The organism is Desulforamulus aquiferis, assembly GCF_030577015.1.
Lineage (GTDB): Bacteria > Bacillota > Desulfotomaculia > Desulfotomaculales > Desulfotomaculaceae > Desulfotomaculum > Desulfotomaculum aquiferis.
This window is the reverse complement of sequence record NZ_JARPTC010000025.1, coordinates 1-56994: the sequence shown is the minus strand read 5'-3', so window position 1 is coordinate 56994 and position 56994 is coordinate 1. Positions and strand designations below refer to the sequence as shown.

At 45.4% G+C, this 56994-nt stretch carries 64 protein-coding genes, 6 tRNA genes and 1 other annotated feature (1 of these 71 only partly in view); of the genes, 54 read left to right on the top strand and 16 right to left on the bottom strand.

The genetic code is table 11. The annotated features are described in order from the left end of the window. From P6N53_RS16535 to P6N53_RS18685, 33 genes are all read left to right on the top strand, one after another. Positions 1-1076: the 3' portion of an HD-GYP domain-containing protein gene (locus P6N53_RS16535; protein WP_304545146.1), read on the top strand. It extends 151 nt beyond the left edge of the window; the window shows 1076 of its 1227 coding nt (coding positions 152-1227); its start codon lies beyond the left edge, outside the window; it ends in the stop codon at positions 1074-1076. A gap of 431 nt (positions 1077-1507) precedes the next feature. After that, positions 1508-2395 carry a pyridoxal 5'-phosphate synthase lyase subunit PdxS gene (pdxS, locus tag P6N53_RS16530; RefSeq protein ID WP_502550522.1) on the top strand — a complete coding sequence of 296 codons (888 nt, stop codon included), beginning with the start codon at positions 1508-1510 and terminating at the stop codon, positions 2393-2395. 10 nt (positions 2396-2405) lie between these two features. Further along, entirely contained in the window at positions 2406-2972 is a 567-nt protein-coding gene (gene pdxT / locus P6N53_RS16525) for a pyridoxal 5'-phosphate synthase glutaminase subunit PdxT (RefSeq protein ID WP_304545144.1), read from the top strand. 51 nt (positions 2973-3023) lie between these two features. Beyond that, positions 3024-3359, top strand: coding sequence for a VOC family protein (locus tag P6N53_RS16520; protein ID WP_304545142.1), 336 nt, complete (start codon positions 3024-3026; stop codon positions 3357-3359). Between the two features lie 186 nt (positions 3360-3545). After that, a complete protein-coding gene (hydA, locus tag P6N53_RS16515) occupies positions 3546-4934 on the top strand; it encodes a dihydropyrimidinase (RefSeq protein ID WP_304545140.1) in 1389 nt (462 codons plus the stop codon). Between the two features lie 26 nt (positions 4935-4960). Then, positions 4961-6001: a molybdopterin-binding protein gene (locus tag P6N53_RS16510; protein ID WP_304545138.1), complete on the top strand. Its 1041-nt coding sequence runs from the start codon at positions 4961-4963 to the stop codon at positions 5999-6001. 199 nt (positions 6002-6200) lie between these two features. Further along, positions 6201-7529, top strand: coding sequence for a putative aminohydrolase SsnA (gene ssnA, locus P6N53_RS16505; RefSeq protein ID WP_304545136.1), 1329 nt, complete (start codon positions 6201-6203; stop codon positions 7527-7529). Positions 7530-7612: 83 nt separating this feature from the next. After that, positions 7613-8719, top strand: a complete 1107-nt coding sequence (locus tag P6N53_RS16500) for an ABC transporter permease (protein ID WP_304545134.1) — start codon at positions 7613-7615, stop codon at positions 8717-8719. Continuing rightward, positions 8719-9654 carry an ABC transporter permease gene (locus P6N53_RS16495; protein ID WP_304545132.1) on the top strand — a complete coding sequence of 312 codons (936 nt, stop codon included), beginning with the start codon at positions 8719-8721 and terminating at the stop codon, positions 9652-9654. The genes P6N53_RS16500 and P6N53_RS16495 overlap by 1 nt, the downstream gene beginning before the upstream one ends. Positions 9655-9689: 35 nt before the next feature. Beyond that, positions 9690-10718, top strand: coding sequence for a BMP family protein (locus P6N53_RS16490; RefSeq protein WP_304545130.1), 1029 nt, complete (start codon positions 9690-9692; stop codon positions 10716-10718). 30 nt (positions 10719-10748) lie between these two features. Continuing rightward, on the top strand, positions 10749-12272 hold the full coding sequence (locus tag P6N53_RS16485) for an ABC transporter ATP-binding protein (RefSeq protein WP_441315726.1): 1524 nt from the start codon (positions 10749-10751) through the stop codon (positions 12270-12272). Positions 12273-12391: 119 nt separating this feature from the next. Further along, positions 12392-13477 (top strand): 4Fe-4S binding protein, encoded by a 1086-nt coding sequence (locus P6N53_RS16480; protein WP_304545128.1) that lies wholly within the window; start codon positions 12392-12394, stop codon positions 13475-13477. Positions 13478-13494: 17 nt separating this feature from the next. After that, the gene (locus tag P6N53_RS16475; protein WP_304545126.1) at positions 13495-15087 is read left to right on the top strand and encodes an N-acyl-D-amino-acid deacylase family protein; all 1593 of its coding nucleotides are present in this window, start codon (positions 13495-13497) and stop codon (positions 15085-15087) included. A gap of 20 nt (positions 15088-15107) precedes the next feature. Further along, positions 15108-17666, top strand: a complete 2559-nt coding sequence (gene xdh / locus P6N53_RS16470; protein WP_304545124.1) for a selenium-dependent xanthine dehydrogenase — start codon at positions 15108-15110, stop codon at positions 17664-17666. An 85-nt stretch (positions 17667-17751) separates the two neighbouring features. Next, positions 17752-20031: a xanthine dehydrogenase family protein molybdopterin-binding subunit gene (locus tag P6N53_RS16465; RefSeq protein WP_304545122.1), complete on the top strand. Its 2280-nt coding sequence runs from the start codon at positions 17752-17754 to the stop codon at positions 20029-20031. Between the two features lie 29 nt (positions 20032-20060). After that, a complete protein-coding gene (locus P6N53_RS16460) occupies positions 20061-21386 on the top strand; it encodes a 5'-deoxyadenosine deaminase (protein WP_304545120.1) in 1326 nt (441 codons plus the stop codon). Positions 21387-21407: 21 nt separating this feature from the next. Beyond that, positions 21408-21896, top strand: a complete 489-nt coding sequence (locus tag P6N53_RS16455; protein WP_304545118.1) for a (2Fe-2S)-binding protein — start codon at positions 21408-21410, stop codon at positions 21894-21896. A 2-nt stretch (positions 21897-21898) separates the two neighbouring features. Continuing rightward, positions 21899-22744: an FAD binding domain-containing protein gene (locus P6N53_RS16450; protein WP_304545116.1), complete on the top strand. Its 846-nt coding sequence runs from the start codon at positions 21899-21901 to the stop codon at positions 22742-22744. A gap of 5 nt (positions 22745-22749) precedes the next feature. Then, entirely contained in the window at positions 22750-23520 is a 771-nt protein-coding gene (gene yqeC / locus P6N53_RS16445; protein WP_304545114.1) for a selenium cofactor biosynthesis protein YqeC, read from the top strand. Beyond that, positions 23505-24095, top strand: coding sequence for a nucleotidyltransferase family protein (locus P6N53_RS16440; protein ID WP_304545112.1), 591 nt, complete (start codon positions 23505-23507; stop codon positions 24093-24095). Before yqeC ends, P6N53_RS16440 begins: the two co-directional genes overlap by 16 nt. Positions 24096-24115: 20 nt before the next feature. Continuing rightward, complete coding sequence (locus P6N53_RS16435) at positions 24116-24652, top strand: helix-turn-helix domain-containing protein (protein ID WP_304545110.1); 537 nt, start codon at positions 24116-24118, stop codon at positions 24650-24652. A 35-nt stretch (positions 24653-24687) separates the two neighbouring features. Then, entirely contained in the window at positions 24688-25923 is a 1236-nt protein-coding gene (gene thrC / locus P6N53_RS16430) for a threonine synthase (protein WP_304545109.1), read from the top strand. Between the two features lie 14 nt (positions 25924-25937). Beyond that, positions 25938-27107: a YgeY family selenium metabolism-linked hydrolase gene (locus tag P6N53_RS16425; protein ID WP_373323066.1), complete on the top strand. Its 1170-nt coding sequence runs from the start codon at positions 25938-25940 to the stop codon at positions 27105-27107. A 32-nt stretch (positions 27108-27139) separates the two neighbouring features. After that, the gene (locus P6N53_RS16420; RefSeq protein ID WP_304545104.1) at positions 27140-28501 is read left to right on the top strand and encodes a PLP-dependent cysteine synthase family protein; all 1362 of its coding nucleotides are present in this window, start codon (positions 27140-27142) and stop codon (positions 28499-28501) included. Between the two features lie 62 nt (positions 28502-28563). Continuing rightward, positions 28564-28695 (top strand): hypothetical protein, encoded by a 132-nt coding sequence (locus tag P6N53_RS16415; protein WP_304545102.1) that lies wholly within the window; start codon positions 28564-28566, stop codon positions 28693-28695. Between the two features lie 145 nt (positions 28696-28840). Then, the gene (locus P6N53_RS16410; RefSeq protein ID WP_304545100.1) at positions 28841-29134 is read left to right on the top strand and encodes a hypothetical protein; all 294 of its coding nucleotides are present in this window, start codon (positions 28841-28843) and stop codon (positions 29132-29134) included. Between the two features lie 106 nt (positions 29135-29240). Further along, positions 29241-29491 (top strand) — a binding site (T-box leader). 85 nt (positions 29492-29576) lie between these two features. Then, positions 29577-30734, top strand: a complete 1158-nt coding sequence (locus P6N53_RS16405) for a pyridoxal-phosphate-dependent aminotransferase family protein (protein WP_304545098.1) — start codon at positions 29577-29579, stop codon at positions 30732-30734. Beyond that, entirely contained in the window at positions 30734-32314 is a 1581-nt protein-coding gene (serA, locus tag P6N53_RS16400; RefSeq protein ID WP_304545096.1) for a phosphoglycerate dehydrogenase, read from the top strand. The genes P6N53_RS16405 and serA overlap by 1 nt, the downstream gene beginning before the upstream one ends. A 187-nt stretch (positions 32315-32501) precedes the next feature. Continuing rightward, positions 32502-33776, top strand: a complete 1275-nt coding sequence (gene serS, locus P6N53_RS16395; protein ID WP_304545094.1) for a serine--tRNA ligase — start codon at positions 32502-32504, stop codon at positions 33774-33776. A 104-nt stretch (positions 33777-33880) separates the two neighbouring features. Further along, positions 33881-33970: transfer RNA gene (locus P6N53_RS16390), tRNA-Ser, on the top strand. 21 nt (positions 33971-33991) lie between these two features. Next, positions 33992-34086 (top strand) — tRNA-Ser (locus tag P6N53_RS16385). A gap of 114 nt (positions 34087-34200) precedes the next feature. Then, positions 34201-34377 carry an SDR family NAD(P)-dependent oxidoreductase gene (locus P6N53_RS18690; protein ID WP_308447277.1) on the top strand — a complete coding sequence of 59 codons (177 nt, stop codon included), beginning with the start codon at positions 34201-34203 and terminating at the stop codon, positions 34375-34377. Between the two features lie 7 nt (positions 34378-34384). Continuing rightward, positions 34385-34555 (top strand): SDR family oxidoreductase, encoded by a 171-nt coding sequence (locus P6N53_RS18685; RefSeq protein ID WP_308447276.1) that lies wholly within the window; start codon positions 34385-34387, stop codon positions 34553-34555. Positions 34556-34699: 144 nt separating this feature from the next. Here the strand turns inward: P6N53_RS18685 and P6N53_RS16375 are convergent, their stop codons facing one another. Next, on the bottom strand, positions 34700-35410 hold the full coding sequence (locus P6N53_RS16375; RefSeq protein WP_304545092.1) for a CBS domain-containing protein: 711 nt from the start codon (positions 35408-35410) through the stop codon (positions 34700-34702). A gap of 142 nt (positions 35411-35552) precedes the next feature. On the opposite strand from P6N53_RS16375, the gene P6N53_RS16370 reads away from it, so the two are divergent. The 5 genes from P6N53_RS16370 (at position 35553) to P6N53_RS16350 (ending at position 36469) form a co-directional block, all read left to right on the top strand. After that, positions 35553-35629 (top strand) — tRNA-Arg (locus P6N53_RS16370). Between the two features lie 54 nt (positions 35630-35683). Beyond that, positions 35684-35760, top strand: a tRNA-Arg gene (locus P6N53_RS16365). Between the two features lie 55 nt (positions 35761-35815). Continuing rightward, positions 35816-35892 (top strand) — tRNA-Arg (locus P6N53_RS16360). 27 nt (positions 35893-35919) lie between these two features. Continuing rightward, positions 35920-36372 (top strand): tRNA adenosine(34) deaminase TadA, encoded by a 453-nt coding sequence (tadA, locus tag P6N53_RS16355; protein ID WP_441315725.1) that lies wholly within the window; start codon positions 35920-35922, stop codon positions 36370-36372. Positions 36373-36377: 5 nt separating this feature from the next. Beyond that, a tRNA-Ser gene (locus tag P6N53_RS16350) sits at positions 36378-36469 on the top strand. A 133-nt stretch (positions 36470-36602) separates the two neighbouring features. Here P6N53_RS16350 and P6N53_RS16345 read toward each other — a convergent pair. The 3 genes from P6N53_RS16345 to P6N53_RS16335 form a co-directional block, all read right to left on the bottom strand. Then, the gene (locus P6N53_RS16345; protein WP_304545090.1) at positions 36603-37763 is read right to left on the bottom strand and encodes a site-specific integrase; all 1161 of its coding nucleotides are present in this window, start codon (positions 37761-37763) and stop codon (positions 36603-36605) included. Between the two features lie 92 nt (positions 37764-37855). After that, positions 37856-38263: an ImmA/IrrE family metallo-endopeptidase gene (locus P6N53_RS16340; RefSeq protein WP_304545088.1), complete on the bottom strand. Its 408-nt coding sequence runs from the start codon at positions 38261-38263 to the stop codon at positions 37856-37858. Positions 38264-38284: 21 nt separating this feature from the next. Further along, positions 38285-38698, bottom strand: a complete 414-nt coding sequence (locus P6N53_RS16335; RefSeq protein ID WP_304545086.1) for a helix-turn-helix domain-containing protein — start codon at positions 38696-38698, stop codon at positions 38285-38287. A gap of 216 nt (positions 38699-38914) precedes the next feature. Here P6N53_RS16335 and P6N53_RS16330 point away from each other — a divergent pair, with 216 nt between their 5' ends. From P6N53_RS16330 to P6N53_RS16305, 6 genes are all read left to right on the top strand, one after another. Beyond that, positions 38915-39127, top strand: a complete 213-nt coding sequence (locus tag P6N53_RS16330; protein ID WP_304545084.1) for a helix-turn-helix domain-containing protein — start codon at positions 38915-38917, stop codon at positions 39125-39127. A gap of 87 nt (positions 39128-39214) precedes the next feature. Beyond that, the gene (locus P6N53_RS16325) at positions 39215-39547 is read left to right on the top strand and encodes a helix-turn-helix domain-containing protein (RefSeq protein WP_304545082.1); all 333 of its coding nucleotides are present in this window, start codon (positions 39215-39217) and stop codon (positions 39545-39547) included. Continuing rightward, positions 39525-39779, top strand: coding sequence for a hypothetical protein (locus P6N53_RS16320; RefSeq protein ID WP_304545080.1), 255 nt, complete (start codon positions 39525-39527; stop codon positions 39777-39779). The genes P6N53_RS16325 and P6N53_RS16320 overlap by 23 nt, the downstream gene beginning before the upstream one ends. Position 39780: 1 nt before the next feature. Continuing rightward, positions 39781-40053 carry a hypothetical protein gene (locus tag P6N53_RS16315; RefSeq protein ID WP_304545079.1) on the top strand — a complete coding sequence of 91 codons (273 nt, stop codon included), beginning with the start codon at positions 39781-39783 and terminating at the stop codon, positions 40051-40053. Positions 40054-40078: 25 nt separating this feature from the next. After that, positions 40079-41062, top strand: a complete 984-nt coding sequence (locus tag P6N53_RS16310) for an ATP-binding protein (protein ID WP_304545077.1) — start codon at positions 40079-40081, stop codon at positions 41060-41062. 130 nt (positions 41063-41192) lie between these two features. Then, the gene (locus P6N53_RS16305) at positions 41193-43193 is read left to right on the top strand and encodes an AAA family ATPase (RefSeq protein WP_304545074.1); all 2001 of its coding nucleotides are present in this window, start codon (positions 41193-41195) and stop codon (positions 43191-43193) included. A 267-nt stretch (positions 43194-43460) separates the two neighbouring features. On the opposite strand, the gene P6N53_RS16300 is transcribed toward P6N53_RS16305, so the two are convergent. Together P6N53_RS16300 and P6N53_RS16295 are read right to left on the bottom strand one after the other, a co-directional pair. Continuing rightward, on the bottom strand, positions 43461-43901 hold the full coding sequence (locus P6N53_RS16300) for a hypothetical protein (RefSeq protein WP_304545072.1): 441 nt from the start codon (positions 43899-43901) through the stop codon (positions 43461-43463). A 26-nt stretch (positions 43902-43927) separates the two neighbouring features. Further along, on the bottom strand, positions 43928-44209 hold the full coding sequence (locus P6N53_RS16295; protein ID WP_304545070.1) for a hypothetical protein: 282 nt from the start codon (positions 44207-44209) through the stop codon (positions 43928-43930). A 124-nt stretch (positions 44210-44333) separates the two neighbouring features. On the opposite strand from P6N53_RS16295, the gene P6N53_RS16290 reads away from it, so the two are divergent. Genes P6N53_RS16290 through P6N53_RS16270 form a run of 5 tightly spaced genes read left to right on the top strand, consistent with a single transcriptional unit; the run spans position 44334 to position 47026 of the window. Further along, the gene (locus P6N53_RS16290) at positions 44334-45326 is read left to right on the top strand and encodes a replication protein (protein ID WP_304545068.1); all 993 of its coding nucleotides are present in this window, start codon (positions 44334-44336) and stop codon (positions 45324-45326) included. Then, on the top strand, positions 45247-46005 hold the full coding sequence (locus P6N53_RS16285) for an ATP-binding protein (protein ID WP_304545066.1): 759 nt from the start codon (positions 45247-45249) through the stop codon (positions 46003-46005). Before P6N53_RS16290 ends, P6N53_RS16285 begins: the two co-directional genes overlap by 80 nt. A 12-nt stretch (positions 46006-46017) precedes the next feature. Then, a complete protein-coding gene (locus P6N53_RS16280; RefSeq protein ID WP_304545064.1) occupies positions 46018-46377 on the top strand; it encodes a RusA family crossover junction endodeoxyribonuclease in 360 nt (119 codons plus the stop codon). A gap of 24 nt (positions 46378-46401) precedes the next feature. Continuing rightward, positions 46402-46770 carry a hypothetical protein gene (locus tag P6N53_RS18825; protein WP_304545062.1) on the top strand — a complete coding sequence of 123 codons (369 nt, stop codon included), beginning with the start codon at positions 46402-46404 and terminating at the stop codon, positions 46768-46770. After that, positions 46760-47026 carry a hypothetical protein gene (locus P6N53_RS16270; RefSeq protein ID WP_304545061.1) on the top strand — a complete coding sequence of 89 codons (267 nt, stop codon included), beginning with the start codon at positions 46760-46762 and terminating at the stop codon, positions 47024-47026. The genes P6N53_RS18825 and P6N53_RS16270 overlap by 11 nt, the downstream gene beginning before the upstream one ends. Before the next feature lie 225 nt (positions 47027-47251). Here the strand turns inward: P6N53_RS16270 and P6N53_RS16265 are convergent, their stop codons facing one another. Further along, complete coding sequence (locus P6N53_RS16265) at positions 47252-47773, bottom strand: methyltransferase family protein (RefSeq protein ID WP_304545059.1); 522 nt, start codon at positions 47771-47773, stop codon at positions 47252-47254. Positions 47774-48075: 302 nt separating this feature from the next. Between P6N53_RS16265 and P6N53_RS16260 the strand changes: the two genes are divergently transcribed. The 4 genes from P6N53_RS16260 to P6N53_RS16245 are packed head-to-tail and all read left to right on the top strand — an operon-like array spanning position 48076 to position 50116. Beyond that, complete coding sequence (locus P6N53_RS16260) at positions 48076-48918, top strand: ATP-dependent DNA ligase (RefSeq protein ID WP_304545057.1); 843 nt, start codon at positions 48076-48078, stop codon at positions 48916-48918. Between the two features lie 9 nt (positions 48919-48927). Beyond that, positions 48928-49227, top strand: coding sequence for a hypothetical protein (locus P6N53_RS16255; RefSeq protein ID WP_304545055.1), 300 nt, complete (start codon positions 48928-48930; stop codon positions 49225-49227). A gap of 44 nt (positions 49228-49271) precedes the next feature. Then, a complete protein-coding gene (locus P6N53_RS16250) occupies positions 49272-49394 on the top strand; it encodes a hypothetical protein (RefSeq protein ID WP_304545054.1) in 123 nt (40 codons plus the stop codon). Beyond that, on the top strand, positions 49391-50116 hold the full coding sequence (locus P6N53_RS16245) for a hypothetical protein (RefSeq protein ID WP_304545052.1): 726 nt from the start codon (positions 49391-49393) through the stop codon (positions 50114-50116). The genes P6N53_RS16250 and P6N53_RS16245 overlap by 4 nt, the downstream gene beginning before the upstream one ends. Positions 50117-50615: 499 nt before the next feature. On the opposite strand, the gene P6N53_RS16240 is transcribed toward P6N53_RS16245, so the two are convergent. The 6 genes from P6N53_RS16240 to P6N53_RS16215 all read right to left on the bottom strand — a co-directional run bounded on the left by P6N53_RS16240 (position 50616) and on the right by P6N53_RS16215 (position 53181). Continuing rightward, a complete protein-coding gene (locus P6N53_RS16240; protein WP_304545050.1) occupies positions 50616-50918 on the bottom strand; it encodes an FmdB family zinc ribbon protein in 303 nt (100 codons plus the stop codon). Positions 50919-50988: 70 nt separating this feature from the next. After that, positions 50989-51414, bottom strand: a complete 426-nt coding sequence (locus tag P6N53_RS16235) for a hypothetical protein (protein WP_304545048.1) — start codon at positions 51412-51414, stop codon at positions 50989-50991. Positions 51415-51450: 36 nt separating this feature from the next. After that, positions 51451-51903, bottom strand: a complete 453-nt coding sequence (locus tag P6N53_RS16230) for a hypothetical protein (protein ID WP_304545046.1) — start codon at positions 51901-51903, stop codon at positions 51451-51453. Positions 51904-51930: 27 nt separating this feature from the next. Then, on the bottom strand, positions 51931-52416 hold the full coding sequence (locus P6N53_RS16225; RefSeq protein WP_304545044.1) for a hypothetical protein: 486 nt from the start codon (positions 52414-52416) through the stop codon (positions 51931-51933). Positions 52417-52481: 65 nt separating this feature from the next. Beyond that, positions 52482-52814 carry a hypothetical protein gene (locus P6N53_RS16220; RefSeq protein WP_304545042.1) on the bottom strand — a complete coding sequence of 111 codons (333 nt, stop codon included), beginning with the start codon at positions 52812-52814 and terminating at the stop codon, positions 52482-52484. A 61-nt stretch (positions 52815-52875) separates the two neighbouring features. Further along, positions 52876-53181, bottom strand: a complete 306-nt coding sequence (locus P6N53_RS16215; protein ID WP_304545041.1) for a DUF5316 family protein — start codon at positions 53179-53181, stop codon at positions 52876-52878. Positions 53182-54509: 1328 nt separating this feature from the next. On the opposite strand from P6N53_RS16215, the gene P6N53_RS16210 reads away from it, so the two are divergent. Continuing rightward, a complete protein-coding gene (locus tag P6N53_RS16210) occupies positions 54510-54788 on the top strand; it encodes a hypothetical protein (RefSeq protein WP_304545040.1) in 279 nt (92 codons plus the stop codon). Between the two features lie 399 nt (positions 54789-55187). On the opposite strand, the gene P6N53_RS16205 is transcribed toward P6N53_RS16210, so the two are convergent. From P6N53_RS16205 to P6N53_RS16195, 3 genes are read right to left on the bottom strand one after another with little or no spacing between them, the layout of a single operon-like run. Further along, entirely contained in the window at positions 55188-55367 is a 180-nt protein-coding gene (locus P6N53_RS16205; protein WP_304545038.1) for a hypothetical protein, read from the bottom strand. After that, positions 55364-56140 carry an ATP-binding protein gene (locus P6N53_RS16200; RefSeq protein ID WP_304545036.1) on the bottom strand — a complete coding sequence of 259 codons (777 nt, stop codon included), beginning with the start codon at positions 56138-56140 and terminating at the stop codon, positions 55364-55366. Before P6N53_RS16200 ends, P6N53_RS16205 begins: the two co-directional genes overlap by 4 nt. Continuing rightward, positions 56133-56741: a Mu transposase domain-containing protein gene (locus P6N53_RS16195; protein ID WP_373323067.1), complete on the bottom strand. Its 609-nt coding sequence runs from the start codon at positions 56739-56741 to the stop codon at positions 56133-56135. The genes P6N53_RS16200 and P6N53_RS16195 overlap by 8 nt, the downstream gene beginning before the upstream one ends. Positions 56742-56994: the final 253 nt, after the last annotated feature.

Below are 56994 nucleotides of genomic sequence, written 5' to 3'. Positions count from 1 at the left end.
TGGAAAATTTATTTAGTGCTGCCATTATGCATGATGCAGGATCAAGTACTTGGGAGGAAAAAGCCAGACTAACAAAGTTTTACTTCCTGGAGACTTCAAATCATTGCATTAAGGGTTATGAACTGTTCAAGGATCACCCACTTTTTGGTGCTGTGGCAGATATAATACTTTACCATCACGATAGATGGGACGGCAAAAACAACCGATCTGGACTTAAATTTAGGGAGATTCCCATTGAAAGTAGAATAATTCATTTGGCAGATCGCGTGGATGTTCAACTTCGTGATGAAAATTACATTTTAGAGCAATCCAAAAATGTATGTCTCAATATCAATAATGAAAAGGGCAAACTATTTGACCCCCAATTAGTTGAAGCCTTCAATGACTTAGCCCAGAGGGAATGTTTCTGGCTAGATTTACAGTCCGAGTTTTTGAATGAAATATTGGCTCACCACTGCCCACTAAAAAGCCATAAGAGTTTAAGCTATTCTGAGGTGATAGCTGTAGCCGAAACAATGGCCAGGGTAATTGACAATAAGAGTCCCTTTACCCATAGACACTCAAGGGGAGTTGCAATAGTTGCTAACTACCTAGCAGAGAATGCAAAACTTAACAAATTAGAGTGTCTTAATATCAATGTAGCAGGCCTTTTACACGATTTGGGTAAACTAGGTATTCCAGAGGCCATCCTAAATAAGCCGGGCAAACTGGATGCCCAGGAATACAATATGATCAAAAGACACAGCTACTATACCTATCATATACTTAATATGGTTGATGGCTTTGAAAAAATCAATCACTATGCTTCCTGTCACCATGAAACTTTAGCAGGAACGGGATATCCCTTTAAACTAGATTCCTCGGATCTGACAACAGGGGCAAGGATTGTGGCGGTGGCCGACATATTTGCAGCCCTAACGGAGGAAAGACCCTACCGGGGCATTATGGAAAAGAACGCGGTTCTTTCAATTTTATATAAACAAATTAAAGGAGGAGCAATAGATCCAGAATTAACACATCTCTTGATAGATAATTATGATCTGGCCCTTGAGGCTAGAAATCAAATAACTGGCTAACAAAAGTAAAGGGCCCGCAGCTATAGTCTGCGGGCTAAGTAGTTCAGCTTATTTTCAATAAGTCCAGGTGGGGACTGGGAAATCTGAATGCCCTGCGTCGGAGGAAAGAAAGTTTTTATACACGAAGCGCCCATAAATAGTAAGATAGACTAATGCCCCGCCCATAAGTAGATATAGCATATATACTCCTCCCTTCACAGTGTAACTTTGCTCTATGTATATTGTATACAATAAATCTTGATTGTTCAATATATCACAAATACATTTTATTTCCGGTGGTTTTGATAAATTGGGCCTAATGTGTTAGACCGATAGTAATTAGGACATAATTTTTAGTTTTATAAGATTCTTAAGTAAAAACTTGTCTTATGAGGAAGAATAAATTAAAATAAATAATCAGTGAGTATTACATGATTTTGGAGGTAATGAAAGTGTCTGATATCAAAGGAACATGGACTGTAAAAAAAGGCCTGGCAGAAATGCTTAAAGGCGGCGTTATAATGGATGTAACTACACCGGAGCAGGCTAAGATTGCCGAAGAGGCCGGCGCTTGTGCTGTAATGGCCCTGGAAAGGGTTCCTGCTGACATCAGAGCTGCCGGTGGTGTAGCCAGAATGGCTGATCCCAATGTAATTACCAGGATTATGGAAGTGGTAACCATCCCTGTTATGGCTAAGGCGAGAATTGGTCATTTTGTTGAAGCTCAGATCCTGGAAGAACTGGGTGTGGACTACATAGATGAAAGTGAAGTATTAACACCTGCCGATGAAGTATTCCATATTGATAAAAACCAATTTAAAGTGCCCTTTGTATGTGGCTGCCGTAATTTAGGAGAGGCCCTACGTAGAATTGGTGAAGGGGCTGCCATGATTCGCACCAAAGGCGAGCCGGGCACAGGTAATGTGGTGGAAGCAGTACGTCACATGAGACAGGTAATGTCTGAAATTAGAATGGTTCAGCATATGCCCAAGGATGAACTGATGACTGCTGCCAAGGAAATGGGAGCTCCCTATGATCTGGTATTGCAAGTACATGAGCTGGGACGCCTGCCTGTTGTGAACTTTGCAGCCGGTGGAATTGCTACCCCTGCGGATGCTGCTTTAATGATGCAGCTTGGTTGTGATGGTATATTTGTAGGTTCCGGTATATTTAAATCTAAGAATCCTGCTGCCAGGGCCAAGGCTGTTGTGGCTGCCACTACACACTATAATGATCCTAAGATTCTTGCAGAAATCTCTAAGGATTTGGATGAAGCAATGCCAGGCATTGAGATAGCAACCATTGCTGCTGAACAGCGTATGCAGGAAAGAGGATGGTAGGAGAAAGACTATGGTTATAGGGGTATTGGCACTTCAAGGTGCCTTCCTGGATCATCAAAAATCCCTAACTGCCTGTGGAGTGGATAGCATCCAAGTTCGTAAGCCTGAACAGCTTGAGGGCTTAAGTGGTCTTATTATCCCGGGTGGTGAAAGTACCACCATGGGTAAATTGATGAACCAATTTAACCTCTTTGAGCCAATCATTAACCTTGGCAAAAAGGGTGTACCCATCTTTGGAACCTGTGCAGGGATGATTATGCTGGCCAAGGATATTATTGGTTCTGACCAGCCAAGGTTATCCTTAATGGATATTGAGGTTGAAAGAAATGCCTTTGGCCGCCAGGTGGATAGTTTTGAAACTGACTTATTTATTCCTGGGATAGATAAGGAACCCATAAGGGCTGTTTTTATCCGGGCACCCTATATTGAGAGCACTGGGGAAAGTGTTCAGGTGTTGGCAAGTTACAGGGATAAGATAGTTATGGCCCGGCAGGATAACTTTCTGGCCGCTGCCTTTCACCCTGAATTGACCAATGATTTAAGAATACATCGGTATTTCCTGAGCATGATTGGTTAAGCTACGAAAGCAGGCTAAAAAGCCTGCTTTTTATTTTTAGGAGGTGATTATTTGCCGGACAGTTTTTGCCATATAGAGATACCAGTAAAAGATATGCTACGGGCCAAAGCTTTCTATGAAAAAATGTTTGGGTGGCATATTAAGGTCCAGGAAGCTGGCAATTATGCCCTTTTTGCCGGAGGAGGCTTCAGGAGGGTAGCGAGTATTGATGCCGGGGGAATAACCCCCTTTATCAGGGTGGAAGATTTAAAGAGGTCAGTTGGGAGGCTAGAGGATCTAGGTGCCATTGTGCTGGTCCCTTGGGAAACTGCCGGTAATGAGGGTAAATGTGCCTTTTTTAAAGATCCGGAGGGGAATGTACTGGGACTTTTTCAAGTCAACCCATAATTGACTATTAGTTCATAGAAAAGTATAATTAGTAGTGCAGATTGTATATATATTAATTAAATAGATGTAAGAATTGGAAAATAATCTGCTCCAAATTGAACAATTTTTAAAGACGCGGAGGTCTTATTCAATTAGTGAATAGGGCCTCTCTATATATTTAGCTTTGATAAGAAATGGGGGTAGGTTATGAAGAAATTTGATCTAGTGATTACCAAGGGCACAATAGTTACTGCTTCTGATATCTTTCAGGCAGATTTAGCCATTCAGGGAGACAAGATTGCAGCTATAGGACCAAGCTTAGCTCCCTTTGGCAATAGACTAATGGATGCCGGCGGGAAATACCTGTTTCCCGGGGGTATTGATGTGCACACACATTTGGATATGCCCAGCGGGGGAATAGTAACTAGTGATGATTTTTATACCGGCACCGTTGCTGCTGCCTGTGGCGGGACCACCACAATTATTGATTTTGCCAACCAAAGTCCGGGTGAATCCCTGGAAGAAACTGTGGATATTTGGCATAGAAAGGCCGAGGGTAAAGCTGTAATTGACTATAGCTTTCATATTACTGTTTGTGATATGAGGGATAGTGTATTTAATGAAATACCTGACATGATCCGCAGGGGCTATCCCAGCTTTAAGCTATTTACCACCTATGATGGTTTGCGAGTTGAGGACGGTGTATTAATTAGGGCGTTAAAACAAACCAGGGAGCATGGTGGCATTGTCTGTGTACATGCGGAAAATCATCATATGATCCAATACTTAGTTAAGGAGCTATTGACTGAGGGTAAAACTGCCCCCCAATATCATGCCCTAAGTAGGCCGGCGTTGGCAGAACAGGAAGCTGTGGCCAGGGTGATTAGACTGGGCCAATTGGTGGAGGCACCCATATATATAGTTCATTTAAGTTCCCGGGAAGCCCTTGGGGAAATTTCCCGAGCCCGCCGGGAGGGTTTGCCGGTAATGGCGGAGACATGTCCACAGTATCTTCTTTTATCGGACAAGTATTATCTGGAACCTGATTTTCAGGGGGCAAAATATGTTATGTCACCTCCATTGAGGCCCTGGGAAAGCCAGGAAGAATTGTGGAAGGGTATAGCCGGGGGAGCGATACAGGTTGTGGCCACCGACCACTGTCCCTATAACTATAAGGGACAAAAGGATTTGGGCAGGGAAGCCTTTAACAGGATACCCAATGGCAGTCCCGGTATTGAGGCCAGAATGAGTTTAATATATAACTATGGAATTAACGAACAAATTATTGATCTCTGCAAATATGTTGAAATTACTGCCACAAACCCCGCTAAGATATTCGGGCTTTATCCCCAGAAGGGGACACTAGGTGTGGGTAGTGATGCTGATATAATAATTTTTGATCCTAACCTGGAAAAAACCATTAGCAAAGACCTGCTCCATGAAAGGGTTGATTATACACCCTATCAAGGAATGGAGGTAAAGGGATACCCGGTGGCAACCATTGCCCGGGGGGAGCTGATTGTGGAAGAAGGTAGGTTCATTGGCAAGCAGGGCCGGGGGAATTTCCTTCGTCGTAGTCACCCGGTGGTGTTATAACAAATTCAAGGAAAGAGGCAAGGGTAGTGAAAACTGAGATAATTAAAATACAAGATGCGGTGGGACGGATTCTCTGCCATGATATTACAAAGATAGTTAAGGACGAATTTAAAGGAACTGCCTTTAAAAAGGGCCATGTGATTAAATCCGGAGATATAGATGAATTTCTAAGACTGGGTAAGGAACATGTTTTTGTGCTGGAGCTGGAGCCAGGTGAAATTCATGAGGATGAGGCAGGCACTAGATTGGGCAATGCAGCGGCAGGTTGTGGCGTGAGTTGTAGCCCCCCAAAGGAGAGCAGGGTAAATCTGTATGCAAAATATGATGGCCTACTTAAAATAGATCTCACTGCCCTTGAAGAAATAAATGACTTGCCTGATGTAATCCTATCAACCTTGTCTAATAATACCCAGGTTAGTAAAGGAGAAATGCTGGCTGGTACCAAGGTTATTCCCCTGGTTGTACCGGAGCAGGTTATCTCCTCTGCTGAGAAAGCAGCCGCAGCATCAATGGGAGTGGTGAAGGTACTACCTTTTCTCAAAAAGAAGGTGGGGATCATCGTTACAGGCAGTGAAGTTTTTAAAGGCAGAATAACCGATGCCTTCGGCCCAGTTCTAAACAATAAGATGGAATACTGGGGCTCGGAAGTTTTAGATATAATTTATTCCCCCGATGATGCAGGTAAAATTGCGGAAAGTATTAAGCATTGCATAAAGATGGGTGCTGAAATTATTCTGGTAACAGGCGGGATGTCGGTGGACCCTGATGATGTTACCCCCAGTGGTATTAGGGAATCGGGGGCAGAGATTATAAAGTACGGCGCACCAGCTTTACCTGGGGCAATGTTTTTAATGGCCTATCATGGAGATATACCTGTCATGGGCATTCCGGCCTGTGGCATGTATTTTAAAATTACCATATTGGACTTACTTCTTCCCAGGCTGTTGGCAGGGGAAAAAATTACCCGGCGGGATATCGTGAAATTAGCCCATGGGGGACTCTGTCGTTCCTGTGAAGGCTGCCGATTTCCAAACTGCAGTTTTGGCAAAGGGGCTTCTGGTAGCTAGCCAAAGGATTAAAGTCACCGGAAGTTAAGTATAACTAAAAAGTCCTTGCCAATCTTTAATATTAGTAATATAATCTTAACAAATGAATAAACAACGTGGTTTTTAGCAAAGATGCTTTCTGGAGAGTAAAAGGTGACTCTCTGGAAAGCTTTTTTTGTACTCTTTAAACCTTGGTCAAAGAAGACAGGGAGGGAATTATATGTTACTGGTGGGCAATGGCAGGCTGATTACAAGACATGATGAGCAACCTTACCTGAAGGATGGTTGTGTGGCAATTAGGGAAAATCTTATTGTTGAGGTGGGCACTACTTCTGAATTGAAGGCTAAATATCCGGAGGCGTCTTTCCTGGATGCAGAAGGCAAGCTAATTATGCCGGGTCTTATAAACACCCATATGCATTTATACAGCACCTTTGCCCGGGGGATGGCCCTCAAGGACGCAGCTCCGGCTAATTTTCAGGAGATTCTGGAACGGCTGTGGTGGAGGCTTGATAAAAAGCTGACCCTGGAGGATGTATACTACAGTGCCCTGGCGCCGCTGATTGATTGTGTTAAGAATGGTACCACTACCATTTTTGATCACCATGCCAGTCCCGGCGCAGTGAAGGATAGTTTATTTACCATCGCCAAGGCCGCGGAGGAAATTGGAGTAAGGAGCTGCCTCTGTTACGAGGTATCCGACAGAGATGGTTCGGAAGTAGCAGACCTGGGGATTAGAGAAAATGTTGAGTTTATCAAATATTGCCAGCAGCAGAATAATCCCATGCTGGCCGGAATGTTTGGTCTACATGCCTCTTTTACCATAAGTGACAAGACCCTGACCCGCTGTTGTGCAGAAAACTCTTCCCTGGGTACTGGTTTCCACATCCATACCGCTGAGGGAATGGAGGATGTCAATGACAGCATCAAATTATACGGCAAGAGGGTAGTCGAGAGGCTGGCTGATTTCGGTATCCTGGGCAGCAATACTATTGCCGTGCACTGTGTGCATATAAATGAGCGGGAAATAGCCTTGCTAAAGGAGAGCGGTACCAGGGTTGTACATAACCCAGAATCCAATATGGGTAATGCCGTTGGGTGTGCTCCGGTGATTAAGATGTTCCAGGAAGGGGTCAACCTTGGCCTTGGCACAGATGGTTACACTGCTGATATGTTTGAATCCCTGAAGGTAGCCAATATCCTGCACAAACATCAGCTGGGGAATCCAGGGGTCGGCTGGGTGGAAGCTCCGGCCATGCTTTTCGCTAATAATACAGAGATAGCGGGGCAATATTTTCAGCGACCCATGGGGAAACTGGTGCCCGGAGCCTTTGCAGATATGATTATTGTAAACTATGATCCACCAACTCCCATGCTTCCGAGCAATTTAGACAGCCATATAATTTTCGGCATCTCAGGCCCCCTGGTGGACACCACCATAATTAACGGCCAGGTGGTTATGTGGAACCGCTGCCTGGAGGGTATTGATGAGGAAAGGATCAAAGCCAGGTCTCGGGAGTTGGCAACAAGGGTATGGAAAGACTTTTAATCTTAAAAGGGAATATTCGTAAGAACTACATAGAAGGTGTTTATTATCTAATAAATTAGTCAGTCAGAATGGAGTTGCTTTAGTTGAAGCTGGAAGTTCAAAAATCCTGGATAGTACAAACCTTAGTATTGCTGGCAGCCTTATTGGCCGCCCTGCTGGTGGGGGCTTTATTTATCTTGCTGGCAAAGTCGGATCCCATCAAGGCCTATGGTGTAATGCTTAGTGGACCTTTCAGCAGTAAATTTGGTATTACCGAGACCTTGGTGAGGACCACACCTTTGTTGCTGGTGGGGCTGGGGATTATTATTTCCTTTCGAAGCGGCATCTTAAATATCGGCGGTGAAGGGCAGGTCTTGATGGGGGCTATTACAGCTGCCTGGGTAGCCTTAGCCTTTCCCAATCTGCCAGGAATTTTGTTACTGCCAATGGTCTTTATTGCCAGTGGCGTGGCCGGTGGAATTTGGGGAGGCATTGCCGGATGGCTTAAGGCAAGACTTGCAGTAAATGAAATCCTCAGTACTGTAATGCTTAACCAAATTGCAGCTCAGCTTTACCTTTTTATGATTAGGGGATTTCTAATAGATCCCCAGGAAGTGGCTTATGGCACAGGGGTTCCTCAGACGGCTCTTATTCCCGATGTGCTATGGCTTGAGCGCTTAATTCCAGGAACACGCCTGCATACAGGTTTTATATTGGCCATCATTTTGGCGGTACTGGTCTATATACTCCTTTGGCGGACAACTATTGGCTACCGTTTAAGGGCCGTTGGGGCTGGGCCCGATGCCGCCCGCTACGCTGGTATTAAAGTAAGGTTTTATTTGATACTTGCCATGGCCCTGGCCGGAGCCTTTGCGGGACTGGCCGGTGCGGTGGAGGTGTTGGGAGTTCATCACAGGGCCCTGGAGGATATTTCTGCGGGCTATGGTTTTAGCGGAATTGTGGCCGCCCTTTTTGGAAGACTGCATCCCCTGGGAATCATTCCGGCATCGATCCTCTTCGGGGCTTTGATTTTGGGCGCCGATATGATGCAGCGGGCAGTGGCGGTTCCGGCGGCCATTGTGCTGGTAATTCAAGGTTTTGTCATTCTATTTGTGGTGGCTGCTGATTTGATTCTGCGCAAGCCCGAACTCCTTGAGAAATTTAAGGGGTTCTTACCAAAGAAATACCGTAAGGGAGGGGAAACAGACTAATGGAAGATATTTTTGGCCAGGGAATAGTTCTTGGCATGCTTGCCACCGGCCTCCGATTAGCTACCCCTTACCTACTGGCGGCCCTGGGAGAGATGTTTACCCAGCGCTCGGGTATTTATAATCTGGGTTTGGAAGGTATTATGCTAATGGGTGCTTTCTTCGGATTCTTTTTAACATTAAAATCAGGCAACCCCTACCTAGGTTTGCTGGCCGCCATGGGAGCGGGAGGTTTGATGGGACTCTTAATGGCTGTAGTAAGTGTAACCCTCAAGGCAGAGCAGGGAATTAGTGGTATCGGCCTGTTTATGCTGGGCTGGGGCTTGTCTGGGCTATTCTACAGGCTTTATGTGGGTGGGGTTACCACCATTGATGGACTAACTCCGGTAGAACTCCCATTACTAAGTGAAATACCTTTTATCGGACCTGTTCTTTTTAATCATAATATTTTAGTCTACCTGGCCTTTCTGTTGGTTCCTGTGGCCTGGGTAGTGCTGTTCAAAACTAGTTGGGGACTAAAGGTTAGGGCTGTAGGTACAACTCCCGAAGCGGCGGACACCCTGGGTGTAAGTGTTGAACGGGTGCGCTATCAGTGCTTGATTGTGGGAAGCATGCTGGCAGGCTTGGCCGGTGCCGCTTTGACTGTGGGAAATACCCACATGTTTGCAGATAATATCACAGCTGGTCGGGGCTTTATCGCTATTGCTCTGGTTTATTTCGGAAGGTGGAGTCCCTGGGGGATCTTAGCTGGTTCATTACTCTTTAGTATGGCGGATTCTTTCCAGCTCTGGGTGCAGGTTCTCGGTATCAACTTCCCCTATGAGCTGGCAGTAATATTGCCCTATGTTGTTACGATCATTGCGCTGGCTATAACCTTTGGACGCGTTTGGGCTCCTGCTGCATTGGGAAGGCCCTTTGAACGAGGTTCCCGGGGATAGTAAATAAAGACCAAGAAATGAGGAGGAAGGAAGAAATGAAAAGTGCTACCATGAAAAGAATGGCCCTGCTGTTAACTGCCCTAATGGTGATGCTGGCATTGGCCGGTTGTGGCTCTCAGCCTGCGGAGAAGGCTCCCGAGACCAACGTGGAACAACCCGGGGAACAAAAGGTGAAAATTGCCCTGGTTCTTCCCAGTACCGTAGATGATTTAGCCTGGGCACAATCCATGTATGAAGAATTAAAAGTATTGGAACAAAAGGGAACCATCGAGCTGGCAGTTAGTGAGCGTTTAGGAAAGGCGGTTGATGCTGGAGCCGCCATTCGTCAATATGCTACCCAGGGCTTTGACATAGTTATTGCCCATGGCGCCCAGTACCAGAGTGTTGTTAAAGAGGTGGCCGTAGATTTTCCTAACACAAGTTTTGCCTATGGCACCGGCTTCCAAACCGAATCCAATATCTTTGCCTATGACCCCCAGGCCCAGGAGGGCGCCTATTTATTAGGCCTACTGGCTGCTAAAATGAGCCAGTCAAAGGTTATCGGCATTGTTGGACCTGTTGAGGCAGGAGACGCTATCAAATATAATAAGGGCTTCCAGCAGGGAGTTCAGGCCGGTAATCCCGATATAAAAATCCAGATTGCTTATACTGGCTCCTTTAATGAAATAGTTAAGGCCGGGGAGATTGCTAAGACCCATTTAGACGCAGGTGCAGATATCCTTACTGGTTCTTCCCAGCAGGCTGTGGGGGCAATTAAGGCCGCCGCAGGCAAGCCAGGGGTTTATTGGATGTCCACAGATATGGACCAGAGTAGCATTGCACCTGAAACAGTGCTGGCAGCCCAGGTCTATAACTGGGAGAAGGTTTTAGAAAACATGATCGAATTAAGAAAACAGGGTATCCTTGGTGACAAGCACCTGACCCTTTCCTTTGCCGATGGTACCTTGGAATTTAAGTATAATCCTCAACTGGAAGATAAAATACCCCAGGATGTGAAGGATGCTGTGGAAAAGGCTAAGGAGGATATTGCCAGCGGGGCATTAAAGATTGATGTTTCTATTTAGGCTAGCTAGCCGGTAAAGGTGGGACCTACGGTGACAGATATTAAAACTTTAGAAATGCGGGACATAACCAAAAGGTTCCCTGGTGTTCTTAGTAACGACAATGTAAGCATTAGGGTTGAATCCGGTGAAATACTGGCCCTCCTTGGGGAAAATGGTGCAGGAAAAACCACCCTGATGAACATTCTATATGGACTGTATCAGCCCGAAGAGGGAGATATTCTTATCAATGGGGAATCAGTTAAAATTAACTCCCCCCGGTATGCCATAGATCTGGGTATTGGAATGGTGCACCAGCATTTTATGCTGGTGCCCACCCTTACCGTAAGTGAAAATGTGGCCCTGGGACTGGAAGGTGGAAGGGGCCCATTTCTGGACCTGAAGTCTGTGGCGGCCAGAATACGTGAAATATCCTCTACCTACGGGCTGGCAGTTAATCCGGAAGCCTATGTCTGGCAGCTGAGCGTAGGTGAGCAGCAAAGGGTTGAGATTGTCAAGGCCCTTTACCGGGGGGCAAGCCTGTTAATCCTTGATGAACCTACAGCAGTATTAACTCCCCAGGAGGCCCAGGAGCTGATCGGACTATTAAGGAAGATGGCTGAGCAGGGTAGATCTATTATTATTATCAGTCATAAGCTTAGTGAGGTTATGGCTGTTAGTGACCGGGTGTCAGTTCTCCGGGATGGAAAACATGTGGCTACGGTAAATACATCAAACACTTGTCCCGAGGAATTGGCCCGGCTGATGGTTGGACGTGAAACCTCGGTACTATCCAGGGAGTCCAGAACCTGTTTTGGTGACACTGTTTTGGAAGTGCGGGATTTAACTGTTACAGGTGATAAGGGTACTCCAGCCCTTAAGGGGGTTTCCCTTGGGGTCCAGTCAGGGGAGATTTTAGGTATTGCCGGGGTATCTGGAAATGGACAAAAGGAATTGGCTGAAGCCATCAGCGGTTTGCGCCGGGTGGACCGGGGTCAGATTAAATTAAAGGAGCAGGAAATAACCAACCTGCATCCCAAAAGGATTATACAGCAAGGTTTGGGCTATATCCCGGAGGACAGACTACACGTGGGAACCATAGGGTCCTTCTACATCTGGGAAAATTTGATTTTAAAGGATCATCACCAGACCCCCTATGCAAAAAGATTTTTTTTACAGAATAAGGCTATTCGCAGCCGCAGCAGTGAATTAGTTGCCAGTTATGGGGTTAAGACGCCCAACCTGGAAACATCCACGGGAAGGTTATCCGGGGGGAATATACAGAGACTGATATTAGCCAGGGAAATTACCCGGAAGCCGTTGGTGCTGGTGGCTGCTTACCCAACCAGGGGTCTGGATATCGGAGCCACAGAATATGTGCATTCCATGCTGTTAAAGGCCAGGGAGCAGGGTATGGGTGTAATATTGATTTCCGAGGATCTGGAGGAAGTAACCAACCTTAGCGACCGGATAGCTGTATTTTTTGAAGGACAGGTTATGAAGATATTACCCTCGGAGGAAGCCAACGAGAATAATCTGGGAATGTTGATGGCGGGCATGGATGAGGCGGCTTGTTAATATTACAGGCTGCCTCAGAAGGTTTTAGGCAAATAAAGTGGAATTATAAATATATAGTATAAGTAAACTTTTTAAGCTTGACCAATATTTAGGTTAATTTGAGTTAGGGGAGATTTATTATGGCAAAACTCAGCGTAGAATTTTGCGGTCTCAGCTTTAGCAATCCGGTGATGCCGGCAGCTGGCCCTCCGGTAAAGGATGGTGCCATGTGTCAGGCTGCTGCCCTGGGTGGTGCAGGTGGCCTTGTAACCAAAACCATTTCTGTTCAACCGGCGGAGGTTCCCCGGCCATGTATGGCGGAGATTAAGGGGGGCTTTTTGAACACCGAGCTGTGGTCAGAGCTGCCCAAGGAGCAGTGGATTGAAAAGGAATACCAAATGGCCAAGGATACGGGATTGCCTGTGATAATAGGTCTTGGCTATACTGCTGAGCAAATTGGTCAACTGGCTAAACTAGTCAAGCCCTATGCCGATGGCCTGGAGTTGTCTACCCACTATGTAGGCAAGGACATCACGCCTATTGTCGACGCCCTCAAGGCAGCAAAGGCTGCGGTGGATGTGCCGGTATTTGTTAAGCTTAGTCCCCATACCAATATTCAAGAAATTGCTGTGGCCCTGGAAGCAGCTGGGGCAGATGGATTAGTGATGATAAACTCCTTCGGACCCTGCCTGGGAATTGACCTGGAGACCGGTCTCCCCATGATGGGCAGCAAAGAAGGTTATGGCTGGCTGTCCGGCGCAGCCATTAAACCCTTGGCCCTGCGCTGCATTTTTGATGCTGCAAGGGCTGTAAAGATTCCCATCATTGGTGTTGGCGGTATTACCAATGGCCGGGATGTGGCAGAGATGTTTATGGCCGGAGCTTCGGCGGTGCAGGTATGCACGGCGGCAATCTTACAGGGGCCGAAGGTTTACGGCAAGATAGTTAAGGAACTTAATGATTTTCTAGACAGTCATAATTATCAATCGGTGGAAGATATTAAAGGACTGACAATTCGTAAGCTGGCTGAGAGGGTAACCAGAAGCACACCCCTGGTTCCTGAAGTAAACTATGATAGCTGCAAGCTATGCGGATTGTGTGCAACCAGCTGTGCCTACGGGGCCATCAGGGTGGGTGATAGGCTGGAGATTGATTCTGAGAAGTGCTTTGGCTGCAGATTATGTGTTACCCGCTGCAAGCACAAGGCCCTAAGCATGCCGTTATAAAAGGCCAAGGAGGAACCATGGCAGATTTATTAATTCGCGGGGCAAAAGTTGTTGATGGAACCGGTGCACCCTGGTATAAGGGAGATCTGGCTGTTGCCGGGGATACCATTGTTAAAATGGGCCGGATAACAGATAAAGAGGCTTATAAAAGAGTAATCGATGCCGACGGGCTTATCCTTAGCCCAGGCTTTATTGATATGCACAGTCATTCGGATTTAATGCAGCTGGCAGACCCCCTGGGCTCGGCTAAGATAAGACAGGGGATTACCACTGAACTCCTGGGCCAGGATGGACTAGGGGTTGCTCCCATGGAGGAAGGGGTAGCTGCAAATTATCGTCAATATCTCACGGGCTTACTGGGCAACCCGGCCATTGATTGGTCCTGGGGCAGCTTTGCCGACTATTTGAAAGCATTGGAGGGACCCGGAACCGCAACTAATCTGGCAGTACTTGTCAGTCACGGTCCCCTGCGGCTGCTGGCGGTGGGAATGGATGAACGACCCGCCACCACTGAGGAATTGAACAAGATTGACCAACTGGCGACCCAGGCCATGGAGCAAGGGGCCTTTGGCTTTTCAACGGGGTTGATTTATCCCCCCTGTGTTTTTGGAAATGATCAGGAGTTATCACTACTAGCCAGGGTGACCGCGACTGCCGGGGGCATTTTTGTGGTTCATGTTCGCAATGAGCGGGATTTATTGGAGGAATCAATCCAGGAAATATTTGACCTTGGCAGACAAACCGGGGTGGCGCCGCATATTTCACACCTTAAAGTAATGGGTAAGGAGAACTGGGGCCAGGCTGGAAGGATATTGAATCTCTTTGAGGAGGCCCGCCGGGAAGGCTTGGAGGCCGCCTTTGACCAGTATCCATATCCAGCAGGCAGCACCATGCTGAGCATTTTAATACCCGCCCATGCCCATGCCGGGGGGCCAGAGGCTCTGCTTGCAAGACTTAAGAACCCTCAAACCAGGGCGGTTTTGTCCAGGCAAATGGCAGAGGGCTTACCCGGCTGGGAAAATATCGCCACAGCTGCTGGCTGGGACGGCATTTTGGTAACTGGTGTGCCAGAAGGCGCCAATAAAAAATGGGAAGGTCAAAGCTTGGCCAATATAGCCCTTAAAAGGGGCTGTTCCCCCCAGGAAGTGGTTTTTGATCTACTGCTGGAAGAGCGTCTGGAGGTTTCTATGGTCAATTTCAGCATGCATCCTGAGGATGTGGCTGCCATTATGCAGCACCCCATGGGCATGCTGGGGACTGACGGGCTGCTGGGAGGAAAACCCCATCCCCGGGCCTACGGCTCAACGGCCAGGATCTTACAAAAATTTGTTCGTGAAGAGGGGATTTTAGGCCTGGAACAGGCGGTGTCCCGCATGACTTGCCGGGCTGCAGCCAGACTTGGCCTTTACGACCGGGGACTATTGCGCCCGGGCCTGAAGGCGGATTTGGTCCTCTTTGACCCTGATGCAGTGGAGGATCGGGCCACCTTTACAGACCCATGCCAGTTCCCCGGGGGATTTGAGTATGTCTTTGTTAATGGACTTCCCGCCCTGGAGCGGGGACAGGAAACAGGTGTCCTTTCGGGGCGTGTGCTGCGTAAAAACCGTTAGTAAACCGGGAGGTGTTTGATGTGGCTGAATTTTTCCTGAACGGCAAACAGGTCATTGCCCGGGAGGGGATGAACCTGTTGGAATATTTAAGGGAAGAGGCCCGATTGACTTCCGTTAAGAACGGTTGTGCCGAAGGGGCCTGTGGAGCCTGCATGATCCTGGTGGATGGCCAGGCCAAACGGGCCTGTGCTTTAACTGTGGATAGGGTTAGTGGTAAAAGTCTTGTTACCGTGGAAGGACTTTCCGAAAGGGAAAAGCAGATTTACAGCTGGGCCTTTGCTGAGGCCGGGGCGGTGCAGTGCGGCTTTTGTACCCCCGGAATGGTTATCAGTGCCAAGGGGCTGCTGGATCTTGAAGCAAAGCCTTCTCCTGCACAGATTAGAAATGCCTTGAAGTTTAATATCTGCCGGTGTACCGGCTATGTAAAGATTGAGCAGGCTGTGCTTCTGGCAGCCAAGGCTCTGGGGGGAGAAATTACTCCTGCCGCCGGGGAAGAGGCCCGGATTGGAGCACGCTATCGCAGAATTGATGCAGAGGAAAAGGTTTTGGGGACAGGTCTTTATGTTGATGATTTAAAGGTTGACGGGATGCTTTATGGAGGGGTGCTGCGCTCTAAATATCCCCGGGCCGTCATAAAGTCCATTGATGTAAGTGCCGCCAAAGCCCATCCAAAGGTGGAGGCAGTATTAACGGCGGCAGATGTGCCGGGTAATCGCTATTGGGGGATGATTTTTAAGGATTGGCCTGCCCTGGTGGCCATGGGCGAGGAGACACGCTATGTGGGAGATGCCCTGGTCTTGGTGGCGGCCCGTTCCAAGACAGCGGCCAGAGAGGCTTTAGGGCTAATCGCCGTTGAGTATGAGGAATTGGCAGCGATTACAACCACGGCGGCAGCCATGTGTGAGGATGCCCCTTCCATTCATCCCCAGGGAAACATTCTCAGTACCACTGTGGTTAATCGTGGAAATGCAGCGGAGGCGGTGGCCAAGGCCAAATTTACCGTCACCCGTAAATATACAACTCCCCCGACGGAACATGCCTTTATGGAACCGGAAAGCGCCCTGGCTGTTCCCAGGGAGGATGGGGGATTAACGGTTTATGTAAGCTGTCAAAGTGTTTATGAGGATCAGCATGGAATTGCTTCTATACTGGGCGTTAGCCCGCAAAAGATCAGGGTTGTCAGTATGCTTGTAGGGGGGGCCTTTGGGGGTAAAGAGGACCTCAGTGTCCAGCACCATGCAGCCCTGCTGGCCTGGCATACGGGTAAACCGGTGAAGCTAACCCTTAGTCGCCAGGAAAGCATATTGGTTCATCCCAAACGCCATGCCATGGAGATGGAGGTAACTACCTCCTGTGATGGGGAAGGTAAGCTAATGGCCATGACTGCCAGATTGGTGGCGGACACAGGGGCCTATGCTTCCCTGGGGGCCCAGGTGCTGCAGAGGGCCTGTACCCATGCCGGTGGACCCTACCATATACCAAATGTGGATATCAAGGGCTGGTGTGTTTATACTAATAACCCTCCGGCGGGTGCCTTCCGGGGCTTTGGGGTTACCCAATCCTGTTTTGCCCTTGAATCAAATCTGGATTTATTGGCGGAAATGGTGGGCATATCACCCTGGGAAATACGTTACAGAAATGCTCTGGAACCAGGTGTGGCCATGCCAACGGGACAAATTGCAGATGCCGGGACTGCCATTAAAGAAACTTTATTGGCAGTTAAGGATATATATGAGGCCAACCCATTGGCAGGCATTGCCTGCTGCCTGAAAAACACCGGACTAGGTGTTGGAGTGCCGGATACCGGAAGAACTCTGCTGAAGGTAGAGGCTGGGAAGGTGCATGTTTTAACCAGTGCAGCCTGCCTGGGTCAGGGGCTGGCCACGGTTATGATTCAGATGGTCAGTGAAATTACCGGGGTGCCTGGGGGATTAATACTGGCGGGAGCACCGGATACGGCCGTTACTCCTGATGCAGGCACCAGTACCGCTTCTCGACAGACCCTCTTCACCGGTGAGGCTACCCGCCGGGCTGCTTTGGCCCTGGCAGATGATCTTAAAGGTAAATCCCTTGAAGAGCTGGAGGGGCGGGAGTTTTATGGAGAATATACCGGTGTTACAGATCCCCTGAATGCACCCAAGGAAAATCCGGTGAATCATGTGGCCTATAGCTATGCTACCCAGGTGGTTGTCTTAGATGAAAAGGGTAAAGTGAAGAAGATTGTAGCGGCCCATGATATTGGTAGGGCCATTAATCCCACCGCCATTGAAGGTCAGGTTGAGGGTGGGATTGCCATGGGGTTGGGCTATGCATTAAAAGAGGACTTTCCTTTGCTGGATGGGGTGCCGGTGGCCCGCTATGCTACTTTGGGTTTGTTTAGGGCTACGGATATGCCTGAGATAGAGGTTATTTTAGTCGAAAAGAATGATTCGGAGTTGGCCTTTGGGGCTAAGGGTGTGGGGGAGATTGCTGCTATACCTACAGCTCCTGCTGTTAGTTTGGCTTATTATCGGTATGATGGGAGGTTTAGGGGGAGTTTGCCTTTGGTGGGGACTCCTTATCGGGGGAAGGGTAAATAAGTTGCTATTAATCGAGGGACTAGTCTTTTAGGGGGATTAGCTATGTTGTTACCGCTTCACCGAGTTTTCAAAGTGAGGTGATTAGATGGAGTTTAAGTGGATAAATAAAGCCGTAACCAGGCAGGATGCCAGGGGGAAGACCACGGGGGAGACTCGGTATATGAGTGATTTGAGTTTTCCTGGGATGCTCTGGGGAGGTATATTGCGGAGTGAGTATCCCCACGCTTTGATTAAGGGTATTGATTGCTCTGTTGCCCGGGCTATGCCGGGGGTGGTGACGGTTTTGACCCATGAGGATGTACCGGGGCTGAATGGCTATGGGATTACGGTGCAGGATCAGCCGGTGCTTTGCTGGGATAAGGTTCGCTACTTAGGTGATGCGGTGGCAGTTGTGGCGGCGGAAAGCCGGGAGCTGGTGCGGGAGGCTTTGTCTGCCATCAAGGTGGAATATGAGCCCCTTCCCCTGGTTTTAGATCCTGTGGCTGCGGTGGAGAATAATCCTGCACTGGTGCATGAAAAGGGCAATGTATTTAGATTAACCAAGGTGGAGACGGGAGCTGTGGATGAGGCCTTTGGTAGGGCAGATATTGTGCTGGAGAACACCTATACCACCTCCCGGCAGATGCATGGTTTTTTGGAGACCGAGGCTGGGGTGGCCACCCTTGATCAGGATGGAATGCTCACTGTTTGGTGCGGGTCCCACTATCCCCACCGGGATCAGCTGCAAATCTCCCGGTCGTTAAATTATCCCCGGGAAAAGATCCGGGTTGTATCCAACCCGGTGGGTGGTGGCTTTGGGGGCAAGGATGAGATTACCATCCAAATTCACTTGGCCTTATTGACCTTGAAGACCGGCAGACCGGTGAAGATTGTACTTTCCCGGGAAGAATCTATTGTGGTGGGCTGGAAGCGACACCCCATGGTAATAAAGTTAAAAACGGCAGCGACCAGAGAAGGGGAGCTGCTGGCCAATGAGGTAACCCTGTATTCAGATACCGGAGCCTATGCTTCACTGGGTGGCTCAGTTTTGAATGTGGCCATTGAAAATTCCAGTGGCGCCTACCGGGTGCCTAACGTTAGAAAAATCGGCTATTGTGTATATACAAATAATGGGGTGGCTGGAGCCATGCGTGGTTTTGGGGACAACCAGGTAACCTTTGCCATGGAGACCCAAATGGATTTGCTGGCCCGGCAGCTGGGCTTGGACCCTCTGGAAATACGGCTGAAAAATGGACTGCGCCAGGGAGATACCGCCCCTTTGGGACACACCATGACCCAGAGTGTGGGAACCATCAAAACCCTGGAGCTTGCCAGCCAATGGGAAGGGTGGCTGCAAAGGGAAAAGTGGAAGGCAGGGACAGAAAAGCCTTGGCTTAAGAGGGGTATCGGTGTTGCCACAGGACTTAAGGGTGTGGGTCTGGGCAGGGGCCTTACGGATATCAGCCGGGCTACCATAACACTGCATATAGATGGTACCTTTACCGTAGCCGTGGGTTGCCCCGACATAGGTCAGGGCAATAATGTGGCTTATTCCCAAATTGCCGCTGAAGCACTGGAATGTGATATTAATGAGGTTACAACCATCAACGGAGACACATTATTGACGCCGGATGCAGGCAGCTCAACCGCTTCCCGGTCCATCTACGCTGCCGGCAATGCCATCATCAATGCCGCAAGCACTATGTTGGATCTGTTAAAGCAGGAAGCTGCTAAAAGGCTGAACCTTAATATTGGGCAGTTAACTTGTCAACTAGGACGGGTTACCTCAAGGGAAAACTCCGGTATTGGCTGCAGTTATTCAGAATTAGCCGGGGAACTTATCGGGCAGGGCATAAACTGTGTGGCGGGCAGCTTTGTAGTCCCTGTACCCGAGCGGGATATCCAAGGGGCCGCCGGATTGCCCCACCTGGTCTACAGCGGCATCAGCAATGTGGCAATGGTGGAGGTAAATATGCATACTGGAGAGTGCCAGGTTATAAAGGTATTAAGTGTCCCCGATGCGGGACGTGTCATAAATAAGCAGGGCATTGAGGGGCAGGCTGATGGTGGGGTCCTCATGGGCATGGGCTATGCCCTCTGTGAGGATGTGGTGATGGAAGGGGGCAGGGTTCTAACCCCCAACCTGAGCACCTATATTATGCACACAGCCCTTGACGCACCGGAAAGCGAGACTCACCCGGTGGAGGAACTGGAGTCCAGCGGTCCCTACGGGGCCAAAGGTGTCGGGGAAGCAATTCTGATCGCCGTTACACCTGCCATTACCAATGCTATTTTAGACGCCACTGGTGTTGCTGTAAAGTCTCTGCCGGTAACCCCTGAAAAGCTGCTGGCGGAATTGAGGCAGGGTACTCAGCCAGGGGTCTAAGAAGTTTATTGTATTGAAGGAGGCCCGGAATGACAACAATCCTATTTAAAGATGCCATTATTGTAACAATGAATCCCAGCCGGGAAATCCTTCGGGGTAACCTGCTGGTTGAGGATAGTTGGATTAAAGCCATTGGCACAGAGGACTATAGTGCTGATCAAATAATTGATGCCAGGGGGCAGGTGCTGATACCGGGACTTATTCAAACCCACATTCACCTTTGCCAGACACTGTTCCGGGGCCAGGCCGATGACCTGGAGCTGATGGATTGGCTACAGAAACGCATTTGGCCCCTGGAGGGGGGCCACGACCAGGAGTCCTTATATTACTCAGCCATGCTTGGCATAGGGGAGCTTTTAAGGGGAGGAACAACTTCCCTTATAGATATGGCAACGGTAAATCATACTGAATCGGTCTTTCAGGCCATAGTAGACTCGGGAATTCGGGCCGTAAGCGGTAAATGTATGATGGATTGGGGTCCAGAGGTGCCAGGAACCCTTTTGGAAGGGACCGAGGCATCCCTGCAGGAAAGTGTCAAGCTGTTGGAAAAATGGCATGGGCAGGGGGAGGGACGGTTAAGCTATGCCTTTAATCCCCGCTTTGCTGTGTCCTGTACTGAGGAATTGTTGATCAAGGTTGGGGAGCTGGCCAAACAATACGACGTATTAATCCACACCCATGCTTCGGAAAACCGGGATGAAATTGCCCTGGTACAGAGGGAGCGGAATATGCGCAATGTGGCTTATTTCGAACATCTGGGTTTGGCAGGTAAAAACCTGGTCTTAGCACATTGCATCTGGCTGGACGAACAGGAGCTGGAGATACTGCAAAGGTATGAGGTGAAAGTTGCTCATTGCCCTTCCTGCAATCTAAAACTAGGCTCAGGAATTGCTCCTATTCCGGAAATGTTAAAAAGAGGCATACAGGTTTCTATAGGGGCCGATGGGGCACCCTGCAATAATAATTTGGATATCTTTACCGAGATGAGGACAGCTGCCTTGATCCAAAAGGTTATGCATGGACCAACGGTACTGCCTGCCCAGCAGACCTTTGAACTGGCAACCCTGGGTGGTGCCTCGGCCATGGGTCTGGAGGAACAAATAGGCTCCCTGGAACCAGGTAAGAAGGCGGATTTGGCATTGATTGACATAAATAAGCTCCATTGTTCCCCAGGGGAAGGAGCCGATATATATGCCCAGCTGGTTTATCAGGTGCGCTGCAGTGACGTGACATTGACCATGGTAGACGGAAAAATACTTTACCAGGACGGGCGCTTAAGGAGCATGGAGCAGGAGAACATAATTAAACAATGCAGTCAGGCCCTGGTAAGAGTACGAAGCAGGGCTGGTATTTAGTCTAGATATGGGGGAGCAGGTATGGCAATTTATGAGTTTACTTTGAACGGAAAGCCTGTTAAGGCGGATGTTCCGGAGGATACAACCCTTCTTCAGACGATCAGGGAGCATTTTGGCCTGACTGGGACCAAGGAAGGGTGTGGTAAGGGGGAATGTGGGGCTTGCACGGTGATTGTGGACGGCAAGGCGGTCAACTCATGCCTAATCCTTACTGCCCAGGTAGCCGGAGCCAAGGTTAATACTATCGAATCTCTGGCTGTTGGGGAGAAACTAGATCCCCTGCAGGAGTCCTTTATTCAGGAAGGTGCGGTACAGTGTGGCTTTTGTACACCGGGGATGATTATGTCGGCCAAGGCTCTGCTTGATAATAATCCAAATCCCTCCAGGGAAGAGATCAAGGTTTGTCTATCGGGTAATCTTTGCCGGTGCACAGGCTACAGCAAAATCATTCAGGCGGTGGAAAAGGTTGCCGTCCGGCCCCCTGAGAAGCTACGGGAAAGGGAGGGCTAGGGATGGAAGTTATTACACCTGCCGACCTGACCGAAGCAGTAAAGTATATGAACCAGCACCTGGATACCAAGGTGTTGGCCGGCGGTACCGATTTGTTGGTTAAGTGGAAAGAGGGTAAGGTTAAACTAGACCGTGTTTTAAATGTCCAGGGTCTACAAGAATTAAGGTATATAAGGGAAGAGAATGGGTATCTCTTACTAGGGGCTCTCAACACCCATGGGGAAATTGCTGCAGCCGAGGCAGTGTGGGAGCATGCTCCTATGCTGGCAGAGGCCTGTGCCCAGGTGGGCTCAGCCCAGATACGCAACCGGGGAACCCTGGGGGGGAATCTGGTAACAGCCTCACCTGCCGGTGATACATTGCCGGCCCTCAACGTATTGGGAGCTACAGTTAATTTAATCAGCTCCCGTGGAGAACGTCGGGTGCCGGTGGGGGAGTTTTTCCTGGGGCCTGGTCAAACCAGCCTGCAGCCGGGGGAGCTGGTAGCCGGTATTGCTATACCGATTTTTAAAGCCGGGGAAACTGGCTTTTATAAAAAGCTGGGACAAAGGAAAGCCCTGGCCATTGCCGTGGTTAGTGTGGCTGTGAAACTAAAGCTTTCTGCCGGGGTCATTGAAAGTATTCGCATTGCCTGCGGTTCTGTTGGTCCTAAGGTGGTTGAGCTGCCAGAAACTGCAGCAAAACTTATGGGCTGCTCCCTGGATGAAAGGGAACTCTGGGAAAAAACCGGGGGAGCCGGTGAAGAAACAAGTCCCATTTCAGATATTAGAGCCTCCCGGGAATACCGGCAGGAGATGGTTCGTGCTTTATTGTATCAGGGGCTTTATGACCTGAAAAATAAGGAGTGAATGCTGTGGGTCTTGCTGTCGCCCTTGAGCTTGGGCCAAGGGAAATGATTTCCTTTGTGGGTGCCGGGGGAAAAACATCCCTGGCCCTGGCTCTGGCCCAGGAATTGTTTAATTCGGGTGCCAGGGTGCTGGTAACTACTACCACTAAAATGTACCTGTGGCAGTTGGAGAGGGTCGGGAGGCCCATCCTTGAAACAAATCCACAGAAATTAATACCGGCTTTCAGGGATGCCGGCCAAGGACCGGGGCTTATGGCAGCCGGTGCTGGCTTGACGGAGGAAGGGAAGGTAGCAGGACTTACGGGTGATTGCTTAGATTATATATATATGTCTGGTTTGTTTGATTATATATTGGTTGAGGCTGATGGGGCCAGGGCAAAGGACCTGAAGTTTCCCGGTGAAGGGGAACCTGTGCTGCCAGGACAAACTACCTTGGTTATTCCGGTGGTAGGTATTAACAGCCTGGATTGCCCTCTGACGGCACAATATGTGCACAGGGAAAAGTTGCTTGTTCGGCTTGAGGTGTGTGCTCCCGGTGAACTTGTGACACCCGAGGTCATAGGTCGGGTTGTCTCTGAATATGCCAGCAGGGTCGGCAATTTGGCTGCTGCAAGGCTTGTACCTGTGATTAATAAGGCGGACTCCCAGGAAAGTATAGAAAAGGCCCGCCATTTGGCAAAGTTTTTTTTGTTAAGCCGCCAGATACCAAGGGTAGTGGTAACCTCCACGATTAAGGAGAACCCCGTTCAGGAGGTGATGCGGTGGTTTCAGCAGTAATTTTGGCAGCGGGACAATCCCGCCGCATGGGGCAGCCTAAGCTGCTGCTCCCCCTGGGTCAAAAGACCGTCATCGAACATGTGGTGGACCAAGTGGCCAGGGCGCAAGTAGATGAGATTATAGTTGTTTTAGGTGCTGTAAAAAAAGAGATAGCTCAGCTGTTATCTCATAGAGATGTAAAACTCTGCAATAATCCTCGGTATGCAGAGGGTCAAGGAACCTCGGTGGCAGCCGGAGCCAATTCTGTCAGCGAGGAAAGCCAAGGAATTATGTTCTTACCCGGAGATCAGCCCCTTATTTCACCGGAATATTTGAACTTGCTAATTGAGGAATTCTACAAAAGTGGAGCCTTGATAGTCAGGCCTCCCAATGTGGGAAGCCCGGCGATTTTTAGTATGAGCTTACGGCAGGAATTAATAGGACTGCAGGGTGATGTAGGGGGAAGGCAAATTTGGCAAAGACATCAGGAGAAGATTGTTACCCTGAAAATTGATCCGGGACCAATGGCACTGGATATCGATACTCCCGAGGATTACCGGAAGGTTTTACAGATATTTAGGGGTCAGCATAAATAAAGACAAAGGGGGGTTAATCATTGCTGGGGGAGAGAATTCGCAACAAAAGAATGGAAAAGAAGTTAACCCTCAAAGAGTTAGCCGATAGGACAGAGCTTACCCAGGGCTTTTTAAGCCAGGTAGAGCGGGGTTTAACTGATCCGTCCATTACCTCCTTAAGGAGACTTGCCCATGCCCTGGATGTACCCATTTTTTACTTCTTAATGGACGAGGCTAAAACAAACCCGGTTGTTAGGAAACATGAACGACAGAGCTTAAAGTTTCCCGAATCTCATCTTACCTTTGAACTGCTATCTCCTGATTTAAACAGGAGCCTGGAGATGATGATGGCCCGCTTGGAACCGGGTGCTGTAACCTGTGAGGACCTCCTGACTCACCCTGGGGAGGAAAATATTTTGGTTTTACAGGGAAAAATGAAAATCCAAATCGGTGAAGATATTTACTTGTTGGAGGAAGGGGACAGCATTTATTATTTCTCCAGTATTCCCCATAAGATTTGGAGCACAGGTGAAGAGGATTTGGTTTTCATCTCTGCAATTACCCCGCCGGCTTTTTAGATGATTAAATTTCAACAGCGATTGGGGTGTTTTAAATGAATTATGTAATGGGATACAGGTGCACCCTGTGCGGCAAGGAGTATGAGGCTAATTTGATGGATTACACCTGCCCCGCCTGTGGACCTAAGGGTATTTTGGATGTGGTATATGACTATTCCCAGATGAAAAAGCAGATAACCAGGGAGTATTTTAGGGACAATAAGAATTTTTCTATGTGGCGCTATGGGCCAATGACCACGGTGGTGCAAAATTCCCTTTTGGAGAGAACCCTGCGGGTGGGCTGGACCCCAGTTTACCTGGCTAATCAGTTGGGACAGAAGCTAAACTTGAAGGAACTCTACATCAAGGATGACGGCATTAACCCCACCTCTTCATTAAAGGACCGGGCTTCGGTGGTGGCTGTGGTAAAGGCCATTGAAAATAAGTTTGATACCATTTGCTGCAGCTCTACCGGCAATGCCGCCTCCTCACTGGCTGGCAATGCCGCCCGCATGGGACTTAAGGCGGTAATATTTGTGCCAGACAGGGCTCCGGCCGGAAAGCTAACCCAATTGCTAATCTATGGGGCTAAGGTGATCAGCGTGGCGGGCAGCTATCAGCAGACCTTTGAGCTTTCAGCCGAGGCAATAAGCCGCTGGGGTTGGTATAATAGAAATGCCGGTATCAATGCACACCTGGTGGAGGGCAAGAAAACCGTTTCCCTGGAGTTTATTGAGCAGCTGAATTGGGAGGTTCCTGATTGGGTTGCAGTGTCCGTAGGGGATGGCTGTACCATCGGGGGAGTTTATAAAGGCTTTTATGATTTGTTAATGCTTGGTTTAATTGATAGAATGCCCAAAATCCTAGGGGTACAGGCAGAGGGATGCTGCCCCTTTGTGACGGCCCACAGGGAAAACAAGCCCCTTGTACCCACTGAAGAAAACACCCTGGCCGATAGTATTGCTGTGGGTGTACCCAGGAATCCCGTTAAAGCCCTTGAGGCGGTTAAAAATACCCAGGGTGAATGGATTACAGTATCCGACGACAAGATTTTAGAAACCATGAAATTGCTGGGCACCACAGAGGGAATCTTTGGGGAACCGGCCGGGGTTGCCGGCTTAGCCGGCGTGGTTGAGGCCATAAATAAGGGCTTAATTAAAGCCCATGAGCGGGTGGGTGTAATTATCACCGGCAACGGGCTAAAGGATATCAACAACGGGCTAAAGGCGGTCGGTGAGCCCCTGAGGGTGGAACCGGAAATAAGCCAATTGGAGCAGATACTAACTAATTAAAGGGGGCAATGCAATTGAAAGACCGAATGATTGATTTTTGCCGCCGGTTAATTCAAATCCCCAGCATTTCCGGCCAGGAGCAGGGTGTGGCAGAACTGATTGCCCAGGAGATGAAGGCTCTGGGTTTTGACCGGGTTTGGATTGACAAGTACGGCAGTGTTATTGGCATGGTCCAGGGCACCGGGGGAGGAAAGGCCGTCCTCTTTGACGGACATATAGATACGGTGCCGGTTTCTGACAGCCATCAATGGACTAAGGAACCCTTTGGCGGGGAACTTTCTGAGGGACGGATCTATGGCCGCGGTGCCAGCGATATGAAGGGTGCGGTGGCGGCTATGGTTTATGCCCTTGGGGCAATTGCCCAGGGGCAAGAGAGACCCACCGGGGATTTATATGTCAGCGGTACGGTACAGGAGGAGAACTTCGAGGGAGTAGCCCTGGCCAGCATTTTAGAAGAGGTAAAGCCCGAGGTGGTGATTATCGGAGAGGCCACGGAGCTGCGGCTGAATATCGGCCAGCGGGGCAGAGGAGAGCTGGCAGTGCATACCTACGGAAAATCTGCCCATTCCGCCAACCCCCAGGTGGGCATAAATGCCATTAGCAAAATGCAGCCGGTGATCAAGGGAATAGAGAAGCTAAAGCTTAATAGTCATGCCGTATTGGGCCAGGGCATTGGTGTTGTTACCGATATTATTTCTACTCCCTACCCAGGCAGCTCGGTGGTACCAAACCACTGCCGTATAACCATTGACCGACGCCTTCTGGTGGGTGAAACAGAGCAAAGGGTTTTGGCTCAATTTGAGGAATTATTAGACGAAATAAAGGCTAGTGACCCTCAATTTTCAGGCAATGTAGAGTTTGTTAAAGCAGAGGCCCAGTGCTATACAGGGGTCAGCATCGAAGGCTTGAGATTTTTCCCGGCCTGGCTGATGGACCAGCAGGGTCCGGTGGTTCTTAAGGCCCAGCAAGCCATTAAGGAAGCGGGTTTGCCTGTGGTTTTAGGCACCTATTCCTTCTGCACCAACGGCAGCCAGAGTGCCGGGGTGAAGGGCATCGCGACCCTTGGCTTTGGTCCCTCCCGGGAAAATTTAGCCCACTCAGTGGATGAATATGTTGAGGTGGAACAATTGGTAGGTGCCCTTAAAGGCTATGAGGCCCTGGCCAGAGTTTTATCTGAAAAATAAAATTTCCAACTAGTTTAAGGAGAGAATTAGACATGAGCGAAAATAAAATCCCCTTTGGCCCAACCTATGAAGAAATGCTGCACCCGGAAACCATTGCCCCGGAAATTCGTGCCAAAGCCCTTAAAGCCAAGGAAGCTGATGAACTGGACCCAGTCAACCTTTTTAATATTACCTGGAAGGATGAGGACAACCAGGTTCGTAAAATTGTCTTGCCTAAGGAAATTACCGGCGTGGATGCAAACATTGTAGTTATGCTTGGCACCTATTTCCCCTCAGGCTCCCACAAGGTGGGCCCCGCCTATTCAACCTTGATTGAGGGATGTGTGGACGGGGAGATTATACCTGGAGAACACACTATCCTTGGACCATCCACAGGTAATTTCGGTATCGGTGTAGCCTATATCTGCCGCCTGATGGGCTATAAGGCAGTGGTCATCATGCCGGATAACATGAGTAAAGAAAGATACGAGCGGATTCAGGCCTATGGAGGTGAATTAGATTTAACACCGGGCACAGAGTCCGATGTAATCTTGACCCTGCAGCGTACCTATGAATTAAAGAAAAATCCTAAAAATAAACCCCTGGCCCAGTTTGAACTGCTGCCCAACTATCGTTTCCACCGCTACGTCACCGGCAACTCGGCCATTGAAGCAGTAAAGGGCATAGGCAACGGACGGATCGCTTGCTTTACCTCAGCTCCAGGATCAGCCGGCACCATCGCGGCAGGAGATGAAATTAAAAAGGCCTTCCCGGAGGCTAAGATTGCAGCCCTGGAGCCCTACGAGTGTTCTACCCTGGCTACAGGAGGAAGGGGACAGCACCGCATTGAAGGAATTGGCGATAAGATGTGCACCCTAATCCACAACGTGCTGACCACAGACTTTGTTACCCTGATCAAGGACGAAGACTGTGTCCGGGGTCTTAAAATACTCAAGGATGGCACCGATGTATTAATTAAGGCCGGGGTAGCCCCCGAGGTTGCCCAGTCCCTGAAAAATCTATTTGGTGTTTCCGGCCTATGCAATATCCTTGGGGCCATCAAAATGGCCAAATTCCTACGCCTTGGACCGGAGGATAATGTGGTGACCATCGCCACCGACGGCTTTGACAGATATAACTCTGTCCTGGACGAACTGGCCCACCGCACCCTGGAGATGGAAGATTTTGTATTGGAGCGCTGGCTTAAGGATATCTTCCTGGATGCAGATGATAAGCATGTCTATGACTTTAGAAGGATGGATCTTAAAGAACAGCTATTCCAGCAAAAGGAGAAGGATTGGCTTCCCTTTGGTTACTCCCTGGAGTACCTCAACTCCATGAGAACCATGGAATTCTGGGATGGCGAGTATGAAAAGTACCGGGAATATGATGAGAAGATTAAGCAGATGAGATAAGCTAACGGTTCCAAAGGCACTACTTTTGTAGTGCCTTTGGCTTTGAAGAAGGGGTTGTTAAAGTGTTTGGTTTTATTGTTTTTTCAATATTAGTGATTGCCTCCATTGCGGCTTGGATTAACACGAAAATAATTTTAGAGGAAATAGAAAAAATTAAAAAACATATAGGTATGCCAGAGGATAAAACCGATTAAGGACATTGAAGCCTTTTGGTAAGTAGTAGTGGCTCCTTTTCAAAAGAATTTTATTGTTAATATATGGTAAAGGGGTTGACTAAATACCAAAATATGGTAATATTTGGTTGAATGCTAACTTGGCGGCGTTCAGGAGGTGAGCTAAATGAAGTTTATCAACCTGAACAACCTTGGCAAGTGGGTTATAACCCTGGCGGTGGCACTGTCCTTTATGTTTGGCACCCTGGTAGAGAATAGATTACAGGTGGTGCACAATATCAAGTATGCCGTAGAGAATACCAGTGCTGTAATAATACCCGCCGGCAATAAAATTAAAGAAAGGTTTGATAGCTACTACAAACAAGCAGACAAGGCCTACAATGCTCTGAAAATCGGTACGGCAATAAGTTTAGCCATTATGATTAGCTGGCTCCCACAGAAAAATAACCGGGGGCCCTGATGAAAGGGAGGGCAGTGAGAATAAAAGGTTAACAAAATTTTAATAAATCCACTGTTGACAAACAAATGTCTCCTGTGTAAAATCAGATACATGACAGGCAACATAATTAAACCCTTAGATGGGGAAAAGTAGTTTGGCGAATTCTTTCAGAGAGCCGGTGGATGGTGCGAATCGGCAGAAGAGCCAGGTGAATTCCTCCCCGGAGGGGATCTGCCGAAACACAGCGAGATATAAAAAAGAGCTGTACTGCAAGTAGGTAGATACGGGATGATACCCGTTATAACGTTTAAGAGGGCCGGAAGAGTATCTCCGGTCAACAAGGGTGGCAACGCGGGAGAATAACCTCTCGTCCCTAATGGACTGATCATCCGTTAGGGGCGGGAGGTTTTTATATTTTCCACCCCGGCGGGCAAGTACTTTTATTATACTGGAGGCATCGACTATGATGAAAGACAAAAAGTATCTTTTAATTCCCGGGCCGACTCCGGTACCCCCGCGGGTGGTAGAGGCCATGTCCAGACCTATCATCGGCCATCGCAGTGCAGAGTTTCAAGGTGTCATGGAGCGGGTTACCGGCAAATTAAAGAAGATTTTCCAAACTGAGAACCATGTTTTTGTTATGGGCAGTTCCGGCACAGGGGCTTTAGAGACAGCAGTGGTTAATTTGGTCAGTCCTGGAGATAAGGTCTTAGCCCTCTCCGGTGGAAAATTTGGCGAGCGCTTTGCTGAGCTAGCCAAACTCTACGGCGGGGAAGTTATCTTCGAGGATTTTGGCTGGGGCTATGATATTGACCTGAATGTTGTAAAAAAGCAGCTTGATGCAAATCCTGATATTAAAGTGGTTTTAGCCACACAAAACGAAACCTCCACCGGTGTGCAAAACGACATTAAGGCCCTTGGCAAATTGGTAGCCCAGTATGACGCTGTGCTGGCAGTGGATGCGGTGAGCGGATTAGGGGCCATTGACCTGAAGACCGACGAATGGAATGTTGATGTGGTTTGCAGCGGCTCCCAAAAGGCCTTTATGCTGCCACCAGGCTTAGCATTTATCAGTGTAAGCGATAAGGCCTGGGCTAAAATAGAGAAAAACACCACTCCCAATTACTATTTCAGCCTCTTAAAGGCTAGAAAGAATATTGCTAAGTGGAACACCACCTATACAACTCCGGTATCGATGGTTTACGGCCTAGATGCAGCCTTAGACATGATTCTGGAAGAGGGTTTGGATAATGTATTTGCCAGGCATGCGTTACTGGCTAAAGCAACAAGGGCAGGTATTCAGGGGCTAGGGTTAGAGCTCCTTGTGCCGGATGAATACGCCTCCTTAGCAGTGACAGCAGTGCAAGCACCAATGGTGGTTGATGCCGATACCCTGCGCAAGGTGCTCTTAAAGGAATATGGAGTTACCTTCGCCGGTGGTCAGGACATGATGAAGGGGAAAATATTCCGTATAGCCCATATGGGCTATGCCGACAAAATGGATGTAATTATCGCCCTGGCATCCCTGGAAATGGCCCTGGGCAAATGTGGCTATAAAGCAGAACTGGGTGCAGGTGTACGTGAAGCTCAAATGGTATTTGTAGGAGGGGAACACGCATAATGAAAGTATTAGTAATGGACGGCGTTTCGGAACAGGGTTTAGCACCGCTGCGCCAGCAGGCAGATATAGAAGTTGTGATCGGCGAAAAAATGACCGAAGATCAATTGGTTGAAGTAATTGGTGATTATGACGGCATGATTGTTCGCAGTGCCACCAAGGTAACAGAAAGGGTAGTTGAAGCGGCTAAAAAACTTAAAGTAATCGGCCGGGCCGGTGTTGGTGTTGATAACATCGACCGGGCAGCGGCCACCAATAAGGGTATCCTGGTAGTAAACGCCCCGGACGGCAACACCATTGCAGCAGCGGAGCATACCATGGCCATGATGCTGGGTCTTGCCAGAAAGGTTCCGGCTGCCTGCGGCAAACTAAAGAACGGCTGCTGGGATAAAAAGGCCTTCCTGGGTGTGGAACTGAGGGGAAAAACCCTGGGTGTAATCGGCTTAGGACGTATAGGCTCTGCTGTGGCCAAAAGAGCCCAGGCTATGGAAATGAATATCATCGCCTACGATCCATACATTTCTGAAGAACATGCCAAGAAGATGGCCATTGAAATTGTGACGCTGAATGAATTGTATGCCAGGGCGGACTTCATTACTGTGCATATGCCTAAGACCAAAGAAACCTATCATATGATCAACAAAGAAAGCATTGCCCTAATGAAGGAAGGAGTTCGTATTATCAACTGCGCCCGGGGCGGTATTGTTGATGAGGCGGCTCTTTATGAAGCAATGATTGCCGGCAAGGTAGCCGGGGCGGCCCTGGATGTGTTTGAAACTGAGCCTAATACTGACAGCCCCCTAATCCAATTGGATAACTTCATTGCCACTCCTCATCTGGGGGCATCCACTGCTGAGGCCCAGATTAATGTGGCGGTGGATGTGGCTGAAGAAATTGTGGCGGCCCTGAGGGGAGAAATTGTTAAAAACGCAGTAAACATGCCATCCATGAGTCCTAAACTGCTGGCTAAAATTCGTCCCTTCCTGGATTTGGCAGAGAAGCTCGGCAAGTTCCAGGCCCAAATGCTTAATGGACGGGTTGAAAAGGTTGAGGTGGTATACAGCGGCGATTTAGCTAGATATGATGTAAACCCCATTACCACCATATTATTAAAGGGACTGCTTGATCCCATCCTCCAGGAAAATGTAAACTTTGTAAATGCACCCCTGGTGGCTAAGAACCGGGGCATCACCGTGGTTCAAACAACCACTGATAATGCTGAGGACTACAACAACTTAATTACTGTTACCATATATACCGATAAGGGCAAGAGAATTCTGGCAGGCACTCTGTTCCAAAACAATGATTCGAGGATTGTAAACATTGACGGCTACCGCATCAACGCAGCTACCACAGGTCATATGCTGGTAGTGCCCCATATTGATAAACCCCGTATTGTTGGCCGGGTAGGTACCCTGGTGGGCGATAAGGATATCAACATCGCCGGGATGCAGGTGGGTCGTATCGAGATAGGCGGAAAGGCTATCATGGTCATGATGGTGGATAACATCATTCCCCAGTGTGCCTTAGATGAGTTAGCTAAAATTGATGGCGTGCTGGAAGTTAAAATGGTAAGCCTATAATAAAATGCTTAGTGGGGAAGTGAGAAGAAAAGCTCACTTCCCATTTTATTAAATATAGTAGAGGTTCAGAGAAAGCCTGGTTTTACAAAGGGATAGGTATGTAGTATAATACTTAAGGCAAAATATGATTATAAATGGCAATATTTCCACGCTATGAATTAATTGCCTACCGTGGGGGTCAAAATTTATGCTAGACATTAAATTTGTTCGCAGCCATCCCGAGCTGGTTATGGAAGGCTTACAAAAAAGGGGCTCAGATATATCTCTGGAAGAGTTCCTGAAGCTTGATGCCAAGCGCCGGGAGAAGCTGGTGATAGTGGAGCAGTTGAAGAATACCCGTAATGTTGTTTCTGAGGAGATTGGCAAGCTCAAAAAGTCGGGTCAGCCAGCTGAAGATAAAGTACTGGAAATGCGTCAGGTTTCCCAGCAGATTAAGGATATTGACGATGAAGTCAAGGCTGTGGAGGATAGACTGCAGGAGATCCTATTGGCCATTCCCAATATTCCCCATGAGTCTGTGCCCGAAGGCAAAGAAGAAAATGATAATGTAGAAATTCGCCGCTGGGGTAAACCCAGGGACTTTAAATTTGATGCCAAACCCCACTGGGACCTAGGTGAAAACCTGAATATCCTGGACTTTGAACGGGGCGGCAAGGTTACCGGAGCCAGATTTTCCTTCTACAAGGGTATGGGGGCAAGGCTGGAGCGGGCTTTATTTAACTTTATGCTTGATATGCACAGCAGGGAGCACGGTTATACCGAAGTCTTCCCGCCCTTTATTGTAAATGCCGACAGCATGGTGGGCACAGGCCAACTGCCCAAATTTGCTGAAGATATGTTTAAGTTAGAAGGCTACAACTATTATTTGATTCCCACTGCTGAGGTGCCGGTGACAAACCTGTACCGGGATGAAATACTGTCCGACGACCAGCTGCCCATTTACCACTGTGCTTACAGTGCCTGCTTCCGTGCTGAGGCGGGTGCCGCTGGAAGGGATACCCGTGGCTTAATCAGGCAACACCAATTTAATAAGGTGGAACTGGTGAAGTTCAGCAGACCAGAGGATTCCTTTGATGAATTGGAAAAACTAACTGAAAATGCCGAGAAGGTTCTTCAGGCTTTAGGCTTACCCTATCGGGTTATCCTGCTTTGCAGTGGAGATATGGGCTTTTCCTCAGCTAAAACCTATGATATAGAGGTATGGCTGCCCAGCTATAATGCATATAAAGAAATATCCTCCTGTAGTAATTTTCAAGATTTTCAAGCCAGACGTGCAAACATTAAATATCGTCCGGCACCAAAGAGCAAACCAGACTTTGTTCACACCCTAAATGGATCTGGAGTAGCCATTGGAAGGGCGCTGTCAGCTATTCTAGAAAATTACCAGGAAGAAGACGGCAGTATCACTGTGCCACCTGTACTGGTACCTTATATGGGTGGGGTTGAAAGGATTACCCTCTAAATACAATCAAAAAAAATATGCAAATTGACAACATGTATTCCCTGTGATATACTCTATCTTGCTTGGGAATACATGATCTAATTGGAGGGTAGTCCTCCGAATTCGGAGGGGTGTCCGAGCGGTTTAAGGAGGCGGTCTTGAAAACCGTTGAACCTTTGCGGGTTCCGTGGGTTCGAATCCCACCCCTTCCGCCATTTAAGTTTAATAGTAATTGTGGAGAGCTGGCCGAGTTGGCTGAAGGCGCTCGCCTGCTAAGCGAGTATACGGGCTTAAACCTGTATCGAGGGTTCGAATCCCTCGCTCTCCGCCATACAATTAGCAAAACCAATGTCTTAGGAAACTAGGACATTGGTTTTTTTATTCAAGGATACTTTGCATTAGCGTGTTCTAGATAAAAGTATGTAAAATAAAAGAAGGAGTTGCAATGAGGAAAACGGTGTTAATTACAGGGGCTTCACGGGGCATTGGAAAGGATATGGCAGAACTCTTTGCCGCCAATGAGTATAATGTTGCAATTAATTATTACAAAAGCGAAGAAGAGGCGGAAAATTGCACCGCCAGTTACTTGATAAAAAGTACAATTGGCGCCAGGTGTTATTGAAACGGAGATGAATTTACATTTAAACACATCCACAATAGAAGAATTAAAGAGCAATACTCCATTAGGGGTATTAGGCTCTGGGAGAGATATTGCTGAAGTGGTTATATTCCTTGCGTCAAGCAAGGCAAATTTTATTACTGGGCAAGTTATTAGTCCTAATGGTGGATTTGTTATTTAAAAATGTATCAATAATTGAGATCTTAGCCATAGTAATTTCTCGTAAAGGGTTTTAGTTAGCCTCAAACAAATGGGAGCGCTGAAACGCCCCCAATTTAATAAAATCTTGACTTTATGATTTTATCTATTCGAAAGTGGTTAATTTTTAGTCTTTTTTAAACTGCTCAATCAACAATTTTAAAATCCGGCTGGAATTGATTGAGCCTATCATGCGTCCTTCTGCATCGATAACAGGAATTGCCGAAAGTTGATTGGTGTACATTTTAGTGGCTACCGACAGAAGATCTTCCCCCAGCACCGCTCTATCCGCAATTCCTGAATATATTCGCTCCTTAACCAGAGGGTGAGCAAAGAAGCTCTCTAGGCGGCAATCATCGCCATAGCAACCGTTTAGGAAAGACTCCATTGTAATATAACCTACCAATTGGCCGTCCTTATTAACCTCAGATAGGATGCCGTCTCTCACCAGCTCTCGCATGTTATCGGGGTTCAAAACTATGCTGTTATCCGGTCCCATAAGCTTATTTGCCCCGCCAGAGCCGGATTTAATATGCTGAACACCAATGAAATTAGGATTGACGGATATCTCGTTATTGCCAAATCGCAGAAAAAAGCTGGAACCAAAAATAACCACAATAACCAGGGCTGAGAAGGCAATGACACCTGCTAAAATGTTTGACACGGACGGGTCCAGGGACACTGCAAGGCTATGGGTCCCTGTCCGGGACTGGATTATTTGACCTATTAAAACAGTTAGGTTTTTAAAAAAGAAATGTAAAAATACTAGCACAGCTATTAAGGATAGAAGTTTGGAAAGGGCATCAATATTTTCCGGCACCTTAATATTAAGCTTCATTATAATTATCACCACCAATATCATCATATGCTGGGTTAATGTAATAAATAATCTTGTCTGGAGCATAATTACAGTTGCTTTGTTGACAAGAAATGATATATAATTATTTTCGTGGCGACAACATGTCCTGCAAACATAATATGTGCCCGTGGCTCAATTGGATAGAGCACCTGACTACGGATCAGGAGGTTAGGGGTTCGAGTCCCTTCGGGCACGCCATGTTTTACTTGACATCTTGCCTACAGTATGATATTATTTTTCTTGCCTCAATATGTGCCTGTGGCTCAATTGGATAGAGCACCTGACTACGGATCAGGAGGTTAGGGGTTCGAGTCCCTTCAGGCACGCCATGTCGACAAGTTGTTAGTTCTTAATAAAATTTTGGGCTAACAACTTAATTTATATGCGCCCGTAGCTCAGGTGGATAGAGCAACGGTTTCCTAAACCGTGTGCCGGTGGTTCGAGTCCTCCCGGGCGCACCATTTTTTTATTTTAAGGGGTTTTTTTATTTGTCCCATGCTTCCTATATGCGAGAGGCATTGCTTGAAGCAGAAAAAGCTGCTGCAAAGGGTGAGGTACCCATCGGTGCCGTAGTGGTTGCCGAGGGAGAAATTGTAGGCCGGGGCCACGACCTTAGAGAAAGCCTATGTGACGCATCTGCCCATGCAGAAATATTAGCCATGCGCGAGGCGGCAGGGCACCTGGGTGACTGGAGATTAAACCATGCCACCCTTTATGTAACTGTGGAACCCTGCGCCATGTGTGCCGGTGCCATTGTGCAGTTCCGGGTGAGGCGACTAGTATACGGAGCACCAAATCCCAAGCATGGTTCGGTGGATACCATCCTAGACATAGTCAACCAACCCCGGTTTAACCACCGGGTAGAAGTAATATCCGGCATAATGGAAGATGAGTGCCGTGAGGTAATACAGAAATTTTTCAAATCACTAAGAAACAAATAGAACACGGAGAGTTGGCCGAGCTGGTCGAAGGCGCTCGACTCGAAATCGAGTAGGCGTTAACAGCGTCTCGTGGGTTCGAATCCCACATTCTCCGCCACTTGAGGGCCGCTTTACTTAACTAAAGTAAGGCGGTTTTTTAATGCCATTTCACAAAAATTTCACATAAAATTTCACAAATCAAAAATTCATTTCACATTAATCGAGTAGCGTTTCACAGAAAATCGAGTAGATTAACTTCCCCAGATGGCTTGATCAATTTTCATTGCAATTTGTTCTTGTACTGATCTTTCGGTGTGACCATAAAGATCATTAGTAATTTGAATGGTACTGTGTCCTAATCTGTCACTGGCCCCTTTCAAAGGAACGTTTTGTGCAATCATTAGGGCAGCGTTGGAGTGGCGTAGGTCGTGGAACCTGACAACTGGTAGCCCAAATCTTTTTAGCCGTGCTCTGAAGAGATCGGACAAGTATGATGGATTGAAGGGCTTCCCATCGGGCCAGGTGCATACATAATCTGACTTATGATATAGTTCGCCGTGCTGGAGTTTCATTTCTTTTTGCTTTAGCTTATGGTCCTTTAATGTTTTAATTAATCTGTCTGTGACTACGATTACCCTGTTCGAAGAATCAGTTTTAGTTTTTTTCCTCAGCACAGGGGTACCATCATCAATAATTAAATTGTGACGGATATGAATCAATTTGTTTTCCATATCTACATCGGTCCAGTGCAGGCCTAAGACTTCCCCACGGCGGGCCCCCAGGACCACGGATAAAAACACAGGCATGAATAAGTCATCTTCCCGGAATTTATCCAACAGTTCTCTAATCTGCTTGGTTGTCAGAAAACCTGCCTCGAATTTGGTTCTGCTTGGAGGGGTAACTAGTTTAGCAGGATTCTTTGGGATTGTTTCCTCCCTATAAGCATCTTCTAATGCCTTAGAAAGCACTCTGTGGACATAACGAATGGAAGTGCCGGAAAGCGGCTTGAAGGATCTCTTTTTACCATCAACTTTAGCTTCCCTGGCCTTTTGCAGCTTGGAATATAACCCTCTGATATGAGCAGCCCTTAAATCTGACAGCTTGATGCCACCGATGTAAGGATTTATATGGCAGCGGATGTTAACTTCATATCCACAATAGGATGTGGGTGAGATAGTTTCCCTTTTCTCCTCCAGCCAGTTATTCAGGTACTCAAATAAAAACATTTTGTTGGGCTCTATGTGGGTACCTTGGCTGATGTCTATTGTAAGTTTGGCAGCGAAGAGCTTTGCATCTTTCTCCTTTTTAAAGCCACCCTTATATTTTTGTATTCTATTCCCGTTGCCATCAAATCCGGCATCATAGCGTACTTCATAATAGCCTTTCTTTTCATTAAACCTAATTGTGGCCATACTTCACCTCCTTTCACTAGTTAATAGAAGTCAACCTTGGCAAAAAACATATGTTCTGCCAAAGGGGTAAAAAAATTTGCATTATAACAAATCTAAAAATATGGCAACATTTCTGTGGGTATATAATTTCTTCTAAATACATTTTCCAAGGTTTCACCAGGGTGAATTTTTGTTTTGGATAACAGTAATCTAACTGCAAACATATTTGCCTGACGCTCATATTTTCCGGGGTTAAATAAGGAGTGCTGATCCAACCAGAAGCGACTAAAGCCTGGATGAAGCCTATCATGTGCAAGTTCGTGGGCGCAAATAAACCTTTGCCAGTCTTCTGATAGATCACGATGTATGACAATGTATCTTCTGCGGAGTTTTTTGTAATAGAGCCCCCTGGTTCCCACACCCAAATCCTCAAACCAAACTTCAATGTTTAGACCACTTGCTATGGTGAACGGATCATTTGTCTTAAATTTACGAATCAATTTATTTATGACTTGGTCCATTCGAATCATCCTCGGCCTACTTTATTTTTTCTTACGTCCGTAGGTTTCTTTATTCTTTTCCTTAGCGTCCCAGAACATGGCCTCCATGACACGTTTGATTTTCTCTTTGTCGCTCCTGCTGAGTGGAACACCGTCAAACATTACCGGGGCATCTTCCTCAAGCATCCTTTTAAAGTCGCGTTTATCTTTAGATGTGGCCCAGGTGGGGAGGGCAGCATCCCCCTGTTCGTTATCAATCGGCAGCTCGTCCTGGCCTAATAAATAATCTATTGTGACATTAAAAATCACAGCAAGCTTAGCTGCCATCTCCGCACTTAATCTTTTCTTGCCCCGCTCAATTTCATAGAAATAGGTAGCTGTAATACCTAGTTCTTTTGCTAACTTTGTACCGGATATATTTCTACTCGTCCTAAGTTCTCTAATTTTGTTATCCAAATAAACCACCATCTTCCCAAAGCTGTTTGCTTTATATTAACAGCTATTAGCTTGAATTTCAATCAGCAAATAGATAAATTTTTTATAAAACTCTACGATTTAGAGCAAATAGCTATAAAACATACTAATTCTAACACAAATAACGCTAATAGCTATATTTAGTCTTTGTAAATATAGAGCCATTAGCTTAATATTATGCTTAGGAGGTGGTAAGATTTGGACTTTTCAAGAACAATTAAGCACGTTTTGGTTGATAAAGGACTCAAAGCCTCTGATTTAGCCAGAATGACGGGCTATTCCTATCAATATGTCCTTGACGTACTTAAAGGCAAGAGACGCTGGAATGAAACTATGATTGAAAAAGTCTGTGAAGTTCTGGATTTGAAAGTAAAAGTGGTACCAAAAGACACTGACATAGGGGCCAGCTAAATACTTCACTTTATTCAGATTCCGGAAGCCTTAAAATAATGTTTTTTACAAACACCTAAATTTCTACGGAAGGGGTGAGGAAATTCAATGAAACGAGAAAGGCTTGCGTTAATACCCAAAGCCAGGTACTGCCAAGAGTGTGGAACTAAGCTGCTTGAAAATGCAAAGTTTTGCTTGGAGTGCGGGTGCAAGCTGGCTGGGCTTGATAATTTCCTAGAGGACAAACCAAAACGGGTGTACACTGTGCAAACTGCCTTGAAGGAATATTTTCAGGGTACCATCGGTGAAACAAAGCTAAGGAGTGCTATTAGGCAGGGGCAAATACCACATGTCCGAGTTGGTGTCAAAATTCTGCTGAGGGAAGAGGCCTTGGATAAATGGATGGTAGCACAGGAAAATGCTAAGCAGCTATCTAGTTAGAAGGTGCAAAAACTGTGGAAGCATTCATGGTAAGAGCTTTGGGGGAGGTGATCTGATTATTAAGGTGGTGTTCACAGGCAAGGGCAGTGACTGGTCAAGATTCCTGCGGACTATGCGAAAGTGGTTGACTCATAATTCTTGCGGCACACATTACTGGGAAAACGACAGTAAAGCCTACGGTGCTGCCAGGGTAGAAAGCAATGATTTATTAAAGGTGAAGGAGGCTATTTAACATGCTAAAACTAAATGCTGCGCTGTTAAATCTGCAGCAAGCACTGGAAGAGTGCGGCATTGGCAAGGCAGAGGTTGTTATTAACTGCCATCAAATGACACCGGTACAATGCATTACTGTTGCCAGGGATATCGCCATTAGTGGTTTTGGCAAAAGGATGATTGAAGAGGATAAGATACACCGTTATTCCCATCGGAAAGGTGGCTTTTCCTGGGTACAGTTGGAGGCAGAAGAGGCAAAGATTAATCTTTTCTATAACCTGAAACATTGCTAACTGGTTTGTGAAGGAGGAGAATTTAATGCCAGTACAATTTCAACGGGCACAGCGGAAAAGAGCTAAATTACGCCTGGCCCTGGCCGGTCCCGCTGGAGCTGGAAAAACCTATTCTGCCCTGTTAATTTCCTTTGGTATTGGCGGAAAGGTAGCAATGATCGATACCGAACGAGGTTCCGGTGAGTTGTACTCCCATCTGGGCGAGTACGATGTCTGCACCCTTGAGGCACCCTTTCTCCCGGAAAAGTACGTGGAGGCCATTAAGGCTGCCGAAGGTGCGGGCTATGACATTATCATTATCGATAGCTTATCCCATGCCTGGGCAGGGACCGGCGGGGTGTTGGATATTCATGGCTATGCAGCGGATAAATCCGGTAACTCCTGGACCGCCTGGCGGCAGGTAACCCCTCGTCATAACGAACTGGTGGATGCCCTGTTGCAAAGTAAATGTCACATCATTACCACCCTTCGTACAAAGATGGACCACATCCAAACCACAGAAAACGGTAAGACCCTAGTTAAGAAGGTAGGCATGAACCCTATTCAACGGGATGGTATGGAGTATGAGATGACCGTTTTTATCGATATGGATCAGTCTCACATGGCCAGTGCCACCAAAGATCGTACAACCCTGTTTGATGGACAGGTCTTTAAGCCCTCTAAGGAAACCGGCAAAAAGCTGGTTGAATGGCTTGATAGTGGAATCAGCAACAGTGCTGCAGTTATTGATTTTCCTCCCACTGGCCCCCTTCCAGCACCTGACCCGAACAGCCCTGCCTGGGAAGCTCTGTATGGAGAAAGAAAAAAAGAAGCACCACAGGGTACCACCCAGAGGGGAAATGTAAACCAGCAGATTCAACAGCAAAAGCCTCTTACCAGCCAGAAAAACCAAGCGGCTAAGTCACCGGTAAACCCTAACCAAAACAGTGATGATCCCTTCTGGAATTCAATTAATCAGATGACTCCCCCAGCCACGGCAGCGGGAAGCGGCAGAAGGAGGCTCTTCTAGTGAGGGAGCTAAAGGTACTTTATCCACTGGCTGTGGATAACCGTAAATAAAGAAGCCGCTCTACAAGACGCAAACTTGTAGGGCGGCCAACAAAAGAAAATTTCCAATTAATATTATGGAGGCTGGATCCGTGAAAATCAATACACTAACGGTAGAAAATTTCCGTAACCATAAACAGACCCATCTTAAGCTGGATAAGATAAACTTTTTTGTGGGGCATAACAATGCCGGTAAATCTTCACTATTAGCTGCCACTGAATGGGGCCTTATGGGCAAATGTGTCTGGACAGATAAGGGAGGCAGAGGGGCAGCGGAATTGGTTCGGCAAGGAGCAAAGCAGGCAGCGGTGGCTATAGAGGTTGAGGGTTTAGGTGGTATTGTGAGAACAATGCCACCCCACACCCTGCATGTGGGCAAAGTAATGAATACTGTGGAAGGGCAGGCTGCCATCTTAAACCACCTATCCACAGATGAAGACAAGCTGCACCTGGCCCTTAGTGCCGGAGCATTTCTTTCATTAACACAAGCTGAGCAGAGAAATTTTCTCTTTAATGCATATGGGCTTAGCTTTACCGCCGAGTTAGTTGCCAATAGGTTAGCCACCTGGTTGAAAGATAGAGGGCAGCCAGAGGATAGGGCAGAGGCTTTGGCCAATAAGGCACGACATTACTACCCGGCTAATATTACAGGTGGACCAGAAGTGCTGGATGTAATGGAGAAAAGGGCCAAGGAACTGCGCCGGGACTTAAAGAGAGACAAGCAGCAGTTAGAAGCAGCCCTGGCAGAAATGGTAGAACCAATTGGGGAGACCCGTTTACCCGGGCAGATAAATGATATTAAAGTGCACCTTAGTCAATTAAGAAGTCAAAGGGATGAATACCTACGCCTTAAGGGAAACACCGCAGCCCGACAGCAAGCCCTTAAACCGCAGCTAGACTCACTGGAAGCCAAGCTTAAGGACAACCAGGATAAAGTATTAGAACTAAGCGAGAGAACCAAGGAGTATGGAACGATTGTTTCCACAGAGAGTGATGACCGGACAGAACAGCAGGAAAATGACTTAATAGATAGGCTTAATTACCTTAACGACCAATCATCCGCACTAAAAAGCCGGGCTGAAGGGCTTAATAATCGACTAAGCACCCTAGGAGAAGCTTGCAGTGCTTTAGGCAGCCGAAACCGCCGCTGCCCATTGGCCCCGGAGCATATCGACTGTGCCATGAGCAGCCAGCAAGTAGAGGAATTACTTGACCAGTTAAAATCCGAGTATCAGCTGGCCAAAGATGAACTAACAGGGGTTAAAGCCAACCTCAGACGTGTTCAGGAAGAACTTAATTTAACCAGCGGTGAACTACAAAGGCTAAGGGCTAAGCAACAACAGGATCAGGAGAAGAGCAGGCAAGTGATGGCCCTAAGAAACCAGTTACATACCTTGCAGGCAATGGTTAAGCAACTAATGACAGACCGGGATAACCTAGCTAAGGAACTGGCTGAAGTACCCCAAGAACAAGGGAACAGCACAGAATTAGCTAAGGAAATACGAGTCTTGGACCAACAGATTGCTAAAGCCGAGGAGCAGCTAATTAAGGCCGGAGAACTTTCTGCCTTGGCTAAGCGGCGAGAAGAAATGAAGCAGAATTTGGCCACCCTGACCACGGAGGTCGAGGACATGGAGGTACTGGTCAAGGCCCTGGGCCCGGAAGGTGTTCGTAAGAATATGTTAGCCAGCTTGCTGGATAGTTTCCAAAGCCGGGTAAATGACCGCCTGAACAGGCTAACTGAAGGGGGCTATCAATTATCTCTAGGCGAGAATATGGAACTCCTCTGCCGAACCAATGGTGGACCGATGCTGCCACTAAAACTCCTATCCAAGTCTGAACAGCTAAGGGTAGGCATTGCCGTACAAGAGGCCCTTAGCCATGCCGTCGGTCTTTCCTTCCTGGCCATTGATGAGGCAGATATGCTGGATCAGGAAAACCGGGATTTACTTACGGGTATGTTGCTGGACCTGGCCGAGGAATATGACCAGGTGCTGGTGTTTACCACCGTTGGTGAGGTACCACCCCAAAATCCTAGTATTGAAGGAGTTAAGCTGTTCTGGGTGGAGGAAGGGAATGTATCAGAGATTTAAATAACCAAGCCGACAACTGAATAACCCCGCTCCATTCCCTAAACGAGGGCGACTTTTGGAGCGGGGTGCTCAGTCTTAAATATTCAAGCCTGTATATTTATCAAAATAAGTATCGCTGTTGAAACTATAAAACCCAATATCAAGTATAGTAATATTTTGACTCCAAATAAAATTTGGGTTTTGTATTGTTCATCTTTATTTTTCAAATCTCGGTTACCCATTTGTACCTCCAATATATTTATAGAATGAACTACTTAATTCATGATTTCAAGATTCTGCAAAGGCTCTTTTATCAAATACTGAAATTAATAAATAACCAAATATGATACCGCTAAGTTCCTGAGGGAAAATTGAATACATTATCATGATATTACCTAAGGCACTGGGTAGATACTGCCCAAGATTAGAAAAATAAGTAGCCGGAAGTATAGCTAGGTAAAGGGTAGGCAAACCTATGGCGGTGAATTTTATCCAATCAAAAGACCATAAACCACTCTTCTTTAATACTGCAATAAGGTGTGGTGATGCAAGTAGAATTCCTATTGTGATTGGGAAGAACGACATAAAGAGGAATTCAGGATATGCATGATAAGTCATTAGTTTTTGTTGTTTTAGGTAATGTTGGTATTCAGTACCCTTGAAAACAATATAGCCTAGCAAAATTACATAGGTTAAATAACCTAAGAAACGTATCAAAGACTTGTTCATATATATCACTTCCTAAACCAAATATATTACATTACAGTATTACATCTATTTTCCTTACGCCTTAGCAATTGTATAGCTATAAGTAAAGCAGAGATGATCGGGAGAAGTATTAATAAAATGCTATAAATATCAGCTAACCCAAAGGTGCCTATAAATCTCCAGGTAATAGAAGCATCGGAGGTTAACTTTTTGTGCAAAACAAAAAATATTGCTCTAAATATTAGTAATGGCTGGGGCCAGAAAATGAAGGCATTTAATATCATTAATATCCATGTAACTAAAAGAGTCTGTGTTAAATGTCTAAGCATGATTATCAACTCCTGTTTTAAGAAGTGTTATAGATAATACTTAAACTTATTTAAAAATCATTCTGTATATTCTAAATTATACCTGCTTTAGAGATCTGAAATTTAAGAAAGGAGTGTCTGCACGGTGGCCAATCCCCAGCCAGAGCAATTTACCAGGCTATCTAACGAACTATACACAGCCATAATGCAGGCTAACTTCAGCAAAAGACAGCGAAAAATACTAGACCTGGTTATTCGCATGAGCTACGGCTGTGGTAAAAAATTTGCTCTCTTACGACCAATGGATTTTGAATTGGTGGGGATTCATAAAACAGATATTGGGCAAGAATTGGCCCATTTATCCCAGGCTGAGGTGCTCTTTATTGACGGTGAGCAAATTACCCTAAACAAAGACTATGAATGCTGGCAAGTGGGACTGGCTCACTCCATTAGTAATGAAAGATGGAATGAGGTATTAAATAAAAATTTAGGTCAGTCCAGAGTTGGCAAAATACTAACCACTAAGGATTCTAAAGGTGGCAAAATACTAACTACAAACGATATTCAAGTTGGTAAAACACCAACTAATGACGGCTCTGAAGTTGGTATTTCACCAACAAGCAATTGGTGTTTTACCAACCAATCAATAGGTAAAATACCAACCACCAGGGACCCGGAGGCCAATCATTACAAGACCTCCCAGCTCCCTAAAGAAAAGGTTAAAGAAATTATTAAAGAAAAGGGGATAACCCCCCAACCCCCCCTTAGGGGTAATAATGGACAAGAAACAATTAAAGACATTCTCACGCGGTTTCCCAGATACACCAGAACGCAGACGGATAAGCTCCTGAACTACTGGCAAATGATTAGCCGAACACATAAGAACAGGACTATACCATCTACCAACGTCGCAAAAGAAATGAACTATTGGGAACGGTTTCCTGTGGGGATTGTTATGGAAGCCATTGAGCTTCATCTATGCAAATACCCGGGTAAGAACCAAGATTACACAGCGGGAATTATGCGCCGCTTATTAAAAGAAAAAGGAGGTTCAGAGAGTGGAACCAATAGCCAACCTGATCAAATTACCAACATCGACTGGAGCAAATTCCTCTGGAACGGTGGCAAATACCTATAAATGTGACAAATGTCAGGACAGGGGCATTGTGTTTATTTCTGATAACTTGGTGGAAACTTGCCCCTGCCAGCAGCAAAGAAAACTGGAACGGTTAATTAAAAGCTCACAAATTACCCCTGCCTTTCGAGCCAAAAGCTTTACCAACTTTAAGTTTGAAGGCAAACCACAGATTATCTGGGCCATGTATCAGTGTGCCAAGGACTATGCCGATAGCTTTAATGAGTTGCAGCACCTGGAAAACAACTGGCTGGTATTTTTGGGTGAACCGGGCTGTGGCAAAACGCACCTTAGTATGGCCGTGGCCAATAATTTGCTGGCTAAGCCAATACCGGTTCTATATTTCCCTCATGTGGAGGGTATTAAGGAACTGCTAAAAAACTTCCAGCAAAAGAGTGAGGACAGCATTAACCAGAAGGTGGAGAAGATGAAAACTGTGCCGGTCTTAATCTGGGACGACCTTTTCAAAGGACGGGAGAAGCCCAGCGACTGGGTGATGGAACTTGTTTTTGAAGTGATCAACTACCGGTACCTAAACCTATTACCCACTATAATAAACAGTGAGCGGCTAGGCGATAAGTTGCTGGAACTAGACAAGGCCCTAGGCTCCCGCATCCTGGAGCGGGGTAAAGGACACACAATAATTGTCGAGGGCCAGGAATATAACTTCCGGCTGCAGTAAGAGGGTGAACCTATGAAAGTTTCCTTTAGCATTCCGGGTCGACCGGTACCCAAGCAAAGGCCCCGGGTAGGTAAAAACGGCAGCATATATACCCCAAAGAATTGCAAGGAGTATGAGAAGAAAGTGGCCGAAGTTGCCTATACAGTTTTCCGCAGGCCCTATGCCGGGCCGGTTGCCTTGGAGATAAATTTATTCCTAACTTCCCGTCCCGGGGATTTGGACAACTACGTTAAATCAGTCAGCGATGGCTTGAACAAAATAGCCTACCTGGACGACCGGCAAGTGGTGGAATTAAAGGCGAAGGTAATAGTACAAACAGGCATCACTGAGCGGGCGGAGGTAACCATTAAAGCCCTGCCCCTAGCTTTATGATTAATTAAGGAGGTATAATTTACCATGAGACAAGCTGACTTTAAGGCCAGAATAAAGAAAATAGAAATAGCCAACCGAACCCTGACCGATGGCTGGGCTCAATCCATCAGGGTAATCCTGGATGATATTGAACTAACCGATGAGAACCTGCTTGAGCTAAAACAATTCCGCCCCAACGAGCCCATTATGGTGGTTATCACACCGGTGCAGGTAAGCTTGGCCGACTGTACCACCGATAAAAAACACCTTTCACTTGTAAAGTCAGAAGGGGAAACCATAGATGACGAAGAAGAACCGGAAGAGGATGACTATGCTTTTCAGATGGTGGAAGGAGAACCCCAAGACCTAGCCCCGGGGATGGTGGCAAAGGAGTGGAAGTTTAGTGATCATTGATTTAACCACTGAGGAATACGCGATGATGATTACAGCTGTAAATACAGCGAGGTTTTTCTATGAACAAAATGGTAATACGGTTCAGGTAGGAAACTGTAATCATCTAACTAAAATTCTGATGGTGGCTGACAAGATCAGCTTCGAAGTAGGCAAGGGCATCACAGAAGGTGGATGGAAGGACTTGGAGGAATTCCTTAGGGAAAGAAAGCAGATGAACCAGGATGAATCCAAAGTGATCAAATTTCCGGGCAGATAATCAAGTAATAATTCCCTGTTACCCCCTCACCGCGAGGGGGTCTTATTATGCACCTTAGCTAACTAAGAAAGGTAGAAGCCGAAGCTACGGTCAAACCGATAATCTATCATTGTTGAACATTTGCTAAGATGTGCAGCTAATAATTAAATATAAACATTTATATTTAATAACAACATTTAATCATTTAATAATGCACAATTTTAAATAAGCGTGTCAATTAAGTTTTTAAAACCAAGTTCCCTTGCGATATTCACGGTATACTTCTCCGTAACGTGATTCCAGTTCATCTTCCTCTAGTTGCCGCCAATAAAGGATGTTACCGATACCAAAGAGCCCTGCTACTAGGCTGATGATAGCACTATGATAAACCGCCCAACCTATAATCCAGAGTATAAATCCGGTATACATTGGGTGGCGGAACTTTAAAAACAACCCGGTGGTTACAAGATGATTAATGTTTTCCAAGCCCCTTAGCTGATATACAGTTCCTAGCGCCAAGCCAAACCCAATCATGGTTAGACTAAAGCTAATCCATCGTAGAACATCAGGCAAGATGATTTGTATGGGATCTTGAGGGCACATATTGAACCAACTCATCCACAAAATGAACATAACCACAAAAATAATGGCAAAAAAAATCATACTTCCCGTATTAACCTTACCGGATTTTTTAAGCAATTCATAGCCTGTACGGATAATTAGACAAACTAAAAAAAGACTGAGAAACACAAGGTAATCTATATTCAACTTTAACTCACTTCCATTTAGTATAATTTACTTTTTATAAATAATTAGAGTGTTCTAATTCATTGACTTTTTAATGAAGTTCCTGATAATAGGCAAATTTTAGATTTGAATAGGTGAAGATTTTTGTATGTATGTTTATTGATGTAATATATTTCCACAAGATACCAAGTACTCCTCTTTGTTGTTTATCTAGGAATAAAAAAAATACCCATGATTATAAGTAATTCATTAATATTGTTCAGTGGATAATAACAGCAAATTACTTCACCTCAACCCGGCCATACTACTCCTGAGGTGATACCTTGCTTACCTTCCCCGTTAAACCAATGCTGCTGGAAAAGGTAGAAATCCCCTTTAATTCCGATGACCACATATTCGAATGGAAGGTTGACGGAGTTCGCTGTATCATGCACTATTCCCAGGGAAACGTGCGCCTGCAATCGAAAACAGGCCGGGAATGTACGGCTGCTTTTCCAGAGTTACATAATCCATTGTTAAATGCCAAGGAGGCCATCCTTGATGGAGAAATTACGGTACTTACCAATGGGAAACCTGACTTTGAAGGGGTTATGAGCAGATACTTGGCTAGGCCAGGCAGGACATCTTCACTAGTGGAAAAGAGGCCTGCCTTTTATGTGGTTTGGGACATACTGTGGCATGATAATCAAAACTTAACAGGCCTGCCGCTGCTGGAACGGAAAGAAATCTTAGCCGGGGCACTGGAGGACAGCGAACATATTACCAAAATAGACTGGATTGATGGCAGAGGCCAACTACTCTGGGAAGCTGTAACGGGAAATGATTTAGAGGGTATGGTAGCTAAAAAGAAAAACAGCCGATACGAACACCGGAGATCAAGCAACTGGGTAAAGATTAAGGACTATAAAGAGATAGTAGTCAATGTACTGGGTTATAAACCAAAGGACGGTTATGTCTTGGTAGGCACTGACGACAGAGTTCAGGGCCATGCCCTTGGCATAAATAAGACAGAAAGAGCAGCTCTCTGGGAAATCTTATCCCGTTACGGAAAAGAGGATGGCCTCACCATCTGGCTGCCTAAGGGAATTAGGGGTAGAGTGAAATTCACCACCTGGACACCAGCGGGAAATATGAGGGATTGTTACTGGGCTAGGTTTGAAGTATAGGAGATATCAATGCTTGAATTTCTCTTTAATCTTTTTATAGAGTTCCTATTATGGCTTCCTTTTAGGTGGTGGCCTTTTAATCAGCTAATTAAACTTGAAAGAGTAATTAATGAATTATCACAGGAAGAATGGTTTAAAGAACTAGATGATGACTACAGATATTCATTTATTCTTCGTAATAATAAAAAAGTAATCAGGACACTCCTAAAGCCAGGAAGTGCACATGCATTAAAATACGATATACAAGTCCAAGAGCAATTTATCAAAATGGTTAAGGATGAGCATGTAAAATTTGTTGGTCTTTCGTAGCATCTTAAAGTGGAGTATCAAGTAACAGCGGAGGGATGCCAGAATTGGCCAAGCAAAAGAGAAAAGGAGTTGTAGTTGGAGATATCTTTACATTTAAGATCAATTACGACTCACGATGTTTTGGGCAAATAGTAGCCGCAACCGACTTGGTGCAAGGCTCTGTGTGATATTTGATTATGTGTCTACTGGCATACCTGAATTAGAAACGTTAACTAATAAAGGCATAATAGCCATCGCCAATATATTTGATGCAGATTATCCGGACATAGAATGGGAGTATATTGGACATGCGCCGGTTAAGGTCAAAGGAATGAGACTTCCTAATAAATTAAACGGTGAAAATGTAAACCGCTTTGATGGAAAGCTTATTAGACCTGCAACGGAAGAGGAATTGGAACTGGTAAGATTAGAAAGCGACAAGGCTAGAGAACCATACCTTTCTTACATTACTGAATATACTTCCGGCTCATTAATGGCTTTCACAAAATTATATTTTGAAAACCGTCAATTCGAACATTACTATGACCATACATTTACAGGAAGCAAATGGGATGCCGCTGCAAACAAAGAAGGTATTCTGCTAGAAGAAGATACATATACAAATGACTCTAATAACTTACTAGATGATGAAGCCACAGAAGAGCAGTACTACCAAATACCTATAGAATTCAAGTTAGAAAGCGATGGGTTTGGTACATCAGAAAATCTTGATACAAGATACTTCATAGAAGATCTGCTGGATAGACGACTACAAAATGAAAACGCTGGATTTTGCGATGGTGGCGAAATAGGTGAGGGTAAGATGTTTATTTTTTGCTATTCCCAAAGTCCCGAAAGAGCTGTTGAAATTATAAATGATGAATTAAGGAAACACGATTTTTTAAGATAAAGAAATGATGCTACTTTATAGACCGCTCTGCTGCCTTGTAAGCCAGCTCTGCCATTGTCACAAAAGCAACGTGCTTGCAACGGCAAAGGCGAAGTATAATGGGAAGGCATGGGAGGCATGACTTCAGAGTTTGCCGCGAATCATACAACGGTTGCTTAGAATGGGAACACTAAAAGCCTCCCGGCCCCATGATTGGGGCGGGAGGTTGGAGGGCTGGGGTAGAAGGACACGCGAAGACCAGCGAGCACTCTGCTGGAGCCCATGACCCCAAAGTACTGTCACGAAAGCGGGCTGCCAGCAGTGTGCGGCCTAGACCCAGAGGAGAGGCAGGGTGCCGACCCAAAAGGAATGCATATAAGCATGGCACGCTGCCGAAGATGACCTTGACTGTTATGCCTGCCATAAAAAAATAAACCTTCCCTTTATGAAGGTCTATCAATAGGTTAACTGAAAGGTCAATATTCAATAGAAGACCTTCTGACTGAAGCAGGTAAGTGTATCATCTAATACCAGTCCAGTTTTCGTGGTCCTTTTCTTGTAATTGAGCACCGCATTTTGGGCAATGAACAGTTCGACTGAACTCAAACCTCATATCTTGAACTTTTCCACAGGCAGGGCATTGATATTTGTAACAAAAGAATAATCCTAAAACAACCAATAGAAAAAATAATATATAACCTAAATTCTGGGTTACACTATGTTCTGAATATATTAAAAACACAGTAGGAATTGTAAGAAAAATAGTTATTAGTGCTAATGTTTTGTACTTTTTTACCATTTTAAATTCTTCAATTGTGTTCACAAAATTCACCTACGATCATTTTCTACTTATGTGACACTTAAGAAGCCACCTATGGTTAGGTGGTCTCTGTTTATCTCATTTTTACATCTATAATTATTGTTGGATTAAAAATACTATAAGTATCAATAATGGTCTTACCATCGGTGGCATATACATTAATTTTATTAACCTTTGGCCTATTTCTCATGTACACCAAAGCTTCCTCCGGTGTATTAGGTTCTGGTCCATAAAAGTCTTGTTTTAGAGCATAACCACTTTTACCGTGATCACCTAATACCGAAATTAGGTCTGGTTCTTCTTCTGGAGAATTGGCATATAAAGCAGAACCATATGTTTGACCATTGGAGTTTTTCGGATAAATGGAGGCATTATTTTTAGGTGATAAGGTATCAGATATATAAGGGCTAGAACCAATTGTTCCTATTGTTAAGCCAACAACAATGGTGACACCAATCATTGCTGCTCCAGTTTGTTCCTTAAAAAGTTTAAACCACATTTCATGCCCTCCTTGTTTTCATGGTTTAGATTCCTATTAGACCTCTCTATTGATAAATTTAATTCTGAGTTTTAGATACTTACCCAAGTCATAACCAACTAGAAAAATTACTGGTAGTAAAAGCAAAACCAGTTGTTCTAGAGCTGGCATTTCGTAACAAACACCTTGGATTGGAACTTTCCAATAGTGAGGAATTGTTATTAGTACTACTAAGGGTGTCCAGGCGAAGATTGATCCTACAAATACCCCGGCATAAGGCATGAGAGAATATATTATTGCAGCTATCAGTGCCTCCTTATGTTGCCAATAGCCGCAAACTACAGAAAGGGCTAACCAACTTATTAGATAAATAATAGAAGCAAAAGTATTCTCTGGAGTTATATCCCCAACTTGTCCACCTATTGTTAGAACCGGTTTAAATCTATAGTTATAAATAGTCGTTACACCAATCATTATCATTAACCAAAAAGTAGATTTTAGATATTTCATAATGCTCCTTTAATATGCTGGAGGTATCTATATTCTTCGACTTCCTCCGGAAGTAAAGGGAACCTCTTGACCTCTTATTACAATATAAGCACGTATTTTATATGCTAAACTCGTATTGTCTACTTCAGGAACCAACTTTCCCAGTGCACCGTTATTATCAATCGAAGTAAATGTGATCTCCTCACCTGGCCGTAAATCCCTAAAAGGTAACTGAGTGCTTCCCTCTAGCCAATAAGGTAATTCTTCTATAGTCATGTTGCCATTAGGATAAGTAATAGTATTGTGACCTATTAGAACAGTCAGATGACGAATAGGATATTCACATATATTTTTAATTTTTAGGGAGTAAGCTACTGTTCCATCATTAGAAATAATTTTTTTACTCACACTTTCAATTTTAATTACATTGTTTACCGGTGGAGTGGGAACTGGCTTTAAATAATAAAAAATACCTGTACTAAAAATCAATAAAATGATAAAAGCCATAGGACTTTTAAGTAGTTCTAATTTCAAGTGGTAAACCTCCACTTTCAATATAGTTAAATTTGTAAATAGTTCTTTAAATAGGTTTGAAGTTACTATTTATTAATCTCTTTATTTTGCTGTTTAACTTTATAATATTTTTCAATTAGCCATAATCCCCCAATTAAAAGGATTATTAATCCAAGCCGAATGGTTGCATCGTTATAAATTAATCCAAGAATAAATAAAGAGATGACATAGCAAAATTCTAGAATTAGAAACCTTTTGGGCAAGGTATCTACCATTAAATCAGAAAACGTTAATATAGACATACCAAGAATAATCAAAGCAACCCCAATGTTTTTCGCGGGGCTATATATTGGAACACTTAATAAAATAAGGAATCCTATGATCTTCAATGCATAATGTAATAGTTTTTTATCGTTCATTTATTTCATCTCCTACTGTAGAGAAAGACAGAGGACATATTTTTTTGCAAAAAAGCTAGAACTAAAACCAACCCATATATAAGAAGACAAATCCCACTACTACTCCGGGTAAGCCTATATAAAAGAACATACTTGCCCATCTTGACCTTTCTACTTGCTCACGGTCTGGGGAGTAATTAATTGTTCTAATTCTGTCGCCTAAATTTCCTATTGCTCCACCTATCAATGCAGAAATTGCCCAGAGGGCGAGGCCCATAAAGAAAGAGTATCCTGCGGCAGTACTGTTATCTCCAATTAGGACTACAATAGTTAATAGAATTAAAATACCAACCATCAATGATGCTTTAATAGATAATGGCTTCCTCATTGGTTTCCTCCTTAAACCTATTTTGGATTACCTCAGAACTGATTAGCTAACGATATTTAGCGTATCTTTAAGAATAAATAATAGGATAAGAAGTAGAGATATAATTGAATATTTCCTATTTCCCTTAGAGTTCGGTAAGAAATTAAACCAATCAGCCAGCAAAATGGAAGAACCAAGGAGAATGGCTAAGATTATTTGCCAGTCCATGAATGCCTCCGAAAGAATATTTATTATAAGCTTATTCAATCCGGATGAAGTATTTCCTGTATAATAATTCAAAACAAATAGCATGACTTATCAAAAATAAAATGTTGTATAAAATTAATTATAAAATTTACTTTACTATAATAGGAAATAAATAAATATCTTGCATATAGAAGTTTGAAATATGCAAGGGAAAATCCTGAAGGGTAGAGAAATATCAAGAAATACCAAAAAATATTACTTAGGAAGTGTGTTAGTTGAGTAACTATAAACAGTTTATACCTATTGCGTTTGGCATCCTATTGGGCCTATCAGTCTTAATCTCACAATCTGGTATTTTTAAAGGGGTGGACATAAGAGCATACAACGTTATTAACCAAGTGACGTTCTTACTAAACGTTCTTATAGTAGTTCTAGCTTGGCGTCACTATAAGAGAACAGGTTACCACTTATTTAAGTGGATATCTGTTAGCATAAGTATCTCAGTCTTCTTAAAAGTTAAAAACTATTTATATAGTCATTATATCTGGGCTAATCAGGCTTCCCTAAACCCCGAATTACTCAACGTTATTCAACAAATAAATGCCTCTATAAACCAAGGTTTTAGAGTAATTATCGCTCTTTTGTTAGTTTATTCTCTTTACAACTATCCCATAAAAACAACTTTTAGCAATTTCATTAAACCATTTTGGTTAGCAGTTATTGTATTAATTTGGGTCGGTTCAGTGATAGTCACACAGGTTAAATTACTCAGTCAGTTCTCTTACTTACCCATACAAATAGCAACTGGTGTTATCAACTTCTACGGCATTAAGACATCAATTAAAATGTACAATCTTAACAAAGATAACCTCTTCAGGTGGTTCACCTGGATTTTTATCTTTGATCTAACTCCAATTATCCTAATCATAATCAGTCTTGCCTTTATCCCATTTTCTTTTATTTTAGAAACCAGTTTTTTTGCTTTTTATAATTATCTTATAATGTTCTTCAGTTATGGCAGTCTCATATTAATGACAACTTTTCTAATAAGATATAGGGTTGAGGATTCAGTTGGAATGGAAAGTAATCCAATACGTAAGGAAATCTAATTACAATAGGGATGCGGGGTTGGTGGCAAAGGAGTGGAAGTTTTAATGAATATTGACTTAACTGACGATGAATACATGATGGTGATAAAAGCGGTAAATGCTGCCAGGTTGTTTTATGAGGAGAAGGGTAATCAGGCTGAGGTTGCAAACTGCAACCACCTCACTAAAATCCTGATGGTGGGTGACAAGATTACCTTTGAAGTAGGCAAGGGGATCACAGAAGGTGGCTGGAAAGACTTAGAAGAATTCATGAAGGAAAGAAAAAAAGAAGAATTAGAAACGGCCAAGGTTATTAAGTTTCCTGGAAAATAAGATAAAATTAACACTTCACCCATCCACCAGGATGGGTATTTTTATGCACTAAGCTTCTTAGAAAGGTATCAGGTAAAGCTACGGCCAACTGCAAACACCATTTGATTTAATTTTTCTTTATTTGGCTCTAGACATGGATAATTAATAATGTAAACTGATAATCAAAAATGCCTCAATTTTCGTCAAACGTTATAGAATACTTTATCTACAGAATTAGTTGAAAGGAATACTTAAATGAATATTTCGTTTTGGTAGAGCAGGTTTCTCGGTGAATTAGAGCACCGGTCACGGCCAAATTGAGCACTTGTCTCGATTAATAGGACACCTTGGCAATTCCAGTATTATCTACTGAGGATATGCTGCCGAAGTAGCATATCCCCAGTTAGATGCTAACTTCGATTAGAAATCAACATGTTTGGCTGGAATTTCTATGCCATACTTGTGCAGAATCCCTTTGAGAATTTCATTTTCTGCTCGCAGTTCGCCAATGCTTTCTAAAACTAGTCTATGGCCGGATAAGAGCTCATTAAAAAGATCATGCAATTCTTCATACCGTTCTTTGTAATTCTTCTTTTTCATAAGTCGGTTCCTCCCGACTTGTTGGATTTTATGCCGTGGCGCTCACGCATGGATATATTTCCATCGATTAATATTTCAAAAGAATTGTGCTTAATGCGATCAATAATGGCCTCCGATACGGTTCCATCTTCGGCAGTGCCGATACGATCATACCAGCCGCGCGGATCAAACTGTGTACAAAATATCATGGAGCCCCCTCTGGTTCGTGCTTCCACAATTTCGAACAGTTCCATCGCCTGGTCTGTAGAAAGTGGCTTAAGGAGCCACTCGTCAAGAATCAATAGATCTACTTTTTGGTATGCTTTGATTAATTTCTTGTAGGTGCCTTCTCCCTTGGCAATGACAAGATCATTCAATAGTTCGGGGAGTCGGATATAGCGGACTGTTAGAAAGTTTCTACAGGCTGCGATGCCAAGTGCACAGGCAATATAGGTTTTGCCATTTCCCGAAGCCCCTTCTAGCAGGATATGATGGCCGTCATGAATATAGCGGCAGGTTGAAAGCTGAAGAATCTGGGATTTGTCCAATTGTCGATCGACATGGTATTCGATGTTTTCAACACATGCATCTGGATATCGAAATGTGGCCGCTTTAATAGACTTTTGCAGTTTGCTTGTGCGGCGTTTCTGGTACTCCATATCCACAAGCATCCCAAAGCGGTCATTAAAAGACAGTGCATCATAAGAATGGTCACCATCCTGTGACTTGAAGGCATCAGCCATAGCACTAAGCCGCATTGCGTGCAGTTTTTCGATGGTCGGTTGGTTAATCATTAGATTCACCTCCGCCAAAGTATGCGGCACCTCTTGTGAAACCATAGTGCCCACTTGGCTTAGAAGCCTGGTTGGACTTATCTGGTTTTACCCGGTCCTGTCCGGTCTTTAGAATCATTTGGATATTCTTTAAACTCGGGGTTGGGGTGTAAGCAAGAGCCCTGCTACAGGCATCTTCAATACGTTCAATGGAGTATCTGTCAGCCAACTTCATAAGCGTCTTGCAAGACGGATAGGATTGTTTCTCGACTTTATTGGCAGTCAGTAGAACTTTCATGACCGCCTCGGTTGATCGGCCTACTCCAGCTGCCCATTCAAGAAAGTTTGTAGTGGTATAGGCAAGATATTGTCTGTGGTTCTCAGGCATATGTTCCGGCAGTATGACCGGATCACAGATACCAAATCTCCGGACATGTGAGGCAATCCGGTTGTTATGAAAAAACACCTCTATGGCTTTGCCAGTGTAACGGATGTTAACTTCCTTGCCAATAAATTCATAAGGTACCGAATACTTGATTTTATCCACAGTTATGAGATAATCGGGCTGTATGGTTGCAGTTGCCCAGACGGCAATCTCATACGTGGAAGCAGGTAATGGCAGGAGATAGGATTTTTCCTCATCTTCGAATGCAGAAAGCCTGCTTCCGTTCTTTTTCTGGAAGGGTTTCGCATTGAATTCTGCCAGCTTTTCCTTAACGGCACTATTCAGCGGTTTAACCCCCTATTGTTAGAGCCATCTCCCATAATCTCATTTTTTCATTGAATTTCATAACAGCCAGAAAAGGCTAAGTTATACAATGATGGTCCGGCGGCCTTGACAGCCCTAAGGGCTGCGGAATGATTTAACTACCGAC

What these genes read in the sequence shown, in the direction of transcription:
- pdxT (WP_304545144.1), top strand. Translation starts at nt 2,406, where the DNA reads ATGGTTATAGGGGTATTGGCACTTCAAGGTGCCTTCCTGGATCATCAA.
- hydA (WP_304545140.1), top strand. Translation starts at nt 3,546, where the DNA reads ATGAAGAAATTTGATCTAGTGATTACCAAGGGCACAATAGTTACTGCT.
- ssnA (WP_304545136.1), top strand. Translation starts at nt 6,201, where the DNA reads ATGTTACTGGTGGGCAATGGCAGGCTGATTACAAGACATGATGAGCAA.
- P6N53_RS16495 (WP_304545132.1), top strand. Translation starts at nt 8,719, where the DNA reads ATGGAAGATATTTTTGGCCAGGGAATAGTTCTTGGCATGCTTGCCACC.
- P6N53_RS16490 (WP_304545130.1), top strand. Translation starts at nt 9,690, where the DNA reads ATGAAAAGTGCTACCATGAAAAGAATGGCCCTGCTGTTAACTGCCCTA.
- P6N53_RS16480 (WP_304545128.1), top strand. Translation starts at nt 12,392, where the DNA reads ATGGCAAAACTCAGCGTAGAATTTTGCGGTCTCAGCTTTAGCAATCCG.
- P6N53_RS16475 (WP_304545126.1), top strand. Translation starts at nt 13,495, where the DNA reads ATGGCAGATTTATTAATTCGCGGGGCAAAAGTTGTTGATGGAACCGGT.
- P6N53_RS16465 (WP_304545122.1), top strand. Translation starts at nt 17,752, where the DNA reads ATGGAGTTTAAGTGGATAAATAAAGCCGTAACCAGGCAGGATGCCAGG.
- P6N53_RS16460 (WP_304545120.1), top strand. Translation starts at nt 20,061, where the DNA reads ATGACAACAATCCTATTTAAAGATGCCATTATTGTAACAATGAATCCC.
- P6N53_RS16455 (WP_304545118.1), top strand. Translation starts at nt 21,408, where the DNA reads ATGGCAATTTATGAGTTTACTTTGAACGGAAAGCCTGTTAAGGCGGAT.
- P6N53_RS16450 (WP_304545116.1), top strand. Translation starts at nt 21,899, where the DNA reads ATGGAAGTTATTACACCTGCCGACCTGACCGAAGCAGTAAAGTATATG.
- thrC (WP_304545109.1), top strand. Translation starts at nt 24,688, where the DNA reads ATGAATTATGTAATGGGATACAGGTGCACCCTGTGCGGCAAGGAGTAT.
- P6N53_RS16420 (WP_304545104.1), top strand. Translation starts at nt 27,140, where the DNA reads ATGAGCGAAAATAAAATCCCCTTTGGCCCAACCTATGAAGAAATGCTG.
- P6N53_RS16410 (WP_304545100.1), top strand. Translation starts at nt 28,841, where the DNA reads ATGAAGTTTATCAACCTGAACAACCTTGGCAAGTGGGTTATAACCCTG.
- P6N53_RS16405 (WP_304545098.1), top strand. Translation starts at nt 29,577, where the DNA reads ATGATGAAAGACAAAAAGTATCTTTTAATTCCCGGGCCGACTCCGGTA.
- serA (WP_304545096.1), top strand. Translation starts at nt 30,734, where the DNA reads ATGAAAGTATTAGTAATGGACGGCGTTTCGGAACAGGGTTTAGCACCG.
- serS (WP_304545094.1), top strand. Translation starts at nt 32,502, where the DNA reads ATGCTAGACATTAAATTTGTTCGCAGCCATCCCGAGCTGGTTATGGAA.
- P6N53_RS18690 (WP_308447277.1), top strand. Translation starts at nt 34,201, where the DNA reads ATGAGGAAAACGGTGTTAATTACAGGGGCTTCACGGGGCATTGGAAAG.
- P6N53_RS18685 (WP_308447276.1), top strand. Translation starts at nt 34,385, where the DNA reads ATGAATTTACATTTAAACACATCCACAATAGAAGAATTAAAGAGCAAT.
- P6N53_RS16375 (WP_304545092.1), bottom strand. Translation starts at nt 35,410, where the DNA reads ATGAAGCTTAATATTAAGGTGCCGGAAAATATTGATGCCCTTTCCAAA.
- P6N53_RS16345 (WP_304545090.1), bottom strand. Translation starts at nt 37,763, where the DNA reads ATGGCCACAATTAGGTTTAATGAAAAGAAAGGCTATTATGAAGTACGC.
- P6N53_RS16340 (WP_304545088.1), bottom strand. Translation starts at nt 38,263, where the DNA reads ATGGACCAAGTCATAAATAAATTGATTCGTAAATTTAAGACAAATGAT.
- P6N53_RS16325 (WP_304545082.1), top strand. Translation starts at nt 39,215, where the DNA reads ATGAAACGAGAAAGGCTTGCGTTAATACCCAAAGCCAGGTACTGCCAA.
- P6N53_RS16320 (WP_304545080.1), top strand. Translation starts at nt 39,525, where the DNA reads ATGCTAAGCAGCTATCTAGTTAGAAGGTGCAAAAACTGTGGAAGCATT.
- P6N53_RS16315 (WP_304545079.1), top strand. Translation starts at nt 39,781, where the DNA reads ATGCTAAAACTAAATGCTGCGCTGTTAAATCTGCAGCAAGCACTGGAA.
- P6N53_RS16310 (WP_304545077.1), top strand. Translation starts at nt 40,079, where the DNA reads ATGCCAGTACAATTTCAACGGGCACAGCGGAAAAGAGCTAAATTACGC.
- P6N53_RS16300 (WP_304545072.1), bottom strand. Translation starts at nt 43,901, where the DNA reads ATGAACAAGTCTTTGATACGTTTCTTAGGTTATTTAACCTATGTAATT.
- P6N53_RS16295 (WP_304545070.1), bottom strand. Translation starts at nt 44,209, where the DNA reads ATGCTTAGACATTTAACACAGACTCTTTTAGTTACATGGATATTAATG.
- P6N53_RS16280 (WP_304545064.1), top strand. Translation starts at nt 46,018, where the DNA reads ATGAAAGTTTCCTTTAGCATTCCGGGTCGACCGGTACCCAAGCAAAGG.
- P6N53_RS18825 (WP_304545062.1), top strand. Translation starts at nt 46,402, where the DNA reads ATGAGACAAGCTGACTTTAAGGCCAGAATAAAGAAAATAGAAATAGCC.
- P6N53_RS16255 (WP_304545055.1), top strand. Translation starts at nt 48,928, where the DNA reads ATGCTTGAATTTCTCTTTAATCTTTTTATAGAGTTCCTATTATGGCTT.
- P6N53_RS16235 (WP_304545048.1), bottom strand. Translation starts at nt 51,414, where the DNA reads ATGTGGTTTAAACTTTTTAAGGAACAAACTGGAGCAGCAATGATTGGT.
- P6N53_RS16230 (WP_304545046.1), bottom strand. Translation starts at nt 51,903, where the DNA reads ATGAAATATCTAAAATCTACTTTTTGGTTAATGATAATGATTGGTGTA.
- P6N53_RS16220 (WP_304545042.1), bottom strand. Translation starts at nt 52,814, where the DNA reads ATGAACGATAAAAAACTATTACATTATGCATTGAAGATCATAGGATTC.
- P6N53_RS16215 (WP_304545041.1), bottom strand. Translation starts at nt 53,181, where the DNA reads ATGAGGAAGCCATTATCTATTAAAGCATCATTGATGGTTGGTATTTTA.
- P6N53_RS16205 (WP_304545038.1), bottom strand. Translation starts at nt 55,367, where the DNA reads ATGAAAAAGAAGAATTACAAAGAACGGTATGAAGAATTGCATGATCTT.
- P6N53_RS16200 (WP_304545036.1), bottom strand. Translation starts at nt 56,140, where the DNA reads ATGATTAACCAACCGACCATCGAAAAACTGCACGCAATGCGGCTTAGT.